This is a genomic window from Paracidovorax sp., from assembly GCF_057642795.1.
In genome coordinates, this window is the sequence record NZ_JBXYZY010000021.1 from 456,377 (window position 1) to 512,557 (window position 56,181).

Sequence of the window (56,181 nt, forward strand, 5' to 3'; positions counted from 1 at the left end):
CTCATACCCTGGACCGTGCCCGGCATGGGCGGGCCGCTTTACCGGCAGATGCTCGGCGCAAACGCGACGCTGCGGCTGGCAGGCGGCGGCCGGGCGGCGCTGGCCTGGCTCTGGCGATGGCGGAAAGCCGCCCGCTCCCCTGCGGCGCCCGACCGGCTGGCCGCGCTGGCACGGCTGGGCCAATACAGCCTGGAGCGCACGCGGCAGATCGCCGCCGACATGGAACTCGACCCCGAAAGCAGTCGCGGCACGCTCGTGCTGCTGCGCACCGAGCAGGAAGCGGATTCGCTGATGCAGCCTGCCCTGCAGGTGCTGCGGGATGCGGGCGTCACCGTGAACCTGGTCGATGCCGATACGGCTCGCCTGATCGAGCCCGGCCTGAGCGCCGAGGTCCCGCTGGCCGGAGCGCTCCATGCGCCCGATGGCGAAGCCGGCAACTGCCGCCTGTTTGCCCAGATGCTGCGCCACGCCGCCCAGGAGATGGGAGCACGCTTTCAGTTCCATTCACGCGTGGACGCTATCACGCGTTCTCCCGTCGGGCTGCGGATGGCCGGAGCCGCCGCAGGCGAGCTGCACCGATGGGATGCCGTCGTCGTCTGCGCAGGCATGGCGAGCGCCAGGCTGCTGCACCCCTTGGGCGTGCCACTGCCCATGCGAGGAGTGCATGGCTATTCGATCAGCGCACCGCTGCGCGATGAATACCACGCGCCGCAGGGTGCCGTGATCGACCCGCTGCACCGCGTGACCATCACGCGCCAGGGCCAGCGCGTCCGCGTATCCGGGGGGGCCGAGCTGGGCCGCCACGGCGCCATCCACCACGAGCCGACGCTGCAGCGGCTCTACCACACGCTATCGGGCTGGTTTCCGGGCGGAACCCAACTCTCATCGCCCCAGGTGCAGGTCTGGCGCGGCGCTCGGCCGACGCTGCCTGACGGAGCGCCGGTGCTCGGCCCCAGCGGCGTGCCGGGCGTGTGGATGAACGCGGGTCACGGCGCAGCCGGCTGGGCTCAAGCCTGCGGCAGCGCCCGCGTGCTGGCAGACCTTCTGGCGCAGCGCGCGCCGGCCGTCGACGTGCAGGCGCTGGCGCTGCGCCGCTTCTGACCGATTCGCAAAGCATCCGACAGGCATCAGCGGCCGCACGCGCCACAATGGCCGCATGCTCCAGCGCCTTGCCTTCGACCGCCCCCATCCGCTGCACGACACGGCCGCTACCAGGCGCCTGGAGGCTGCGGCCATCCGCCTCTCGGCCCCTCATACGCTGATGCAGCGCGCCGGTGCGGCGGTGGCTCGGCTGGCCGAGGCCATTGCCCCGCATGCCGGCACCATCTGGCTGGCCTGCGGGGCCGGCAACAACGGTGGCGACGGGCTGGAAGCCGCGGCCCTCCTGCACCAGGCCGGCCGCCGGGTGGTGGTGAGCTGGACCGGCCGGCCCGACACCGCGCCGGCTGACGCTCTCGCCTCCTGGCAGCGCGCCCGCGATGCCGGGGTGTTGTTCCAGGAAGACGCCCCCTCCGACCTCGGCCCGTACGACCTTTGCATCGACGCACTGCTGGGCATCGGTCTCTGCGCCAGCCGGCAGGGCCGCGCGCCCCAGGCCGATCTCCTGCACTTGCTGCGCCGGCTGCGCACGAGTACGGCGCCCGTGCTGTGCGTGGATGTGCCCTCCGGCCTGATCGCGGACACGGGCCAGTTCGCGCCCGGACTGGCGCCTGATGCCGCCCACAGGCCGCCCGCATCACCCCGGCAGACGCTGTCGCTGCTCACGCTGCACCCCGGCCTTTTCACCGGCCTGGGCCGCGACGAGGCGGGCACGGTCTGGTTCGACGATCTGGGAGCCGCCTCGCTGCAGGAGCCTCCCGCCGCCTGGCTTTCCGCACCGGCCAGGCCCCGCACCCGCGCCCATGCCAGCCACAAGGGCAGCCACGGCGATGTGGCCGTGATCGGGGGCGAAGGGCTTTCGGCGCGCGGCATGGGCATGACGGGCGCCGCCCTGCTCGCCGCATCGGCGGCGCTGCACGGTGGCGCGGGCCGGGTCATGCTCAGCCTGCTGGATGGCGGGGTCCTGCAGGCCGATCTGTTGCAGCCCGAATGCATGCTGCGCCGGTTCGATGCACTGGTGCTGGAGCAAGCCACCGTCGTATGCGGCTGCGGCGGCGGCCATGCCGTGCGCGCCGTGCTGCCCGAGGTGCTGCGGCGATCGCTGCGGCTGGTGCTGGATGCCGATGCGCTCAACGCGGTGGCCGAAGACCCGGCGCTGCAAGATCAGCTCTGCCGCCGAGCCGATGGGATAGGTAGCGGAGCCACCGTCATCACACCCCATCCGCTGGAAGCGGCGCGCCTGCTGAACTCGGACACCGGCAGCGTCCAGGCCGACCGCCTGCAGGCCGCCCAAGAACTGGCCAGCCGCTATCGCTGCGCCGTGGTGCTCAAGGGATCGGGCAGCGTGGTGGCGTCGCCTGGACAGGAGCCCCGCATCAACCCCACGGGTAATGGGCAGCTGGCGACGGGCGGCACCGGGGACGTGCTGGCCGGCCTGCTCGGCGCCGTGCTGGCCGCCATGCCCGAAGGCACGGCCGATGCGGCCTTCAACGCGGCGCTGCGCGCCTGCTGGAGGCACGGCGAAGCGGCGGACGCCTGGCCGGCCTCGCAGGCGTTGACAGCCTCGGCACTGGCACGCGCCCTGGCACGCTGATGGCCAGGCACGCGGAGCGCTCCTCGCGCGGGCTGGTTTTGCGCGCATTCGCGGCGGCTTCGCAAACAGAAGTAACGGTGGTCATCGCACGTGTCCCAGGCCATTTGTCCGACAACTTTGGGCATGTTTGGGGCGTTTAATTGATACACGCCACAGCGCACTGCAGGCGTCTTCCACACCCTACATCGCAACCCAGGACAACTGCCATGAAACGCCACGTCTCCTCTGGAATCCGCGCGTTCAACGCATTCGGCGCCTTTGCCGTAACCGTCATGCTGGCCGTTGCGGCGACGGCCATGACCCTGGTGCCAGAACAGGCGGTGCAGGCGGCCGATTCGATGGTCAGCCTCCCCAGCCATCTGGACAGCATCCTGCCATCCGACCTGATCGAATGAGGCGCTGAAACGCGGGGGCTCACTCGAAGCAGGGAGCGCGTCTGCGACGGCTCCAACGCACCTGCCGCCGCTCCGACGACACAGCCGCCCTTGCAGGCGGCTTTTTTGCGTCGACAGGCTTCCGATCAGGGCCCTTGCGGGGTGCCCCGGCCCTGCACCACAGCGATGCGGCGCTGCAGTGCTGCGGCAAGTCCCGCATCACCGCGCTCCGCTGCCTCTCGGGCACGCAGGCCCAGCCACGCCAGCAGCGGCCGGCGCCACCCCCTGGCCGAAGCCGCATCGACCGCAGCAGCCAGCACGGTGTCGTCGCTGCGCCCGGCCTGAACGGCGACCGATGAGGCCACCAGACGCGCGAGCGGGTCGTCGATGCTGGCGATGGCGCCTGTCCGGGCCGCCTGCGCCGCCTGGCGCTGGGCCGGCGGCAGCAGCGCCGCGTCGGCCGGCGCCAGGTGGCCGGCCAGGTAATCGGCATAGGCGCGCTCGGGCGGCTGCGCGTCGGGGCGGAGGGCCTCGAAGGCGGCGCAGGGCTGCAGGTCGAGCGCCGCCCGCTGCGCCGCGCAGCGCAGCAGCTCTACGCGGGCCAGTAGGTCGAGCCGGCCGGTGCGGGCCACTTCGGCGCGGGCGCGCGACCATTCCAGATCGACCACTCGGCTGTCGCCCGACAGATAGGCCTCGGTGGCGCGGGCCGCGGCATCGTGGGCGTTCAGGGCCCAGTCGGGTGCGGGCGGGCGGCTGGCACAGCCGGCCAACAGCGCCAGGGTGATGACGGCGAGGTGCCTGGGCAGGGTCATGGCAGCTTCAATTCGGTTTCGCGCGCGAAAGGCCATTTGCGCTGGACGTCGTTCACCAGGCCTTCGACCTTGCGCAGGCTGGCCTCCACCTCGGCGCGCAGGGTACCCAGGTCGGTGGTGGCTTCGCGGGTGTTGGCGCCGATGGCCTGGGCTTCAGCCAGCACGACATCGACCTTCTTCAGGCTCTGGCGCGTGTCGGCCAGCAAGCCATTGAGCTGCACCACGGCAGCGCGCACCTCAGGCACCAGGCCGGGGTCGCCCCCCGCGCCGAACACCTGCCGATCGGCCTTGGCGGCCATGGCGTCGATGCGGGCCAGCAGCTGGTTGGTACGGTCCAGGGTCTGGCTGATCTTTTTGGCATCGGCCTCGCTGCCCATCAGCACGCCCAGCGCCCCGCCCGGAGCATTGAGCCGCTCGCTCAGCGTACGCACCTGGCCTACGGTGCCGTTAAGGGGCGACCCTTCGGCCGTCATGGCGCTGAGGTTGCCCATGAGTTCGCGGGCGGAGGCCATCAGCTGCGGGATCTCGGCCGTGGCGTCGCCGCGCAGCACCGGGCGCTGGGCGCCGTCAGGCAGCGGCGGATCTGACAGGATGCCGCTGTAGGCCTTGATGGTGGTGCCGCCCACGATGCCGCGCACCAGGGTGAAGACACTGGATTCGCGCAGCCAGTGAGCGTCGCGACGGGCCACGTCGATGGCGATGCGCACATTGCCGTCGGGCGCCAGCTCGATGCTGCGCACCCGGCCGATCGGAAAGCCGGAAAAGGTCATGTCCATGCCCACCACCACGCCCTCGGAATCGTCAGCCGTGAGCACCAGCCGCTGCGTGGGTTCGAACACGCCGCGCGCATACATCAGGTAGAGCGCCGCGCCCACGATGAGGGCGAGCGTGAGCGCCAGCAACGCGGCGGCCTTGCGCTCCAGATGGGCGACCGGGCGCAGCAGCAGGTCATCGGCGGGCTCGGGCGGCGAAGGTGGCACGAGGGGATCGGTGGGGCGGTTCATCGCGGGAAAGGGGTTGTCTTCTTCAGTAATAGTTGCCCACCAGGGACGTGACCTCGATCAAGAGCAGCACGGCAAACATGCGCGCGAGGCCGCCCAGCTCGGACGCGGGCTGCATGGCAGTGCGCGCGTCCCCGCTTTCGTAGAGGCCCGAGGCCATCGGAATGAGCGCCACCGCGAGACTGAAGAACAGCGTCTTGAGTGCAAACACCAGGGTGATCTGCGGGGTGAATACCTGCCCGAACATGCGGGTGTACCCCGCCAGTTCGGCCACAGTGAAGCCATACACGGCCAGATAGGTGGTGACCACGGCCACCACGCAGGAGAGCGCCGCCAGGGTGATGCTGGCATAGACGCCCGCCACCACGCGCGGCAGGATCTCCACGCGCACCGGGTCGGCGCCACGGCCGCGCAGCGTGTCGAAGCGGCCGGACTGGCGCAGCAGCGCCATCTGCGTGCCGTTGGGGATGGTGGCGCGCAGTGCCACGAAAAGCGAAGCGGTGAGCGGGATCAGCTCCAGCACCAGCACGCGGATGACCATCTCCAGCGCATAGCGCGAGAGGCCGTAGCTCTGCGCGGTGACGACCACGATGCGCGTGATGACCAGGCTGATGAGTGCCGCCAGGACCGTGAAGCCGAACAGGATGGGAACGGTGCCCTGCACCACATGCCGCGCCACGCGCCAGCGCGCCGCACGGCCCCAGCTCGAGGGCGAGAGCACCAGCACCGCCACCACCGCCGCCAGATGGACGGTGCGCCACCAGGCCAGCGCCCGCAGCCGCACGCCCCGGCCGATGCGTTCGGCAAGGCTCAGGGGCACAAGGGGCGCGGAGCGGGTCGTCATCGGGCCGATGATAGGGGCAGCACTGCGAAAAAAGGTAACAAATCAGGCGATAGCGCCTGATCCATCTGGGCAGGCAGCTATCACTTTCAGAGCAGATTGCAAGCCACCCGCCGCCACGCCGCATCACACATGCCGGCGGCTGGCCGGCACGGGCGGAGGCGCGGGCTGGGCGTCGGCGCGTTCGTGCAGCGCCTCGATCACGCGGCACTGCGCGCCCTGGCCGTTGCAGCGCCCGCGCAGCGAGAGCAGCTCGGACTCCAGCACGCGCAGCTCGTCGAGCCGCGTGCGGACGTGGCTCAGGTGCCCGTCCAGCGTGGCGCAGGCGGCATGGCCATCTTCCTCGGAATGCACGTCCAGCGCCAGCAGCGAGCGCACCTCGTCCAGCGACATGTCCATGGCGCGGCACAGGCGGATGAAGCGCAGGCGATGCACGTCGTCGTCGCCATAGAGCCGATAGCTGTTCTCGGCTCGGGCCTGGGCGGGCAGCAGGCCTTCCTTGTCGTAGTAGCGGATATTGGCGGCCGACACGCCCGAGAGGCGGGCGGCGTCGCCGATACGGTAGTGGGGGCTTGGCGTGGACATGGCTTGACCTTCGAGTGGCTTCAAGGTTTTCAATCATGGCATGGCCTGCCGGAAGCGGGCCCACCAGAGAGGATTCACCCTGCCATGACCGAGGCCACCCGCCCATCCCCCGCCCGCGCCGCTAGCACCCCGCCGCGCATCGACATCGCCTGCTGCGGCGGCACCTGCTCCGCACCGACCGCCGCCCCCCGTGCCACCCCGCCGGCTGCGCCCAGCCACAGCCACGATCACGCCGCGGCCGACGACCACGGCCACGATCACAGCGACCATGAGGGCCACGACCACGGCGCACTGCCCGGCTGGGGCCGCCTGGCCGCAGCGCTGGTGGCGGCCACGGCCGCCGAACTGCTGCACCTGCTGGGCCCGGACACCACGGCCTGGCGCGTGGCCGGCATGGCGGTAGCCGCAGGTGCCATCCTGCTCGCGGGGTTGGGCATTTACCGCAGCGGCATCCGCTCGGTGCTGCGCGGGCAGCTGGGCATCAGTGCGCTGATGGCAGTGGCCGTCACCGGAGCCTTCCTGATCGGGCAGTGGCCCGAGGCGGCGATGGTGATGGCGCTCTACGCCCTGGCCGAACGCATCGAGGACGGCGCCGTGGGCCGCGCGCGCAACGCCATCGGCGCGCTGCTGGCGCTCAGCCCCGAGCAGGCCGAGCTGCTGGGCGCGGACGGCCAGTGGCGCACCGTGGCCGCGGGCGACGTGCCCGTGGGCGCCACCGTGCGCGTGCGCCCCGGCGCGCGCGTGCCGCTCGACGGCGTGGTGACGGCCGGCCGCGGCGCGGTCGATGAATCCAGCGTCACGGGCGAGAGCCTGGCCGTGGACAAGGCGCCCGGCGATGGCCTCTTCGCCGGCACGCTCAACGCGCAGGCCGAACTGCAGCTGCGCGTGACCTCCGCGCCCGGCCAGACCACGCTGGACCGCATCATCCGCGCCGTGGAAGAAGCCCAGGCCACGCGCGCGCCCACCCAGCGGCTGGTGGACCGCTTCGCCGCCATCTACACGCCCGCCATCTTCATCATGGCCGCCGCCGTGGCCGTGGGTGCGCCGCTGCTGCTGGGCTGGGCCTGGCTGGACGCCATCTACCGCGCGCTGGTGCTGCTGGTCATCGCCTGCCCCTGCGCGCTGGTGCTCTCCACGCCCGTCACCGTGGTCAGCGGGCTGGCGGCAGCCGCGCGGCGCGGCATTCTCATCAAGGGCGGCAGCTGGCTGGAGCAGGCCCGCAGCCTGCGCGCCGTGGCCTTCGACAAGACCGGCACGGTGACCGCCGGCCGCCCGGTGCTGGTGGGCAGTCACGTCTTCGGCCATGACGGCGCCGCAGACGTGGCCGCCGCACTGGCCGGGCGCTCGGACCACCCCGTCTCGCTGGCCATCGCCGCGGGCCTGGCCGCGCCGGGCGCGGCAGGCACCCCCCTGCCGGTGGAGGACTTCACCGCCCTGCCCGGCCGGGGCGTCACCGGCCGCATCGCGGGCGCCACCTGGCTGCTGGGCAACCGCCGCATGGCCGAAGAGCGCGGCCTCTGGACTGCCGCGGTGGAGGACGCCGCCGCCGCGCACGAAGCCGCCGGCCGCAGCGTGACCCTGCTGGCCGACGCCACCGCCGTGCGCGCCCTCTTCGCCGTGGCCGACACCGTGCGCCCGCAGGCCGCGCAGGCCGTGGCCGAGCTGCGCGCCCTGGGCATCGTGCCCGTCATGCTGACCGGCGACCATGCCGCAGCCGCCCACGCCGCCGCGCGCGAGGCGGGTATCGACGACGTGCAGGCCGGCCTGCTGCCCGAACAGAAGCTCACCGCCATCGCCGCGCTGCAGCAGCGCCACGGCCCCACGGCCATGGCCGGCGACGGCATCAACGACGCCCCCGCCCTGGCCCGCGCCGACATCGGCTTCGCCATGGGCGCGGCCGGCACCGACGTGGCCATGGAAACCGCCGACGTGGTCATCATGAACGACGACCTGCGCCGCGTGGCCGAGACCGTGCGCCTCTCGCGCCGCACCCAAGCCGTGCTGCTGCAGAACATCGCCCTGGCGCTGGGCATCAAGGCCGTGTTCTTCGGCCTGGCGCTGGCCGGCCAGGCCACGATGTGGATGGCCGTGTTCGCCGACATGGGCGCCAGCCTGCTGGTGGTGGGCAACGGGCTGCGCATGCTGCGGCCGTCTTCCAAGGCCTGAGCGCCTGCGCAGAGCCCGCAGATGCACACCTCGCCCTGCCCAGGGAAAAGCCTGCGTGGCAGGTCTTGCCGGAAGCGCGCCAGGCAGGCGTGCGGCGACGCGGGACGCCGGCAGTGTCACGGCGCCGGCAAGCCCCGTCAGGACGGGATGGCGCGGCCGCTTACCAGCCGGCCAGCACCGCGCCCTTGAATTCCGTCTGGATGAAGCGGCGCGTGTCGTCGGACTGATACGCCTTGAGCAGCTTGGAGACCCAGGGCTTGTCCTTGTCGGCGTCGCGCACGGCGATGACGTTCACGTAGGGGCTCTTGGCGCTTTCCTGGGCGATGGCGTCCTTGGCCGGATTCAGACCCGCAGACAGCGCGAAGTTGGTGTTGACAGCGGCGGCATCCAGGTCGTCCAGCGAGCGGGCCAGCTGGGCCGCGTCCAGCTCCACGAAGCGCAGCTTCTTGGGGTTGCTCACCACATCGAGCGGCGTGGCCTTGAGGCCCGCGCCGTCCTTGAGCTTGATCAGGCCCTTGTCCTGCAGCACCAGCAGCACGCGGCCGCCGTTGGTGGGATCGTTCGGGATGCCGAAGCGAGCGCCCTCCTTCAGCTCTTCGAGCTTCTTGACCTTCTTGGAATAGAGGCCGATGGGGAAGTTGACCGTATAGCCCACCGGAACCAGCTTGTAGCCCCGGTCCTTCACCTGCGCGTCCAGGTAGGGCTTGTGCTGGTAGCTGTTGGCGTCCAGGTCGCCGGCGGCCAGCGCGGCGTTGGGCTGCACGTAGTCGCTGAATTCGACGATCTGGATCTTCAGGCCGTCCTTCTCGGCGATCTTCTTGACGTGTTCCATGATCTGCGCGTGCGGGCCGGCCGTCACGCCGACCTTGATGGGCTTGTCCTGCGCCAGCGCACCCTGCATGAAGAGAGCGGCGGCGGACAGGGCGAGGGTGGACTGAAGAAGGGAACGCTTGTTCACGAAAAATACCTTGAGGAGGAAAAGCCTTCGATCGTACGTGCCCGATGCCCACCCGCCAACGATCGAATGGGCATGTGCTCAGAACCAAAGGCTCAAGCGCCAGCGCCGCCCTGCTCCAGCTTGAACACGCTGACCACCTGCGCCAGATGGGCGGCCTGCCGCTGCAGGTCGTGCGCCGCCGCCGCGCTTTGCTCGACCATGGCCGCGTTCTGCTGGGTGGCGCCGTCGAGCTGCGTGACAGCCTGGCCCACCGATGCGATGCCGCGCGCCTGCTGGGCGGTGGCCTCGTCGATGCCGGCGATGAGCTGTGTCACCCGCTCGACCTGTTCGACGATGTCCGTCATGGCCGAGCCGGCCTGAGCCACCTGGCGGGCGCCCTCGCCCACGCGCGCCACGCTCTGGTCGATGAGCGATTTGATCTCGCGGGCCGCCTGGGCGCTGCGCTGCGCGAGGCTGCGCACCTCGCTGGCCACCACGGCGAAGCCCTTGCCCTGCTCGCCGGCACGGGCCGCTTCCACGGCCGCATTGAGCGCCAGGATGTTGGTCTGGAAGGCGATACCGTCGATCACGCCAATGATGTCGGCGATCTGGCTGGAACTGGCCGTGATCGCGTCCATGGTGGCCACCACCTCGCCCACCACCGTGCCGCCTTTGCCGGCGGCGGCGCTGGCCGACCGCGCCAGCTGCGCGGCCTGGCGGGCCGATTCGGCATTGCCATTGACCGATTCGGTCATGCGCTCCATCGACGCCGTGGTCTGCTGCAGGTGTTGTGCCTGCTCCTCCGTGCGCTGCAGCAGGCCGTGGTTGCCCTGGGCGATCTCGACCGAGCCATGGCTGACCTGCTGCGATGCCGCGCTCACCTGCGCCACCACGGCGGCCAGGTTCTGCTGCATGCCACCCAGCGAGGCCAGCACGCTGCCGGGCCGCGCCGTCGCGGCGCCGGCCAGGGGGCTCAGGTCGCCCGAGGCCACGCGGCCCGCGAGGCTCGCCAGCGCCAGCGGCTCGGCACCCAGCTGCCCCAGCAGGCTGCGCGACACGGCCCAGGCCACCAGCGCGCTCACGCCCAGGGCCATGACCAGCGCGGTCAGCATGACGGCGAGAAAGCCCCGCGCCTGCTCCAGCGCCACCGCGTTTTCCGAACGGATGCGCGCTTCTTCAAAGTCAATGAGCCGGTTGATGGAGGCCAGCCACTGCACGTATTGTGGCTTGGCCTCGCCCCAGAGCACGGTGCGCGCGGCGGCATCGCCCGCGCCGGACAGGGCCACGATGCGCTGCGTGGTGGCCACGGCCTGGGCTTCGCGGGTGCGGATGTCTTCGTAGAGTTGCTTGAGCTCCGGCGCGGTGCCGGGCTGGGCGAGAAGCGCTTCCAGCGGCGCGGCAGACTGTGCATAGAACGCGGCCAGCGATGCGATGACGCCCACCTCGCGCTCGCGTTCCTCGGGCGTGGCGGCCAGCACCACGTCGCGCACGGCGATGGAGCGGTCGTGCGCCGAGCCCCGGAAGTTGATGGCGTAGCGCTGGATGGGCACATGCTCGGCATCGTTGGCGCCAAGGGCCCGGTCGATGACCAACACCTTCATGAGCGCGATGCCGACCAGCACCACCAGCAGGCCCAGCACGAGGCCGAAAGCAACCGTGAGGCGGCGGGCCACGGTCATGCGAGAGAAAACCATGCGGTTCATCCTGTGTCAAAAAGTGTCACGGAATGGTACGACCCGCCGCAGTGCCCGAAGGCATCGAAATTTCTATCGCGCCGATGAATCCCGGCCAGATCGTGCTCAACCCTGGAGCGGCTGCCGCCGGGGGCAGCGCAGGCTCAGTCGCCGGGATTCGCTCAGCGGTGGCTCAGGCGGCGCACGGCCCAGTCGCCCAGGCTCTGCACGGCCTGCACGAAGAAGATCAGCACCACGACCACGGCCAGCATGATGTCGGGCAGGAAGCGCTGGTAGCCGTAGCGGATGCCCAGGTCGCCCAGCCCACCGCCGCCGATGGCACCGGCCATGGCCGAATAGCCCGTGAGGCTGACGAAGGTGATGGTCAGGCCCGCGACGATGCCGGGCAGCGCCTCGGGCAGCAGCACCTTCCAGACGATCTGCCAGGTAGTAGCGCCCATGGACTGGGCGGCTTCGATCAGCCCGTTGTCCACCTCACGCAACGAGGCTTCCACCAGCCGCGCGATGAAGGGCGCGGCGGCGATGGTGAGCGGCACCACGGCGGCGGCCGTGCCGATGGAGGAGCCCGTGATGAAGCGCGTGAACGGGATGATCGCCACCAGCAAGATGATGAACGGCGTGGAGCGCACGGCGTTCACGATCCAGCCCACCGTCTTGTTCACGGCACCGTTCTCCAGCACGCCGCCCTTGTCGGTCAGCCGCAGGAAGACGCCCAGCGGAATGCCGATGAGCGCGCCCGCCACGCCGGAGATGCCCACCATGATGAGCGTCTCCCACAGCGAGGTGACGAACAGCTCCACCATCATTTCGGAAAAATTCTCGAACATCGCTCTCAGCCCTCCAAGCCCGCGCGAGCGGACACCTTCACTTCATCCACCACCACGCCCTCGGCACGCAACTGCGCCACGGCGGCGGCCAGGCGAGTGCCCTCGCCGCTCACATAGACCGCCAGCGAACCGAAGGTCTGGCCCTGGATCTCGTCGATCTGCCCGTGCAGGATGGACAGATCCAGCCCGTGCTCGCGGATCAGCCGCGAGAGGATGGGCTGGTAGGCATGCTCGCCCGCATACGAAAGGCGCAGCAGCTCGCCCGACTCCTGAGCAGGCAGTTGCGAGGCCAGGTGGCGGACATGCTGAAGCACGCTGGCGGGCAGCTCCTGGGGCAGGATCTCGTCGATCAGGCTCTTGGTGATGGGCTGCTGCGGGCGCGTGAACACCTGCAGCACCGGGCCCTGCTCCACGATGCGGCCGGCGTCGATCACGGCCACGCGGTCGGCCACCTGCTTGATGACCTGCATCTGGTGGGTGATGAGCACCACCGTGAGGCCCAGCTCGCGGTTGACCTGCCGCAGCAGCGCCAGGATGGAGCGGGTGGTCTCCGGGTCCAGCGCCGAAGTCGCCTCGTCGGAGAGCAGCACCTTGGGCCGGCTGGCCAGCGCCCGGGCGATGCCCACGCGCTGCTTCTGCCCGCCGCTGATCTGCGCGGGGTAGCGGTCCGCCAGATGCGACAGGCCCACCAGCTCCAGCAGCGGGTTCACGCGCTCGCGGATGGCGGCGCGGTCCATGCCGGCCAGCTCCAGCGGCAGCGCGGCGTTGTCGAACACCGTGCGCGACGACAGCAGGTTGAAGTGCTGGAACACCATGCCGATGCCCCGGCGCGCCTCGCGCAGCTGGGCATCGTTCATCTGCGCCAGATCGCTTCCGCCGACGATCACCTGGCCCGTGGTCGGCCGGTTCAGCAGGTTGATGACGCGCACCAGCGAGCTTTTGCCCGCCCCGCTCTTGCCGATGATGCCGAACACCTCGCCGGGCTGGATGTGCAGGTCGATGCCGCGCAGCGCCTCCACCGGACCCTGCGGCCCCTGGTAAATCTGGGTGATACCCCGTAAGTCGATCATGAATGCTAGGGAAAGGAAAAAAGAAAGCGCCGCCCGGCAGGCCAGCGCATGCCGGGCGGCGCAATGCGAATGCGTGAAGGGCCAGAACTCTAAGCCGGCAGGCCGCTGGCGGCAACGATCGAATCGTTGAGTGGTTATAGGCCCCGGTTATGTCGCAACGATTGCCAGCCCGTAGGCAGACGGCATATTGCTACACTAATAATAGCATCACGCCTTTGATACATGCGCACAAGGGGCCCAAAACACCCTCATAGCCGACGCTCCGCGAGCCTGCGCTTCAGAACAAGGGGTAGGCATCGCCCGCCGATGCCTCGCCGTCGGCGCCCTCACGCCCATCGCCTGACAGGGCCATGCCCATCACGCCCCGTACCTTGGAAACCAGCGCCTGCGCATCGAAAGGCTTGACCAGCAGTTCCATCTGCGGGCCGAGGAAATTGGGGTTCATGGCCGCCTGCTCGGCATAGCCGGTCATCAGGATCACGCGGATGCCCGGCAGCTTCTCGCGGGCGAAGTCGGCCACCTGGCGGCCGTTGGGGCCGGGCAGGCCCACGTCAGACAGGAGCAGGTCGAAGTGCAGCGCGCCGGACAGCAGTGCCATCGCCTCGGTGCCGCTGGCCGCCTGCATGACCTGAAAGCCCATGTCGCGCAGCAGCTCCACCGCCAGCGAGCGCACGGTGTCGTCGTCCTCCACCACCAGCACGGAATCGGGCCGCTTGTCGGCGGGCTGGCTGTCGAGCACCTCGTGGCGCTGCTCGGCCTCGGGCGCCTCGGTGCGCACGAAGTACAGATGCACGCGCGTGCCCTGCCCTTCGGCGCTGTCGATCACCGCCAGCCCGCCCGTCTGGCGCATGTAGCCGTAGATCATCGACAGACCCAGGCCCGTGCCCTGCCCGATGGGCTTGGTGGTGAAGAAGGGGTCGAAGGCGCGCTCGATCACTTCGCGGGGCATGCCGGTGCCGGTGTCGGCGACGGTCACGCACACGTAGTCGCCCGGCTCCAGCCCCTGGTGCTGGCTGGCCTGCTGCTCGCCCAGCGAGCAGCTGCGCACGCTGATGCGCAATTGCCCGCCCTGCGGCATGGCGTCGCGGGCGTTGATCGCCAGGTTCAGGATGGCGCTCTCGAACTGGTGCGCGTCGGTCAGAGCGCGCCAGCCGTTGTCATCCAGCTCCATGGTCATGGTGATGTTCTCGCCGCAGGTGGTGCGCAGCACGGTCTCCAGCCCGCGCAGCGATTCGCCCAGGTCCACCGCGCGCGAATCCAGCGGCTGGCGGCGCGAGAAGGCCAGCAACCGCTGCGTGAGCGAGCCGGCGCGCCGTGCCGAAGCCAGGCCCGCGTCCACATAGCGGCTCACGTCGCCGTAGCGCTGCTGCGCCACCCGCTGGCGGATCAGCTGCAACGGCAGCACGATGCCCTGCAGCATGTTGTTCAGATCGTGCGCGATACCGCCGGTGAGCTGACCCACGGCCTCCATCTTCTGGCTCTGGCGCAGCCGCTCTTCCGCGTCGTGCAGTGCCTGGGCCTGGGCACGCTCCTGGGTAATGTCGCGGCCCACACCCTGGATGAAGCCGTCCGCAGGGATGCTCGTCCAGCTGATGCAGCGGTCGGAGCCGTCGCGGTGGCGGAACTGCTGCGTGGCCTGACTGCGCTCGGCCCCGGCGCGCAGGCGGTCCAGATCGCCCAGCACAGCGCTGGTCTCGTCGGGGTGGGCAAAGGAAAGGATGTGGCGGCCGACGGTTTCTTCCTCGGTCCAGCCCAGTGCGGCGGTCCAGCCTGGGTTGACCGTGACGATCACGCCGTCGAACCGCGTCACCACCAGCAGCGCGTCGGAGTTCTGCCACAGCCGGTTGCGGTCCGCCGTGCGCGCCGACACCAGCTTTTCCAGCGAGGCGTTCTGCTCGCGCAGGCGGGTCTCCGCGATCACCTTGCCGGTGGTTTCCATCACCGTATCGAGCAGACCCACGACTTCGCCGCGCTCGTCCCGCAGCGGGCTGTAGCAGAAGGTGAAGTACGCCGTCTCCGGCACGCCATGCCGATGGATGTCCAGCGCATAGTCTTCGATGAAGATGGTCTCTCCACGGAACGTTCGCTCCACGAGCGGCAGGATGGCCGGCCAGACCTCGGCCCACACCAGGCTCGCCGGCAGGCCCAACGCCTCAGGCTTCTCCCCGAGGATCGAGCCGTAGGCGTCGTTGTAGAAGAAGAAATGGTCTCGCCCCCACATCATGCAGGCCGGAATGTGCGTGGCGAGCATCGACTCCAGGGCGAAGCGCAGGATCAACGGCCACTGCGCCGGAGGGCCCAGCGGATGGTCGCTCCAGTCGTACAGGCGCACCTTGTCACTCATCCGGCCTGAAGCCTTCGGAAAGTCGGGGGACGCGGCAGTGGGAACGAGCATGTAACGGGGAAGCAATCAGGACTGAAGTGGGCGAAAGAAAGCAGCGCTGGACCTCACGCCAGGGCGAAAGTCTAATGGCGAACGCTTTACGCCCACCTTGATGTGCCTCGGCCTGACGGCGCTCGCTGCCATGGCCCGTCCAACGGGCGGCCACAAATACGCCTGGGGAGTGTCCAGTATGGCAGGCGTGGCTCTGCCTTGCGCGCGAATGCGCTGCAGTCCGACGGGGCTCGCAACAGCACAGTGACATGCTCCGGAGCATCGTTTTCACAAGGCCCGCCATGAAGTTCGCCAAGACCCTGATCGCCATCGCCGCATTGTCGGCCTCCGCCCTTTCCCTCGCCCAGCCGTCCGACCCGGACGACTGCGCCCAGAAGCGCGCCGGCCTTACCAGCGAAATGGAAAACGCCAAGGCCGCCGGCAAGGACGCTGATGCCATGTCGCTGGAACGCGCCCGGGGCGAGCTGGCCGTGAGCTGCAGCGAGCCCGGCGAACGCGTGATGCGCGAACGCCGCATCAGTACCCAGGAAAAGAAGGTGACCCAGCTGCAGAAGGCAGTGGATGCCGCCGAGCAAGACGGCAAGGGCAATGCCACCAAGGCCCGCGCCCAACTGCACAAGGCCCAGGCGGAGCTGGAGCGCATGAAGCGCGAGGCCTCCGCCAAGAAGAAGGCCCAGCCCGAAAAGAGCAAGCCCGCCCCAACGGCACAGTGATGGGCACCAGCCACCAGCGCGTTGAGCGCCTGCGGTGGCCCCCTCATCGACACCAGTCGCACTATCAAAAATAGAGCACTCGGCGCACGCATGGCGTGCGCCGAGTGCCGTTTTTGGCAAGATCAAGCGACGCGGCCTGATAGGAGCCAGAATTGCCGGCATTCAATGCAAGTCCGGCTCACATCGCCCTCTCCGCCATGCACTGGCTTCCTCCTGCCTTCCCCGCCCTTCCGGTCGGCCTCGCCCTGGCCCTGCTCTGTCCCGCCGGGGCCCTGGCCGCCGCTGACGCACCGCCCCCATCCGGGCTGACGTTGGCACACGACAAGGGCTGCGTCCGCTGCCACGATGTCGTGCGCCACTATGTAGGCCCCGCATTCCAGCAGGTGGCCGACCGCTACCGCAGCGATCCCGGCGCGGCCGAGCGGCTGGCCAGCCGCATACGCCAGGGCAGCGTGGGGGAATGGGGCCGAGTCATCATGCCGCGCCAGCCCCAGGTTTCCGCCACCGAGGCGACGGCACTTGCCAGCTGGATCACCCGTCTGCCAGCTCGTGCGCCCGAGCCGCGCTAGCGCCGAGCCCCTTCGCCACAAACGATCAGCGCTTGCGCACCACCGGCTTGCCGCGCGCCTTGGCACGGGCCATGGAGGACGAAGGCAGCGCGGCCGCCTGCACCTGTTCCAGCCAGAGCAGCGCATCGACCTGGGCGACGAAGTGCTGCAGATATTCGGGCGAAATGCCGTGCATACCCACCAGCGCCCGGTGCAGCAGATGTAGCGCATTCAAGGGCCCGGCCTGGGGCGGCACCTGGGCCAGGGTCTGGCGCAGCCGCTCTTCCGCCGAGAGGCGCGACCAGGTGCCGCGAAACCGCCGCACGGCCGCCAATTCGAGAGACGCAGGCCCCGCCGGGCCCGCACCCGTCATGCTGGGCAGCACCTGGGGCGGCGATTCCAGCACGGTGATCGCCGCCACGTCGGAAGCCGCTGCCGCCGCGCGCTGGCGTGCGGAAGAGCGAGCCCCCCGCGCCGAACCTGTCGCAGCAGCCGCTGACGGTGCGGGCGCAGCCCCTTGCGGGCGGGATGCCGCGACGCCGGGCTCCGCCACACCTGCGAGGTGATCCGCCAGCTGCCCCAGTCGGCCGCGCATGCGATTCGCGGGCCCGGCTTCGGCCAGGGCGGCCTCGGCGGCCAGCCGGCCGGCCAGCCGCACCCGCAAGTCGGCTGCCAGCGCCTGCAACCGCGCATCCAGCACCTGCCGCACGGCGCCTTGATGATCCGCAGCGCGGCGCGCCAGCGCCTCGACCAGGGCAAAGCGCACCGGCTCCAGCCGATGGCCGCCCTGCGCATGCCAGGCGGCCAGTTGCATCTTCAGATCGTCCGGCGCGGCATGGGGCGGGCTTTCGGCGCAGGCCGGGGCCGGTGCCATGGCCGCCAAATCATCCGATGGGGATCGTTCTTGCATGGAACCGGTCAGTGCTCAATGCCCCGCAGGTGCGGCCGCTTCGGTGCGCGCCGGGCGCGGCATGGGCGCCATTTCCACGCGGCGGTTGCGGGCGCGGCCGGCCGCGTCGGCGTTGGAAGCCACGGCCTGCTCGGCGCCGAAGGCGGCGGCGAACACGCTGGCGGCTGGCACGCCGGCTTCGATGAGCGCGCGCGTCACCGTCAGCGCGCGTTGGGCCGAAAGCTCCCAGTTGTCGGTGAAGCGGTTGCCGTCCTTCAGGGGCTGGTCATCGGTGAAGCCGCTCACCATCAGGATCTCCCCACGCTGGCGCAGATAGCTCGCCAGCGGCCCCGACAGGCTGCTGAGCAGCTGGCGCCCCTCGGGTTGCAGTTCGTTGGAATTGAGCGCGAACAGCACGCTGCCGCTGATGCCGATGCGCCCGTCCACCAGCGTGACGCGCCCGCCCGCCAGCGGCCCGGCCAGGGCCTGCTCCAGCGTCTGCAGGCGCTGCGTCTGCGCCTCGCGCTGGCGCTGCTCGGTTTTCAGGCGCTCGCTCAAGTCCATCTGCATGCCCAGCGCCGCCACCAGGATCAGCGCGAACGCGCCCAGCGCGCCCGCCATCAGGTCGCCGAACACGGCCCAGACGGGCACCTCGGCGTCCAGGCTGGCGCCCCCGGCGCCTTCCAGTTCTTCATGGCCCAGCATAGCGTCAGGCCCCCGCCGCCTCGGCGGCGGCGGGGGCCGGCTTGCCGGCCTGTGCGGCAGCCACCTGCTGCAGCCCGTCCACCACCTGCTTTTGCGCGCCCACGCTGAGCTCGATCACCTCGCGCGCCTGGGCGACGTAGTAGTCCAGCTGCTCGTCGCTGCGTGCCAGCGACTTGGCGAGCGCTGCCTCGACGCGCTGCAGCTGGGCCACCATTTGCTCGTTGGCATGGCCGAAATGCTGCACCGCCGCGCCGAAGGCCTCCCCCAGGCTGGCGACTTCCACCGCGCTGCCGGTGAGCTGCGCGGCCACCGCATCCATGCGCTCGGCCTGGGCCTGCACCGTGTCGGCAAAGCGGGTGCCGGAGCGTTCCATCAGCTCGGCCGTGCCGGCCACCAGCGTGTCGATTGCGCTGCGCTGCTGGGCGGAGGCGTGATTCACGGCTTCCAGCAGTGTGGAGAGGGTTTCCAGAATGCGGCTGCGCTCTTCCAGCATGGCGTTGTCGCGGGCCATGCTGTCCGATAGCTTCTGGCGCAGCTCGCCGATCACCTCCGCCGCAGCGCGGGGCGCCTCGGACGCGGCTTGCACCAGGGTGCCGATCTCGCCCAGCGTGCGCTGCGCATGCGCGTCCAGCGCCTCCGTAATCTGGCCGGTGCTGCGGGCCAGGGCCTGGCTGGCCTCGTCCCACCGCTCGGCCGTGCGGGCGCCGGCCTGCTCCCAGCCACTGCGCAGCGTGGCCGACAGGGCTTCGAGCGATTGCGTCCAGGCCGTCTGGCGGGCTTCGTCCTGCGCCGCGCGCTGGTCGATCTGCGCCAGCGAATGCGTGGCCTGCTCGGCCGCGCGCGCGGTCACGGTCTCGGCCGTGCGGGCCAGTTCCTGGCCCAGCTGATGCCACTGGCCGGTGGACTGGACCTGGGCCGCCTGCCACTCGCTGCGCAGGGTCTGCGCCACGGCTTCGAGCGACTGCGTCCACGCGGCCTGCCGGGATTCATCCTGCGCCGCACGTTGGTCGATATGTAACAGCAGCTGCGCGGCCTGTTCAGCGCTGCGCTGGGCGATGCCGTCGGACGTCGCCGCCAGCACCTCGCCCAATTGGCGCCATTGGCCGGTGGATTGGGCCTGAGCCGCCTGCCATTCAGCGCGCAAGGTCTCGGCAACGGCTTGCAGCGACTGCGTCCAGGCGGCCTGCCGGGCTTCGTCCTGCGCGGCGCGCTGGTCGATCTGCGACAGCAGCTGCGTGGCCTGCTCGGCGCTGCGCTGGGCGATGCCGTCGGCCGTGGTGGCCAACACCTCGCCCAGTTGATGCCATTGACCGGTGGACTGGGCCTGGGCGGCCTGCCATCCGGTTCGCAGGGTCTCAGCAACGGCTTGCAGCGACTGCGTCCAGGCCGTCTGCCGGGCTTCGTCCTGCGCGGCGCGCTGATCGATCTGCGACAGCAGCTGCGTGGCCTGCTCGGCGCTGCGCTGGGCGATGCCGTCGGACGTGGTGGCCAGGGTCTCGCCCAGGGCCTTCCATTGCGCGGTGGCGCCGGCCTGGGCGGTCTGCCATTCGTGCTGCAGCGAGGCGGCCAGGGTCTGCAGCGAGGCGTTCCAGGCGGCCTGGCGTGCGGCGTCCTGCGCGGCGGCATCGGCCTGCAGGCGGGTGTGGCTGCCTTCGACGGCGGCGTGCAGCGCCTCGGCATGGCGGGCCCATTGCTCTGCGGCGGTGCTCAGGGCCGCTTCGTGGCGCTCGGCCAGCTGGGTGCTGTGGCCGGCCTGCTGGGCCAGGGCCTCGCCCCAGCGGGCAGAGAGCGCGTCGGACTGGCGCGCCAGCCGCTCGCCCAGGCTGTCGGCCAGCGCGGCGCTGCGCTGCTCGAAGCGCTGGGTGAATTCTTCCAGCGTGCCGCGCAGCGCCTGGGCGCTGCCATCGCTCGTGCGCTGCTGTTCGGCCAGGGCGCCGGTCCAGTGGGTGGTGATAGCGGCGGTGGCGGTGCCGAACTGGCCGGCCATGCCGTCGAGCTGGCGGCGCACCTGATCGGCCAGCGCGGTCTGCAGGGCGGCGCTTTCGCGGGCCAGGCCGGCCAGCGCGGCCTCGATGGCCGGCTGCAGCGCGGCGCCGGCCAGGCGCGCGCTTTCGGCGGTGCTGGCCGAGAGCGTGCGCTCCACGGCGGCGGCGAGGCCCGTGTAGGCGGATTCTGTTTCACGATAGAAGCGGGCCTGCTCGGCCTGCAGACGCTCGGCCAGCGCAGCCTGGCTGCGTTCCATGGCGGCCATGGCGTCGCCGATGCGGTCCACCAGCGTGGGCAGCAGGCCGGCCTGCTGCTCCTGCAGGCGCCAGGCGGCTTCGCGCTGGTGCTGGGGCGTGAAGGGACGCAGCGCGGTGGGCAGCAGCGCGTCGAGCTGCTGGGCGGCCAGCAGGCGCTCGCGCCGCGCCAGCGCGCCCATCAGGCCCAGCATGGCCGATGCCGCAACCCCGGCCACCGAGGTGCCGAAGGCCAGGCCCAGCCCGCGCACCGGCGCGGAAAGCGCATCGCGGATGGCGGCCAGGCCGTCGGCACCCGCCAGCGCAGCGCCCGTGCCCTGCAGGGTAACGACCATGCCCAGGAACGTGCCCACCATGCCCAGCAGCACCAGCAGGCCGGTGAGATACGGCGCCATCACGGGCGCGGGCAGGCCGGCGCGCAGGCCGTCGATGCGCTGGCGCACGGCGCTGCGCAGCGAGGGGGGCAGCGGGCCGAGCCAGCCGTCCAGCGCGGCGGCATCGGCCGGCGGGGCCTGCAGGGCGGCGGCGAGCGCGCCCGTGCCCTGGCGGTAGCGATGCAGCTCGCGTGCGCCCAGCAGGTAGAAGCCCGCGATCAGCAGCGTGATGCCCAACGCCAGCGGGTGGGCGGTGCCATAGCCCCAGGCCACCCAGCCGATGACCAGCAGCCCCGCCACGAAGGCGGCAGCAAAGGCTGCGGTGCCGCCGGCCTGGGAAGCAGAGGAGGAAGAGGAGGAGGAATGCTGTCTATCGTTGTTCTTCATGGTCCACCTTCGGGGGAGGATGGGGATTGCAGGGCTGCCAGCAGCCCCAGCACGGGTTGCAGTCGCAGCTCCAGTTCGGCCACCAGCACGGCCTGCTGGTCGAGGCGGAACAGCTCGCGCCGCGCGTCTTCGTCCAGGGCCGGCGCGCCATCGCCGACCGCCGCATCGGCGGCGCCGCTGCCGCAGAGCCGCTCGAAATGGCGGGCCAGCAGCACGGGCACGGTGGCGAGCAGGCGCCGTTCCTGCGCGGCGAGCACCTCGGCCATCACCGCGTCCAGCGCGGCCAGCCGGGCGGCTTCGCCCTGGCGTTCGGGCAGCGCGGCGCGCACGCGCTCGCGCAAGGGGCCGATGGCGACTTCCATCGCCTGCTGGCGTGCCTGATGGCACTGGCGGAAGGGCGTGAAGCCCATGCCCGCGTCCAGCGGCCCACGACCGGCCTCGGCCACCTCGCGCGCGATGGCCTGGGCCATGAGCGTGCGCACCCGCTGGCATTCGGCGGCCTCGGCCGCGTGGCGGTCGGCCGACGGCGCGGGCAGGCCCGCCGGGAGCGGGCGTTCGAGCGCCTGGGACAGGGCCAGGGATTCGGTCCAGCCCGTCCATTGGTTCAAGGCGTCGGCGAAGGACATCCGCGAATCGCGCACCCGCTGTTGCGGGTCGATGAGCCCCGCCAGCAGGCGGACGAGCGTGGAACCGGTCAAGGGAGTGCGATCGGGTCGCTGCGCCATGGATGCCGGTTGCAAAAAACCGCGCAGTCTACACGGCCAGCCATGGGCCCCGCCCGCCCGCCACTGCGGCATGGGGGGCAAGCAGCCCGCGCCCATGGTCCAATGGAACGCAGGCCCTCCCGCATCCACCATGAACCTGCGCCCCACGCCCGCGGCCGGCGAAGACCTGCCGGCCCGCATCCTTGCCCTTGAAACCGCGGCCTTGCACGCCTGGCCGGCCTTGCAGGAGGTGCGCCACGGAGGCTGGGTACTGCGGCTGGCGGGCGGTTTCACCAAGCGCGCGAATTCAGCCAATCCCGCCGCGGCGCAGGCGCCTTTTCACGAAATGCAGGCCAAGGCAGAGGCTTTCTATGCGCGGCACGGCTTACCGGCGGTTTTCCGGCTGACGCCGCTGGCCCCGCCCGAAGCCGACCTGCAGCTGCAGGCCGCGGGCTATGCGCGCTTCGATCCCGCCCGCGTCATGGTGTGTCCGCTGGGCCCGGCTCCGTCGGAGCAAGCCGCCTGGGATGCGGGCCTCGAACTGGCCCCAACACCCTCCCCCGCCTGGCTCGATGGCTTCGCGTCGGCCAACGGCGTGCCGGCACGCCACCAGGCCGTGCATCACGCCATGGTGCAGTCCATCGTCCGGCCCGCGGCCTTCGCCACCCTCAGGCAAGAGGGCCAACCCATCGGCTTCGGCCTGGCCGTACGCGAGCAGGACACGGCGGGCTTCTTCGACATCGCCATCGCCCCGCAACACCGCCGTCGGGGTCATGCCACCCGGCTGATGCAGGCGCTGATGCGCTGGGCGCAGGACCGAGGCGCGCAGCAGGCCTATCTGCAGGTGCGCGATGGCAACCCCGCGGCGCGCCAGCTCTATGCCAGACTGGGCTTTGCCGACCTGTACCGTTACCACTACCGCGTGCCGCCAAAAATGGCAGGCATGAAGCATGCCGGCACAGAGGCCGGGCTTGCCCCGCCCCATGCGCCGCAAGCGCCAGCAGGCCGTCGGACTCCATGACGCCCCGCGCGGATGGGCGCGTGTCAGCCGCAGCGAGGCGGGCGCCGCGTTCCATTCACGCTTCAGGGCGGCCTGCCGCCGCCATGGCCTCTTCCACCGCATCCCGCGTGAGCGTGGGCACGAAACTCTCGATGAATTGATAGGTATAGCCGCGCAGCCAGCTGCCGCGCCGCAGGGCCAGGCGCGTGAGGTTCACCTCGAAGAGATGACGTGCATCCAGGCTGCACAGGGACAGGTCGCGGTCCGGATCCACTGCGATGGAGGCGACGATGCCTACGCCCATGCCCAGCTCCACATAGGTCTTGATGACGTCGGCATCCATGGCGGTGAGCACCACGTCGGGCGCTAGCCCCTCGCGCGCGAAGGCCTCGTCGATGTGGGCGCGGCCGGTGTAGCCCTGCTCGTAGGTGATGATGGGGTACTGCGCCAGCTGCTGCAGGGTGACGGGCGCCTCGCCCTCCAGCAGCGGATGGCCCGGCAGCACCACGATGCTGTGCGACCAGCGGTAGCAGGGCAAGGTGACCAGACCGTCATAGCCGGCCAACGCCTCGGTCGCCACGCCGATATCGGCCTCGCCGTTCAGCAGCATCTCGGCCACCTGCCGGGGCGAGCCCTGGTGCAGGTGCAGCGTGACCTGCGGAAACAGCGCCCGGAAGTCGCGCACCACCTGCGGCAGCGCATAGCGGGCCTGGGAATGGGTGGCGGCCACCGAGAGGCGCCCTTCCTGGCTGGCACGGTAGTCGTGGCCGGCGCGCTTGAGGTTGTCGGCCTCCAGCAGCAGGCGCTCGACGATGGGCAGCAGGGTCTCGCCGGGCGGCGTCAGGCCGGTGAGGCGCTTGCCGGCGCGGGCGAAAATCTCGACGCCCAGTTCCTCTTCCAACTCGCGGATCTGCCGGCTCACTCCGGGCTGCGAGGTGTGGAGCGTGGCGGCCACCTCGGTCAGGTTGAAGCCGCAGCGTGCGGCTTCGCGCACGGAACGCAGTTGCTGAAAGTTCACGGGCGGCCCTCCAGCGCGCCAGTGGCTGGGCGATGCGGCGGCAGCAAAGTTCTTTGGTGATACACGCGGATCCTCCGAGAGGCAAGTGCTGCCCATCGTAGAAGTTCGTCTATCAAACAAAAAAGACTTTATTTCCATTTCATCAGACACAAAAAATCTGATGAGGCCGCCAGCCCTCCGTCGGTCAGCGTGGCCGGTTCAGCAGCGCGATGACGAAGCAGGCCCCCAGCCCGGCCGTGACGATGCCCACCGGCAGCTCCTGCGCGCCCAGCGCGGTGCGCGCCACCAGATCGCTGGCCAGCAGAAGCGCCGCGCCCAGCAGCGCCGCCAGCGGCACGAAGCGCGCGTGCAGCGGCCCGGCCAGGCGCCGCGCCAGGTGCGGCACCATCAGGCCGACGAAGCCAATCACGCCGCTCAGCGCCACACAGCTGGCCGTGGCCACCGCCGCCACCAGGAACACCTGCAGCCGAAGCCGCTCGGGCGCCACGCCCAGGCTATGGGCGGTGTCGTCGCCGGCCAGCAGCGTGTCCAGCGCACGGTGACGCCGGGCCACGAAGACCGCCGCCACCAGCAGGCCGGCCAGCGGCAGCCAGAGGTTGTCCCAACGCGCCAGCCCCAGCCCGCCCAGCGACCAGAACACCACGGCATGCGCGGCGCGCTGGTCGCCCGCGAACACCAGCACCTGCGTGAGCGAGCCCAGCAGGAAGGAGATGGCGAGCCCGCCCAGCACCATGGCGGCCGGCCCCTGCGTGCCCACGCGGCGCACCAGCAGCAGCACGGCGGCGGCGGCCACCAGCGCGCCGCAGAAGGTGGCGGCGGGCAGCGTCCATATCCCCAACGCATCGCCCGCCCAGCCGATCACGGCCACGGCGGCGGCCGATGCCCCCGAAGAGAGGCCGAAGAGGAACGGGTCGGCCAGGTCGTTGCGCGTGCTGGTCTGCAGCAGCCCGCCCACCACCGCCAGCGCTGCGCCCACCAGCAGCGCCAGCAAGAGGCGCGGCAGCCGCAATTCGAGCACGATGGCGCGGGCCATCTCCGCCGGCGCAGGCCCGCCCAGCGCGGGCGCCCAGGGTCCGGCCAGCGCGGCCAGCGCTTCGCGCCAGCCCAGGGCGCTGCTACTGCCAATGGCAAGCGATGCCGCCGCCAGAGCGCCCAGCAGCAGCAGGCCGCCCAGGGCGGCCAGGACCGTGCGCGCCTTCACTGCGGGGCCCTCAAGGCGTGAGCGATCTTCTCAATCGCGTCGATGTTGGCCGGGCCGGGCGTGATCTCGGCATAGCGCAGCACGATGTAGCGCCGCTTGCGTACGGCCTCGGTCAGCCGCATGGCGGGGTGGGCCTCCAGCACGCGGCGCAGGTGCTCTGGGCCCAGGCCGTTCTGGTAGTCCAGCAGGACGATGTATTGCGGGTCGCGCTCGGCCACTGCCTCCCACGAGACGTTGCCCCAGCCCATACGCAGATCGCCCATGGCGTTGACGCCGCCCGCCGCAGCGATCAGCGCCTGCGGCATGGCGGCGCGGCCGGCGGTGAAGGGCTTGTCCTCGCCCGAGTCATACACGAACACGCGCGGTGCCTGGGGCAGCGCCGGCAACGCTGCGGCACGCACGCGGGCCTGCCATCCGGCCACCAGTCGGTCGGCCAGCTCGCGCCGGCCAAAGACAGTGCCCAGGCGCTGCACGTCGCCATAGAGCAGATCCATGGTGGCCACGGGCTTGTCGCCGTGGGCGGGGATGCAGCTTTCGGTCAGCACCAGCGTGGGCACGTGGTGGCGCGCCAGCACGGCGGGGGTGACGGGGCCACCGGGCTGCATGCCGTAGTACCAACCGGCGAAGAACAGGTCCGGCTGCACCGAGAGGATGTTTTCCAGCGTGGGGTACTTGGGCGCGAGTTCGGGCACCGGGCCCAGGGCGCGGAAGAATTCCGGCCCGGCCTTGTACCAGCCCGTGATGCCGGTCACGCCGACCATGGAGGACTGCAGGCCCAGGGCCAGGGCCATCTCGGTCATGTTGAGGTCGTGCACCACCATGCGGCGCGGCGGCGCGGCGAAGCGCACGGGCTCGCCGCAGCTGGTGACGGTGACGGGAAAGCCCGGTGGCGAGGCTTGCGGCACCGTTGAAGAAGAAGACGACGGCGATGGCGGCGCCGCGCAGGCCAGGGCCGCAGCCAGCAGGCCCAGGCCCCAGGCCGCCCAATGCTTCATCATCGTTACGCGATTCATGCCGCGGCTCTTTCAAACGACCACAGCGTGCCGCCGTGGCGCGGGTGGCGGGTGTGGATGAGTTCCATGCCGAACACCTCGGCCACGCGGGTCGTGCTCAGCGCCTCTTTCGGCGCGCCATCGGCCACCAGGCGGCCGCCCTGCAGCACCCAGGCGCGGCTGGCGAAGCCGGGCACCAGGCCCAGCTCGTGCAGCGCCGCGATCACGGTGATGCCCAGGCTGCGCACCAGCGCCAGCAGGTCGGCGCGGGCGGCCAGATCGAGGTGGTTGGTGGGCTCGTCCAGCAGCAGCAGCGTGGGCCGCTGGGCCAGCGCCCGAGCCAGATGCACGCGCTGGCGCTCGCCGCCCGAGAGATCGCCCAGCTTGCGCGCGGCGAGCGGGGCCGCGGCGCAGGTGTGCAGCGCCTCGTCCACCGCCTGCGCATGCGCGGCGCGGCTCGCGCTGTGCTGGTGCGGCAGACGGCCGAGGGCCACGTAGTCGCGCACCACGAGGCCGCCGTCCGCCATGTCGGTCTGGTTCAGCAAGGCGACATGGCGCGCACGCTCGGCCGCCGGCCAGCGGGCCAGGTCGTGGCCCAGCAGGCGCACAGAGCCCTGGGTGGGCGCGTGCCGCGCGGCCAGCAGCTTCAGCAGCGTGCTCTTGCCCGCGCCGTTGGGGCCCACCAGCGCGATGCACTCGCCGGGCCGCACCTGCGCATCGAGGGGCGCGAGCAGCATCTGCCCGCCTTTGACGCAGAAGGCTGCCCCCTGCAACTGCAGCACCGGATCAGGCTGGCCCATGGGTGGCGGCTCAGAGCGTCCAGCGCAGCGCCAGTTCATAGCTGCGCGGCGCGCCCAGCAGGATCTGGTCGGGATAGAACGGATCGGCCCAGGCCGCATAGGTACGGTTGCCCAGGTTGCGCCCGCGCAGGGTGAGCTGCACGTCGCGCGCCACGTCCACGGACAACGCAGCGTCGTACACGGTGTAGCCGTTCAGCCGCACGGTGTTGGCATCGCTGTGGAACCGCTCGCCGACATGCCGCACCGAGGCCGACACCTGCATCGGCACGCCGGCGACGAAGCGGTAGCCCACGCCGGCATTGGCGAGGAGGCGCGGCGCGTTGGGCGGGCGATTGCCCGAGAACGAGGTGCCGTCCGCCAGGGTGTAGTTCTCGTAGCGCGCGCGGTTGAGCGCCAGGTTGCCCCACAGGCTCCAGTGCGCATCGGGGCGCAGCGCCACCGAGGCTTCCGCGCCGCGCGACTTGAGCGCGCCGGCCTGGGCCAGCTGCTGGCCGCCCTGGCCGGCATAGACGTTGCGCCGCTCGGTGTCGTAGAAGGACAGCGTCCATTCCCCGCGCTGCTGCCAGAAGGCCTGCTTGACGCCCACTTCGGCGTTACGCGTGCGGGTCAGGTCCAGCGGCTGCGTAGGCCCCAGCAGGAACAGGTTGCCCGCCGCCACGTCGGCCGCCGTGCCGTACTGGCCGTAGAAGGTGGTGCCGGGCGCAGCATCCCAGGTCAGGCCCAGGCGGCCGGTGGTGGGGTTCCAGGTCTTGTCGAACGGAAAGCCCGTGCGCTGCACGCCCGCCGCGTTGGCGGAACTGCGGTCCAGCGCGATGCGTTCATGCCGCAGCCCGCCGATCAGCGCCAGCGTGGGCGAGAGGCGCAGCCGGTCTTCCAGCGCCAGCGCGGTGTTGCGCAGGCCGGTGGCCTGCACCTGGGTGGTCAGCAGGCCATAGGTGCCGCGCTGCGGGTCCGTCAGGCTCACGCTGTCGCCGGGGAAGTTGGCTGCGCCCGGGCGGGTCAGGTCGGTATGGCTGTATTCGAAGGCCGCCACCAGGCGGTTGTCCATGCCGCCCAGGCGGGCGTCCCACTGCGCTTCGGTCTTGTTGCCCCAACTGGTCTGGTCCTGCGCGACGTAGAAGCGCTCGCGGTCCACCAGGCCAGTGTTGGCGTTGAAGGCCTCGATCTCGTTGTTGAACCAGGTGCGGTCGGCCGTGTAGCGCCAGAACTGGCTGCGCAGCACCACGGTGTCGCTGGCCTGCCATTCGCCGCCGGCGCGCAGCCAGGTCTCGCGGGCCTGGTTGCGGTTGTCCAGCACGTTGTAGTTGGTGCGCAGCGTGCGGCCGTCGATGGTGACGGGCCCAAGGTTGCTGCCGTTGTAGTTGGAGACGTAGCTGCCCGAGACGATGCCGCCGTGCGGCTGCACGCCCGGCGCGTTGGCGGAAACGAGCGGCATGCCCCAGTAGCTGCTGCCGTTGTCGCGCTTGGCTTCGCCGGCCACGAAGAGCTTGACGCCGGGCGCGGCACGCCAGTCCAGCCCGCCGGAGAGGTGACGGTTGCGCTGCCAGGTGTCATCGACGAAGCCGTCGCCGTTCGATGCGCTGGCGTCGATCCGGTAGTCCAGATCCTTCCAGGCGGTGGTGCCGCCCGAGCCGAAGGACACGCGCCGCTCGCCGAACGAGCCCACGGCCGTATTGACCTCGGTGCGCACCGGGCCGCGGTGCGGCGCCTTGGTGACGAAGTTGACCGAGCCGCCCGTGGCACCCTCGCCCGACATCAGCGAGGCCGCGCCCTTGAGGAATTCGATGCGCTCCAGGTTGGCCACGTCCATCACACGCGAGGTCATGTTGGGCGGGCCGATCTTGATGCCGTTGTAGAGCGTGTTGATCTGGCTGCCCGCGAAGCCGCGCATGGAGAACGCGCTGGGCTCGGCCGGAAAGTCCCCGGCCGTCACGCCCACGGCCGCCTGGGCCGCCTCGCTCACCGTGCGCAGGCCGCGCTCGGCCAGCACGGCAGCGGGCACCACGTCGATGGAGGCCGGCGTTTCACGCACCGTCAGGCCCAGGCGCGAGGCGCTGCTGGTGGGCTGGTCCAGCGGCGCCACCGGGCCCTCGGCGGGGGCGGTGACGGTCACGGCAGGCAGCGTCTGGGCAGCCAGCGGGAACGCGGCGGACAGGGCGAGGGCCAGCGGCAGGGGCCATGCAGGCACGCGCTGGAACGAAGGGCGGGACAGCGAAAAGGACATGGAAACACACAGGGATGAGTCGCCCGCGCCGGCCTCCCCGCCAGCGAATGGGCACCACGACGCCTGCGCCGCACCGCCCTCTTCTCAGGGTGGCGTGGCAACGGGCATCACCTCGTTGGCCGGTATCCGGGCTGGGCGGAGCGCCCTCCAAAAGCCTTCCCAGGCGCCCATGCAGGGCACCCAGTGGCATTGCGACTGGAGAGTGAGGTGCGCCAAGGCGCCTCGTCCGCTGACCGTTGCGGGGGCAGCGCAGGTCGGGCACTGGCGCAAAGCGCGCAGCACCTTCCTGCTTCCCGTTGAACTGCAGCGCGAGAACACGGCGCTGCGAGCACCAACAGAGCGCATTCTATGCGCAATAACGCAACACATTTGCGTTTAAAACGATGCGGGCACGTCCGAAAAAAGGGGACCACAAGGTCACCTTGGATGAATCAAATGCTATTAAATAAATAGCACAAAGTGGAGCAAGAACAAGCGCCGGAGCGGCTTTTTCCTGCATAACCGCCTCACAGCCTGGCGATGGACACCTCGGTGGACTTCACCAGCGCCACCACGTCGGAGCCGACCGCGAGGCCCAGCTCATCGACCGAACGGGTGGTGATGACCGAGGTGACGATGCCCCAGGGCGTCTCGACATCGACTTCGGAAACGACGTCGCCGCGCACGATCTCGCGGACCTTGCCTTTGAACTGGTTGCGTACGTTGATGGCTTGGATGGTCATGGAAAACTCCTTGGGAAAAACGGTTCGGATGGAAGAAGTGGCGGGGAACGGAACGGGAAAGCGTGCCGGGCGTACTGGGTGGCCTCTTACTGCTACACCGCCCAGCGCAGGCCATGGGCCGGAACGCCAGGCCAGCCGCGATCAGTGGGCGACTCATCTGGCGCACCGGGCTTTTGCAGCACGCGGTCGAGGATGCGTTGCTCGATGGCCGCGAAGGCCGCGTCGCCGTGCGAGCGGGGCCGCGCCAGAGCGATGCGCTCATCGAGCGCGATGCGGCCGTCCTCGATGAGGACCACCCGGTCGGCCAGGGCCACGGCCTCCTGCACGTCGTGCGTGACCAGCAGCGCGGTGAAGCCGTGGCGCTGCCAGAGGCCTTCGATCAGGCGGTGCATCTCGATGCGGGTGAGCGCGTCGAGCGCGCCCAGGGGCTCGTCGAGCAGCAGCAGGCGCGGCTGGTGCACCAGCGCCCGCGCCAGGGCCACGCGCTGGCGCTGCCCGCCCGAAAGGCGCGCGGGCCATTCGTTCTCGCGCTCGGCCAGGCCCACCTGGGCCAGCACCTCGCGGCCGCGCTCGCGCTGCGCGGCGGGCAGGCCCAGGGTGACGTTGTCGATCACGCGGCGCCAGGGCAGCAGGCGCGCCTCCTGGAACATGATGCGCGTGTCCGCATGCAGGCCGTGCACGGGCCGGCCGTCGGCGGTCAGCGTGCCCTGGGTGGCGGGCTCCAGCCCGGCGATGAGGCGCAGCAGCGTGCTCTTGCCGCAGCCGCTGCGGCCCACGATGGCGACGAACTCGCCGGGTTCGATGGTCAGCTGCGCGTGGCGCAGCACCTCGCGCTGGCCGTAGCGCTTGTGCAGGCCGGTGGCCTGCAGACGCACGCCGCCTGCGGCCTGGCCGGAGCGGTTTTCGGAAGAGGATGTCTGGGTCATGGCAAGGGCTCCGGTGCGGTCATTGAGGCTGGTAGCCGGGGTGCCAGCGCAGCCACCACCGCTCCAGCGCACGGGCGAACAGGTCGGCCAGCTTGCCCAGCAGGGCGTAGAGCAGGATGCCCACCAGCACCACGTCGGTCTGCAGGAATTCGCGGGCGTTCATGGTCAGGTAGCCGATGCCCGACTGCGCGGAGATCGTTTCGGCCACGATCAGGATCACCCACATCAGGCCCAGCGAGAAGCGCAGCCCCACCAGGATGGACGAGAGCGCGCCGGGCAGCACGATGTCGCGGTAGAGCTGCCAGCGGTTCAGCCCGTAGGTGCGGCCCATCTCGATGAGCTGCGGATCGACGTTGCGGATGCCGTGGAAGGTGTTCAGGTAGATCGGGAAGAACACCGAGATGGCGATCAGGAACAGCTTGGCCGACTCGTCGATGCCGAACCACAGGATCACCATCGGGATCAGCGCCAGCGCCGGGATGTTTCGCACCATCTGGATGGTGGAGTCGAGCAGCGTCTCGAAGAGGCGCACCGAGCCGGTCAGCAGGCCTAGCAGCAGCCCCAGCCCGCCGCCGATGGCCAGGCCCGCCAGCGCCCGGCCAGCGCTGATCTTCACGTGCGTCCACAGCTCGCCCGATTCGGCCAGGCGCCAGGCGGCGGTGACCACGTCCAGCGGCGCGGGCAGTACGCGGCTGGAGATCCAGCCCAGGGACGAGGCCACCTGCCAGCCCGCGATCAGCGCCACCGGCACCAGCCAGGGCAGCAGCTGCTGCCATACGGCGCGCAGCACGCGCCGCGCCGCAGCGGCCAGCGCGCCGTCGGAAGGGCCCTCCAGCTCCTCGGGCAGGGGCGAGACCTGCAGCTCCTTGATCGAGGCGCTCATACCGGCAGCTCCTGTTCGGTGTCGGGTTCGAGGAACTCCAGCTGGTTGCCCGCCGGGTCCTTCACGTAGAAGCGCAGGTAGCCGGGCAGCGCCCGGTTCTCCACCAGCGGCAGCTCGGCCTGCAGCAGGCGGCCGCGCAATTCATGCAGGTTGTCCACCTCGAAGGCCAGGTGCGACGCGGCGGGCGCGGCGGCCCAGCGGGCGCGCTCGGTGGGCACCAGCTCGATGCGCTGCGCCCCGGCCGCGAAATGCAGCGCCGTGCCGGTGGCTGCGTGGCGCAGCTCGGGCAGGCCCAGCAAGGCGCTGTAGAAGTTGCGGATCTGCCCTTCGGCGCCGGCCGGAAAGGCCAGCTGCACGTGGTTGATGGAATGGATCGCCATGGTGCGCCCTCCTCCTCTTTGTTCAGCTCTGCGCCGCGCGCGGCACGTACTGGTTGCCCACCGTCTCGCCGAACGGGCCCAGCGGATTGCCGCCGGCCAGCCGCTCGCGCACGGCCACGGGCAGCAGCGGAAAGACCAGTTCCGCGAAGCGGTAGGCCTCTTCCAGATGCGGGTAGCCCGACATCACGAAGGTGTCGATGCCGAGGTCGGCGTATTCCTTGATGCGGTCGGCCACCGTCTGCGGATCGCCCACCAGGGCCGTGCCCGCGCCGCCGCGCACCAGGCCCACGCCGGCCCAGAGGTTGGGGCTGATCTCCAGGTCGGCGCGGCTGCGCTTGGCGCCACCCTGGTGCAGCGCGGCCATGCGGCGCTGGCCCTCGGAATCCATGCGCGCGAACACGGCCTGCGCCTGCACCACGGTCTCGTCCTTCACGCGGCTGATGAGGTCTTCGGCGGCGGCCCAGGCGGCGGCCTCGGTCTCGCGCACGATCACGTGCAGGCGGATGCCGAAGCGCACCGTGCGGCCCAGCCGGGCGGCGCGCTCGCGCACGTCGGCCACCTTCCTGGCGACCTCGGCCGGGGGCTCGCCCCAGGTCAGGTAGGCATCGACCTGCTCGGCCGCCAGTTCGTGCGCCGGGGCCGAGGAGCCGCCGAAATACACCGGTGGATAGGGTTTCTGCAGCGGCGGAAAGAGCAGCTTGGCGCCCTTGACCGAGAGGTGCTCGCCTTCGTAGTCGAGCGTGCCGCCTTCGTGGCTGCGCGCCAGGATCTCGCGCCAGATGCGCAGGAATTCGGCGGCCTGCTCGTAGCGCTTGGCATGGTCCAGGAACACGCCGTCGCCCTCCAGCTCCACGCGGTCGCCGCCCGTCACCAGATTGATGAGCAGACGCCCGCCCGAGAGCCGGTCGAAGCTCGCCGCCATGCGCGCGGCCAGGCTGGGCTGGTGCAGGCCGGGCCGCACGGCGACGAGGAACTTGAGCCGCTGGGTGGCGCCGATCAGGCTGGAGGCGATCACCCAGGGGTCTTCGCACGAGCGGCCGGTGGGGATGAGCACGCCTTCGTAGCCCAGGCTGTCGGCGGCCACGGCCACCTGCTTGAGGTAGTCGAAGCTCAGGGCGCGGCCGCCCTCGGAGGTGCCCAGGTAGCGGCTGTCGCCGTGCGTGGGAATGAACCAGAACATCTGCATGGGGAGTTCTCCTGAAAAAAGTGCTGTCGCCGTTGTGTGTTGGTGTAGTGGCGGACGGGGTGGCGAGGCGGCAGCGGTCAGTAGGAAATATCGAAGCCGTGCGCCGACAGCCGCAGCCGCGAAGGGCTCGCGCCGGCCAGGCCCAGGCAGGCCGCGACGGCACGGGAGGCGGCCCGGGGCTGGGGCGCCACGCGCCGCTGCGGGGCCCTGGCCAGAGCGAGGCCAGGCCCCAGGCGCGGGCGGTCACGTCCAGCACCTGCGCGGCGCGTTGCCGTGGGGAGAGAAGGTCGGGATGGGGCATGGCGGGCTCCTGTCGGCGTGGCTTGAGGGGAAACGGACGGAAAGGAAGCGCTCAGCCCAGGTCCAGCGGCGCGGCCTGCAGCAGGTCGAGCTTCCTGGGGATGAGCTTCAGGTCGAAGAAGGTGTCGGCGATGGCCTGCTGCTCGGCCAGGATCTCGCGGGAGACCGGCAAGGTGCCGTAGCCCACACGGCTCACGAAGAGCTCCGTCACCGAACGGTCTAGCCCCAGCAGCCACGACAGCTCGGCGGCTGCGGCAGGCTGGTTCTTTTCCACCCAGGTATCGATGGCGGCCACCTCCTGCACGGCGATGCGCAGCACGTCGGCATTGCGGGCGGCGAAGTCGCGCGAGGTGAAGTAGAAGGCGCGGTTGTTCGCCACGCCCGTGGCATCGGCCAGCAGGCGCGCATCCAGCGTCTTCTGGGCCGAGGCGAGGAACGGGTCCCAGATCGCCCAGGCATCGACCGCGCCGCGCTCGAAGGCCGCTCGCGCATCGGGCGGCGCCAGGAAGACGGGCTGCACGTCGCGGTACTGCAGGCCGTGCTTTTGCAGCAGCTTGACCAGGAAGTAATGCACGTTGGAACCCTTGTTGAAGGCGATGCGCTTGCCCTTCAAGTCGGCCACGCTCTGGATGGGCGAGCCCTTGGGCACGATCACCGCTTCCAGGCGCGGGCGCGGCACGGTGGAGGCCGCATAGATCAGCGGCGCGCCCGCGGCCTGCGCGAAGATAGGCGGGGCCTCGCCCACGTCGCCGAAGTCGATGGAGCCGACGTTCAGCGCCTCCAGCTGCACCGGGCCGGCGTTGAATTCCGTCCAGGCCACCTTCACGCCCAGCGGCGCGAGGCGCTTTTCGAGCGTGCCGCGCCCCTTGAGCAGCGACAGCCAGCCCTTCTGGTGGCCCACGCGCAGCACGCGCTCGGACTTCTGCGCCCACACGGGCACGGCACCCGACAGGGCGACCGTGCCGGCAGCAGCGGCCAGCCATTGGCGGCGGGAGAATTTCGGTTGCAAGGTCATGGCGGGAGATTCCGGTGATCGAACAAAAAGAAGAAGAAAGAGAGAGGAGAAGGAAAGGCCGGGCAAGGCTCCGCCCAGACCGCTGGCCGGCCACAAGGCCGCAGCGGTGCGATGAAGAAGCGAGGGGGCGGAAACCGGAAGGCGGCGCCCCGGGCACGGCCGGCCCGGGTGAGCGCCTTCCGTCAGGCGGTCAGGCGGCGCGGCGACATCGCCCTGGCCGGCCGAGCCACCGGGCACGTCCGATGCCGAAGCGGTCTGTAGTGCGCAATGCAGTCATGGGCTGGGCTCGGTTCCGGTGGTTCAGGAAGGTGCGTTCAGGCGTGGGCCACGCCTTACTTGCGTTGGGTGTAGATCTGGTCGAAGCTGCCGCCGTCGGCGAAGTGCGCCTTGTCGGCCTTGGCCCAGCCGCCGAAGGCCTGGTCGATGGTGACCAGCGTCAGCTTGGGGAACTGCCTGTCGTACTTCGCCTTGGCCTTGTCGCCGGTCGGGCGATAGAAGTTCTTGCCTGCGATGTCCTGGCCTTCATCCGAGTACAGGTACTTCAGGTATTCCTCGGCCAGCGCGCGCGTGCCCTTCTTGTCCACGACCTTGTCCACCACCGACACCGACGGCTCGGCCAGGATGGAGAGCGAAGGCACGACGATCTCGAACTTCTCGGGGCCGAATTCCTTGAGCGCGAGGAAGGCCTCGTTCTCCCAGGCCAGCAGCACGTCGCCCACGCCGCGCTGCACGAAGGTGATGGTGGAGCCGCGTGCGCCGGTATCGAGCACCGGCACGTTCTTGTAGAGCTTGCCCACGAAGTCCTTGGCCTTGTCGTCGCCGCCGTACTTGCGCTTGGCGTATTCCCAGGCCGCGAGGTAGTTCCAGCGGGCGCCGCCCGAGGTCTTGGGGTTGGGCGTGATGACCTGCACGCCGGGCTTGATGAGGTCGTCCCAGTCCTTCAGGCCCTTGGGGTTGCCCTTCTTCACCAGGAAGACGATGGTGGAGTTGTAGGGCGCCGAGTTGTGCGGCAGGCGCTTTTGCCAGTCGGCTTTGACCAGTCCGTGCGTCACCAATGCGTCGATATCCCCGCCCAGCGCCAGCGTGGCCACGTCGGCGTCGATGCAGTCGATGATCGAGCGGGCCTGCTTGCCGGAGCCGCCGTGCGACTGCTTGAACTGCACGTCCTGGCCGGTCTTGGCCTTCCAGTACTTGCCGAAGGCCTGGTTGTATTCCACGTACAGCTCGCGCGTGGGGTCGTAGGAGACGTTGAGGAACTGCACGGGCTGGGCCAGCGACGGCAATGCCGTCATGGACAAGGCGGCGGCCAGGGCAGCAGCCAAGGGAAACTTGATAAAGTCGCGGCGCACGTTCATGAGAGGCTTTCTGGTCGTCTGTGGAAATCGGCGCACATCGCCGATGCCCCGCATTCTTGAAGCGCCTCTTAAAAACTGGAACTACTGAAATTTCAGTTTTTTATATCTAAAACATCTATTCAGACCCGCACAGGACAATTCATCCATGGCACGTACCGTTCAATGCATCAAGCTCGGCAAGGAAGCCGAAGGCCTCGACTTCCCGCCCTACCCCGGCGATCTGGGCAAGCGCATCTACGAGAACGTGAGCAAGCAAGCCTGGGCCGACTGGCTCAAGCACCAGACCATGCTGGTGAACGAAAACCGCCTGAACCTGGCCGACGCCCGCGCCCGCCAATACCTCGCACGACAGATGGAAAACCACTTCTTCGGCGGCGGCGCAGACGCCGCGGCGGGCTACGTACCGCCCAGCGCGTAACGCAGTGCAGCGCTGCCAGAAGCGGTTTCACCAAAACCACTTCTTCGGCGGCGGCGCAGACGCCGCGGCGGGCTGGGCCCATCCCGCACCGGACGCCCTCTCTTCCTGAACGCCCCCGCCCTGCCGGGGGCGTTGGTCTTGAGGCCGCGCCTACAATGCGCGCCCCGCACTGAAGGAAGCCCCTTCGCACCTGCCGCCACCGGCAGCGCGCAGCGGCTGCCACCCGAAACATTTCCAACGCCGTGCTCCCTTCCGTTTCCCTGCTCGACTCCTTCCAGGCGTCGCAGTTCTCCGTCATCCTGGCTATCTACCTGGTGGCCATCACGGCTGAAGCCATGTCGGGCGCGCTGGCGGCAGCCCAACGCGACATGGACATCTTCGGCGTGGCCGTGATCGCCTTCGTCACCGCACTGGGCGGGGGCACCCTCCGCGACATGGTGCTGGGCCACTACCCCATCGGCTGGACGCAGCACCCCGAATACGTCTATCTGGTGATCTCGGCGGGCCTGCTGACCACCCTGGTGGCGCGCTACATGCACCACCTGAAGCGCGTCTTCCTGCTGCTCGACGCCATGGGCCTGATCGCGTTCTCGCTCATCGGCTGCAACGTGGCGCTGGAGCTGAACTACCCGCCCGTGGTGGTCGTCCTGTCGGGCATGCTGACCGGCATCAGCGGCGGCATCCTGCGCGACGTGCTCTGCAACCAGGTGCCGGTGGTGTTCCGGCGCGAGCTCTACGCCAGCGTCTCGCTCACCGTGTGCCTGCTGTTCCTGGGCCTGAGCGCGCTGGACATTCACTACGACGTCAGCACCGCCGTGTGCTTCGCCGCAGGCCTGGCGCTGCGCATGGCGGCCATCCGCTTTCAGTGGCGCCTGCCCGTGTTCTCGTACCAGCAGCGCTGGGAAGACTAGCCCCAGCCCCTGCGCCCCGGCCAAACCGCCCACCGCCCCATGTCCGAACCCATCGAATGGATGCCTGACGGCACGCCCTACAGCCCGCGCTTCGGCGACCGCTATCACAGCGAAGACGGCGGCCTGACGCAGGCGCGCTCCACGTTCTTCCAGGGCTGCGGCCTGCCCGAAGCCTGGGCCGGCCAGCCACAGTGGCGCATCCTGGAGACAGGCTTCGGCTTCGGCCTCAACTTCCTCGTGACCTGGGCTGCCTGGCGGGCCGATCCGGCGCGCTGCCGGCTGCTGCACTTCGTCTCGTGCGAGGCCTGGCCCGTGAGCGCTCAAGATCTGCTGCGCGCCGCCGCCAGCCACCCCGACCTGCTGCCCCTGGCGCGCCAGCTGCACGCCCAGTGGTGGGGGCTGCTGCCGGGCGTGCACCGGCTGGCCTTCGAGGACGGCCGCGTGCTGCTCACGCTCTACGTGGGCGACGCCCAGGCCATGCTGCGCCAGCAGATGCCGCAGGCCGACAGCATCTATCTGGACGGCTTCAGCCCCCAGCGCAACCCCGGCATGTGGGACGCGCAGATGCTCAAGGCCGTCGCCCGCTGCTGCCGGCGCGGCACCCGGCTGGCCACCTGGACCATCTCGCGGCCGGTGCGCGATGCGCTTGCGCAATGCGGCTTCATCGTGCGCAAGGTGCCGGGCGCGCCGCCCAAGCGCGACAACCTGCAGGCCACGTTCGACCCGGCCTGGGAGCCGCGCACGGCCCTGCCGCAGGCCGCGATCGCTCCCCCCGTGGCGCAGCCTGCCGACTGCCTGGTCATCGGCAGCGGCCTCTCGGGCGCGGCGGTGGCCGCGAGCCTGGCCCGGCGCGGCTGGCAGGTGCGGGTGCTGGACCGGGGCACCGAGCCGGCCGCGGGCGCATCGGGCCTGCCGGCCGGCGTGTTCGCGCCGCACGTCTCGCCCGACGACAACGTGCTCTCGCGCCTCTCGCGCTGCGGCGTGCGCGCCACGCTGCAGACGCTGGCGGCGGCGCCGCCGTTGATCGAAGGCGAAGACTGGAGCGCCTGCGGCGTGCTGGAACGCGAGCTGGACGGCAAGCTGCGCCTGCCCGCCGACTGGCACGCCGGCCCCGGCGCGCAATGGAGCCGCCCGGCCGATGCCGCCGCCCTCGAAGCCGCCGGCCTGCCGGCTGACACGGTGGCCTGCTGGCATGCGCGCGCCGGCTGGCTGCGGCCCGCCCGGCTGGTGCGGGCCCTGCTGGACAACCCCGCGATCCAGTGGCAGGGCGACAGCACCGTCGCCCGCCTGGAGCGCATCACCGCCGCCGACGGCAGCCCCCGCTGGCAGGCCCTGGATGCGGACGGCGCCGTGCTGGCCGAAGCCGCCCATGTCGTCATCGCCGCGGGCTACGACAGCCGCCCCTGGCTGCCCGCGCGCTACCCGCTGAACGCGCTGCGCGGGCAGGTGAGCTGGGGCCTACGCGCCGAGAGCCCGCAGCCAGGCCCTGCGGCCGTCTGGCCCCCGTTCCCCGTCAACGGCCACGGCAACCTGGTGCCCCAGGCCGGCCCGCAGGCCCAAGCCCTCTGGATCATGGGCTCGACCTTCGAGCGCGGCGCAACGCAGCTGCCGCCCACGCCCGCCGAGCAGGCCGAGGCCCACGAGGTCAACGCAGCCAAGCTGGAGCAGCTGCTGCCCGCGCTGGCGGCGGGGCTCTCGCCCGCCATCGCAGGCCCGGGCGCCGCGCCGCGCCACTGGGCCGCCGTGCGCTGCACCGCGCCCGACCGCCTGCCCTTCGTGGGGCCGGTGGATGCCGCGAACCTGCCCGGCCTCTGGGTCTGCGCCGCCATGGGAGCGCGCGGCCTCACGCTGTCGCAGCTCTGCGGCGAGCTGCTAGCCGCCCGCATCTCCGGCGAGCCCCTGCCCCTGGACGTGCGCCTGGCCCGGGCGCTGGGCACAGAGCGGCTACCGGGCGCCTGAACCAGCGGGCCGCGCCTTGGGCCGCCCCGCCGGAATCCACCACCCCAGCAACCCCGCCGCGGCCAGCGACAGCAAGCCGGTCACGGCGATGCCGCCCGCCAGCGAGGCGGTGGCCACCAGGGCCGACAGCAGCGCCGGCCCGCAGGCGCCGCCCAGGTCCGACAGAAAGCGCCAGACGGCCAGGAAGTACGGGCGCCCGTGGCGGGGCGAGAAATCCGCGCCCAGCGTCATGATCAGCCCCGAGCCGATGCCGTTGCCGAAGCCGATCGCCGTGGCGGCGATCAGCAGCGTCGTGAAGCCGGAGGTGAAGGGCATCAGCAGCAGCGCCACGCCGATGATCACCATCGACGGAACGGCCACCCAGCGGCGGCCCTTGAGGTCCATCACCCGGCCGGCCGGGTAGAAGAGCAGCATCTCGATGCCGCCCGCAATGCCGTAGATCAGCGACGTGACCGCAGGCGCCAACAGCAGATGGTCTGCCCAGAGCGGAATCACCGCCTGGCGCGAGGCGCGCACCGCGCTCACCAGCGCCACGCCCAGCCCCAGGGTCAGGAACACCCGGCGGTGGTCGGCCACGATGGTGCGCAGGCTCACGGGCGCCGGGGGAGCCGCACCTTCGGGGCGCGGCGGCGCCACCAGGTCCGGCAGCCGGGCGCCCACCGCCGCAGCGGCCAGCACCCCGGAGATACCCACCACGAAGGCGGCCTTGAGCCCGAACGCATGCACCGCCGCAGCGGAAAGGAAGGGGCCGATGAACATGCCGATGCGCATCACCCCGCCCAGCGTGGAGAGGGCCCGCGCGCGGTAGGCGGCGGGCACGGCTTCGGTCAGGTAGCTCTGCCGCGCCAGGCTGTAGATGGCCTGCGACATGCCCACCATGCAGCAGCCGATCGCCAGCGGCACCACGCCGGGCAGCAGCACGGCGAGCAGCATGCCCAGCGCGCTCCAGAGGCCCGCGGCGATGATGGCCCAGCGCTCGCCCCAGCGGATGGTGATGACCGAGGCGGGAATGTTGTTCAGCAGCGAGCCCAGCCCGATCAGCGTGACCACGAAGGCCGCCATCGACACCGAGGCCCCCAGCTCCCGGGCCAGCAGCGGCACGATCGGCAGGATGGCGCCTTCGCCCAGCCCGAAGAGCAGCGAGGGCCCGAAGGCCGGCAGCGCGATGCGCCGCCACGAGAAGGTTTCTGCGCCGGCAGTGGCGGCGGGTGGGCTGGGGGGCGAGGAATGGGGCTCGGAGGTGTCGTTCATGGGGCGAGAGGCAGCAACGGGCGCAGCAGAGTTGCGCGCACAACGATACGCCATGCGCCCGCCCCCCAGTTCCGCTGGCTTGCCGGCACCCTCACTGCGGCACTGCCGACGGCCACCTCGATATACACATAACGATATACATGAAGGACCAAACAGTAGTTTGAAACCATAAGACAATTGCCTAAAGTCACGCCCCATGCATGACTTGGCGTTCGTTTTCGCGGGATTCGCGGTCGGTTTGATCGTCGGCTTGACCGGCGTGGGCGGCGGCTCGCTGATGACGCCGCTGCTGATCTTCTTCTTCGGCGTGAAGCCGCACATGGCCGTGGGCACTGACCTGCTGTTCGCCGCCTTCACCAAGATGGGCGGTACGGTGAGCCTGGCCCGCCAGCGCCTGGTGCCCTGGCGCGTGGTGGGCCTGCTCTGCTCGGGCAGCATCCCGGCCGCGCTGCTGGCGCTCTGGGCGCTCGAACGCATGGGCCCGGCCAGCCATGTAGCCCAGCAGATCATGACCACCACGCTGGGCGTGGCCCTGCTGCTCACGGCTGCCGCCACGCTCTACAAGGCCATCGCCTTCTCGCCCGCCCGGGCTGCGGCCGAACGCGCCGCGCGGGACAGCGTGAGCGAGGCCGATGCCACGCGCCCCCGCCACTGGAGCCTGCCCGTGCTGCTGGGCGCGGTCATCGGCACGCTGGTCACCTTCACCTCGGTGGGCGCGGGCGCCATCGGCGTCACCGTGCTGCTGATGGTCTTTCCGCTGCTGCCGCTGCCGCGCATCATCGCGGCCGACATCGCCTATGCCGTGCCGCTCACGCTGGTCGCCGGGCTGGGACATGCCTCGCTCGGCTCCGTGGACTGGCCGCTTCTGCTCCAATTGCTGGCTGGCTCGCTGCCGGGCATCTGGCTCGGCGCACGCCTCGTTTCGCGGGCGCCCGAGCGGCTCATACGCTCCGCCCTCTCCGTGCTGCTCGCCTGGGCGGGCGCCAAACTGGTTCTGATCTGAGCGCGCCACACGACAAGCGCAACCCCACCATGTACCAATACACAGAATTCGACAAACAGTTCATCCGCCTGCGCGCGGAGCAATACCGCGACCAGCTGGAGCGCTACCAGGCCGGCAAGCTCACGGGCGACGACTTCAAGCCGCTGCGCCTGCAGAACGGCTGGTATGTGCAGCGCTATGCACCCATGCTGCGCGTGGCCGTACCCTACGGCGAGCTCTCCAGCACCCAGCTGCGCACGCTGGCCCGCGTGGCCCGCGAATACGACCAGCCTGATGCGGCCCTGCTGGCCGAGGCCCAGGCCGCGCAGGAAAAGCTGGGCGACATCACCCTGGCCGACGGCCGCCGCATCGGCACCCGGCTGAAGTACGGCTACGGCCACTTCACCACCCGTACCAACGTGCAGTTCAACTGGATCCCGCTGGACAAGAGCGCCGACGTGATGGACCTGCTGGCCAGCGTGCAGATGCACGGCATCCAGACCAGCGGCAACTGCATCCGCAACATCAACAGCGACGCGCTGGCCGGCATCGCCGCCGACGAGATCGCCGACCCGCGCCCCTTCGCCGAGATCCTGCGCCAGTGGAGCACGCTGCACCCCGAATTCGCCTTCCTGCCGCGCAAGTTCAAGGTGTCGCTGAGCGGCGCTCGCGAAGACCGCGCCGCCCTGGGCTGGTACGACGTGGGCCTGCAGCTGCTCAAGAACGAGGCCGGCGAGCTGGGCTTCAAGGTGCGCGTGGGCGGCGGCATGGGCCGCACGCCCACCATCAGCCCGGTGCTGCGCGAGTTCCTGCCCTGGAACCACCTCATGAACTACCTGGAGGCCGTGATCCGCGTCTATAACCGCTACGGCCGCCGCGACAACGCCTGGAAGGCGCGCATCAAGATCCTGGTGAAGGCCGAGGGGCAGAGCTTCATCGACCAGGTCGATGAGGAATTCCGCCAGATCGTCGAGGTCGAAGGCGGCCCGCACACCATCACCCAGGCCGAGTACGACCGCGTGGCATCCCACTTCCAGGACCCGGCGCTCGACCTCTCCCCCGCCGACGCCGAGGCCGAAACCCTGGCCCTGCTGCGCGCGGCCGGCGAAGAAGACCGCAACTTCGGCCGCTGGCTGCAAAGCAACGTGCTGCCGCACCGCCTGCCGCAGCTGCGCGCCGTCGTGCTGTCGTTCAAGCGCCTGGGCTATGCGCCCGGCGACGCCACCGGCGACCAGATGGATGCCGCCGCCGACCTGGCCGACCGCTTCTCGGCCGGCGAGCTGCGCGTGACGCACGAGCAGAACCTGGTGCTGCCCTGGGTGCGCCGCGACCAGCTGCCCGCCCTCTACAAGGCCGCCAAGGCGCTGGGCCTGGCCCAGCCCAACATCGGCCTCTTGACCGACATGATCGCCTGCCCGGGCGGCGACTTCTGCTCGCTGGCCAACGCGCGCTCGCTGCCCATCGCCGAAGCCATCACCGAGCGCTACCAGGACCTGGACGAGCTCTGGGACCTGGGCGAGATCGACCTGCACATCAGCGGCTGCATCAACAGCTGCGGCCACCACCACAGCGGCCACATCGGCATCCTGGGCGTCGATAAGGACGGCAAGGAGTGGTACCAGATCACGCTGGGCGGCGCCGACGGCTCCGACCTCTCGGGCCCCGCCCAGCCGGGCAAGGTCATCGGCCCGTCGTTCAGCGCCTCCGAGGTGCCCGGCGTGATCGAGGCCCTGCTGGCGACCTACCGCGAACACCGCCAGACCGTGGCCGAGGACGCCGCCAGCGGCCCGCGCCAGGAGCACTTCATCGACACCGTGCGCCGCATCGGCCTGGAGCCCTTCAAGGCCGCCGGCAGCGCCGCCCGCCACCCGGCCGAAGCCGCTCCTGCCGCCGCCTGAACCGCCCGAACCCTTTCCGAGAATCACTATGAAAATAATAGCTAGCAGCGCGCATTCCACGGGCGCAGAAGGCCAGAAAGTGCTGGAACTGGCCAACGATGCCGACCCGCTCGCGCAAGACCTGGCCGGCGTCACCCGCATCGACCTGCACTTCCCCAAGTTCACCGACGGCCGCGCCTTCAGCCAGGCCCGCCTGCTGCGCGGCCGCCTGAAGTTCACCGGCGAGATCCGCGCCACCGGCGACGTGCTGGTGGACCAGGTGCTGCAGATGGCGCGCTGCGGCTTCGACGTGGCCGTGCTGCGCGAAGACCAGGACATCGCCGCCGCCGAGCGCCAGCTGCACCGCTTCCCGGCCTTCTACCAGGGCGATGCGCAGCACGCGCTGCCGCACTTCCGCCAGGCCGAGGCGGCCTGAGCCCCCTCTGCACTGCACCACACCCGACACGACCCAGCGAAAGAAGCCCCGCGCATGAACGCCCGCATCGACGAACCCCTGGCCGCCACGGCGGCCCTGAGCCAGCTCAGCAACCGCCACCTGGACGCGCTGGAAGAAGAGACCATCTTCATCCTGCGCGAGGTGGCCGCCGCCTTCGAACGCCCCGCCCTGCTGTTCTCGGGCGGCAAGGACTCGCTGGTCATGCTCAAGTGCGCCGAAAAGGCCTTCGGCGCCGGCCGCATCCCCTACCCGCTGCTCATGATCGACACCGGCCACAACTTCCCCGAAGTGACCGACTTCCGCGACTTCCGCGCCCAGGAACTGGGCGCCGAGCTCATCGTGCGCAGCGTGGAGGATTCGATGGCGCGCGGCACGGTGCGCCTGGCCCATCCGGGCGAATCGCGCAACGTCCACCAGTCGGTGACGCTGCTCGAAGCCATCGAGGAATTCCGCTTCGACGCCCTCATCGGCGGCGCCCGCCGCGACGAGGAAAAGGCCCGCGCCAAGGAACGCATCTTCAGCCACCGCGACAGCTTCGGCCAGTGGCAGCCCAAGGCCCAGCGGCCCGAACTCTGGACCCTGTTCAACACCCGCCTGGCGCCCGGCGAGCACTTCCGCGTGTTCCCCATCAGCAACTGGACCGAGCTGGACGTGTGGCAGTACATCGACCGCGAGCAGATCGCCCTGCCCTCGCTCTACTACACCCACAAGCGCCAGGTGGTCGAACGCAAAGGCCTGCTGGTGCCCGTGACCGAACTCACCCCGCCGCGCGACGGCGAAACGGTGGAAACGCGCGACGTGCGCTTCCGCACCGTGGGCGACATCACCTGCACCTGCCCCGTGGAGAGCCCCGCCGCCACCGCCGCCGACATCGTCATCGAGACGCTGGCCGCCGACGTGAGCGAACGCGGCGCCACCCGCATGGACGACAAGACCTCCGACGCCTCCATGGAAAAGCGCAAGAAGGACGGGTATTTCTGATGACGACTATGAATTCGATAGCTGACAACGCAGGCGCAGCAATCGCTGCAGGCCAGAACGACCACCAATCCGCGCTCAAGTTCATCACCTGCGGCTCGGTCGATGACGGCAAGAGCACGCTCATCGGCCGCCTGCTGGTGGACAGCCGCGCCGTGCTGCAGGACCACCTGGCCGGCGTAACGCGCGGTGGCGAAACCGATCTGGCGCTGCTGACCGATGGCCTCTCCGCCGAGCGCGAGCAGGGCATCACCATCGACGTGGCCTACCGCTACTTCGCCACCGAGACGCGCAAGTTCATCATCGGCGACACGCCGGGCCACGAGCAGTACACCCGCAACATGGTCACCGCCGCCAGCAGCGCCGATGCCGCCGTGGTGCTGGTCGATGCCACCAAGCTCGACTGGAAGAACCCGCAGCTGGCCCTGCTGCCGCAGACCCGCCGCCACTCGCTGCTGGTCAACCTGCTGCGCGTGCCCTCGCTGGTGTTCGCCGTGAACAAGCTGGACGCGGTCGAAGACCCCGCCCTCGCCTTCACGCACATCCGCGCCGCGCTGGACCGGTTCGCCCAGGCGGCCGGCATCTCCGTGCGCGCCACCGTGCCCGTGTCGGCCCTCAAGGGCTGGAACGTGGTCGATCCGCAGGCCGGCTGGTGCGGCTACGAAGGGCCCAGCCTGCTGCAGATCCTCGAATCGCTGCCCGGCACGCCGGCCGACACGGCGCTGCCGCTGGCCTTCCCGGTGCAGTGGGTCGAGAAGTTCTCCTCGTCCGCCGACACCACCCAGGGCCGGCGCGTCTTCTGGGGCCGCGTGGCCGCAGGCAGCGTGGCGCCCGGCACCGCCGTGCAGATCTTCCCGAGCGGCCAGCTGGCCACCGTGGCCCAGGTGCTGGACCATGCCCGCCGCCCCGGCGACGTGGCGGCCGGCACCAGCGCCGGCATCATCCTGGACCGCGAAGTCGATGTCTCGCGCGGCGACTGGCTGCTGGCCGCGCCCGCGGCGCCGGCCGCCGCTGCGGCCGACGACGACTTCGGCGACACGCCTGCCGCCGCATCGCCCTGGCCCGGCCAGCGCGAGCTGCGCACCACTGTCGCCTGGATGGACGACGAGCCCCTGGTCGCCGGCCGCGTCTATTGGGCGCTGCACGGTCACCGCTGGGTCAAGGCCAAGGTGCGCCGCGTGGTCCATCGGCTCGACATCAACACCCTGGCCGAGGAGGATGCGAACCAGCTCGACCCCAACGCCATCGGCCACGTCGAGCTGCTGCTGCAGGAAGCCCTGCCCGCCGCGCCCTTCAGCCAGGCCCGCGTGCTGGGCTCACTGATCCTGGTCGATACCGCCAGCCACAAGACGGCCGGCGCCGTGCTGGTGAATTGAGCCGCGTCAAGGCGCGTAGACCCTGCCGTGAAAAGACGGGCTGCGGCCCGTCTTTCGATCCCGCCTAAAATCGCGGGTTACCCCCGAATACCCAGATACCGAACATGACTCACGTCGTCTCCGAAAACTGCATCAAGTGCAAGTACACCGATTGCGTGGACGTGTGCCCCGTGGACTGCTTCCGCGAAGGCCCGAACTTCCTCGTGATCGACCCCGACGAATGCATCGACTGCGCCGTCTGCATTCCCGAATGCCCAGCCAATGCCATCTTCGCTGAAGAAGACCTGCCGGCCGACCAGATCGCCTTCATCAAGCTCAACGCCGAACTCTCGCCCCAGTTCAAGAGCATCACCAAGCGCAAGCCCGCATTGCCCGACGCCGACGAGTGGAACGGCAAGCCCGGCAAGCTTGCCGAACTGATCCGCTGAAGTGATGGATGTCTCCGCCCGAGCGGCTTCGCCGCTCCCCCCTTCTCTGGCGGCGCTTCGCTGGCCGGAAGGGGGCGATGCCAGCGCGGCGGGGCGAGCCCGTGCGCGGCGTCTGCCGGCCTGGGCCGTGGCGGAGGTCCGTGCCGCTACCCTCGCTCCTCGCAAGGGTGTCGTGAGCCGCTGCGCACGTGATTGAAGACATTCACCCGATCGAAGCCGATGCCGTCGTCATCGGCGCAGGGCCGGCCGGCCTGTTCCAGGTTTTTCAGCTCGGGCTGCAGGGCATTGCCGCCCACTTGATCGACGCCCTGCCCCACACGGGCGGCCAATGCGCCGAGCTCTATCCCGACAAGCCCATCTACGACGTTCCCGGCGTGCCGGTCTGCACCGGACGCGAGTTGGTCGCGCTGCTGGAGCAGCAGATCGCCCCCTTCCCGCTGCAGCGCCACCTGGGCCAGACCGTTGCCGAACTGTCGCTGCAGCCCGATGGCCGCGTGCGGCTGCAGACCAGCGCCGGCACCCGGCTGCTGGCACGCACCGTGTTCATCGCAGCCGGCGTGGGCGCCTTCGTGCCACGCGCCGTCAAAGCCGAGGGCATCGACGCCTTCGCCGGCACGCAGCTGCTCTATCACCCCGACACCGCCACGCTCCCAGCCCGCGCAGCCGGCCGCCATGTCGTGGTGCACGGCGGCGAAGATGGCGCCGTGCTGGCCGCCATCGCCTGCGCCCGAGCAAAGAGTGCCGAGGCTCCCGCGAGCGTCACCCTGCTGCACCGGCGCGACGTTTTCCAGGCGCCGCCCGAGGCGCTGGCCGAACTCGCCGCGCTGCGCGAGAGCGGCCGCATCCGCGTCGTGGCCGGGCAGATCACGGGCATCGAGGCGGCCGGTGGCCGCCTGCAGGCCCTGCAGCTGGCTCTGCCTGACGGTGGCATGTCGCGCCTGCCGCTCGACCTGCTGCTGGCCTACCTGGGTATTTCGCCGCGCCTGGGTCCCGTGGCCGACTGGGGCCTGGCCATGGAACGCAAGCAGCTCGTGGTGGACCCGGCCAGCTTCCGCACCAGCATCCCCGCCATCCACGCGGTGGGCGACATCAACACCTACCCCGGCAAGCGCAAGCTGCTGCTCTGCGCCTTCCACGAAGCCACCCTGGCCGCCTTCGCCGCCGCCGAAACCCTGAACGGCGGCCCAGTGGCGCTGCAATACACCACCACCAGCACCCGCTTGCACGAGCGGCTGGGTGTGGCAGCGCCCGCCGTCTGAGCGCGCCCAGGACCGCCCGGGCCCTGGCGGCCGGCGACCGGCCCGCGCAATCCCGCGCGTCCCCTTCGCCCCGTTCGCGCTCAGCCGTAGAGGCCGTGCAGGAACCACCGCCCCTCCAGGTCGCGGAACACCCACACATAGCCTGCCGCATCGCCATGGGCGACGAAATAGTCGCGGCGCGCCGGGCCTTCGCCCGACGCCTCGTCCGGGGTGCCGGACGCCTCCCACCAGGCGGCCTCGAAACGTTCCGGCCCGGCCAGCAGCCGTAGCGGCCCGTGCAGGCAGGGGCGGTGGCGCTGCACCGCCAGTGGCTCGGGCGGCTGCACCAGCCAGGCCGGCCAGAGCGCGGCACGCGGGTCGGTGGCAGCGGTGGTGGTGCCGATGCGGCCCGCCGACACAGCACCGCCGCCCTCCATGGCGTGCCAGGACTGCATGCGTTCGGGCCGGTGGTCGGCATGCAGCTGCACGGCCTGCACGCGGTGCGCTCCCAGCCGGGCGGACCAGCGTTCCTGCAGCTGATGCCACGGCTCGCCCACGGCCTCGTGCGGGCCTGGCGGCAGCAGGCTGCCGCTGGCCGCAGCCGCCGGCCCGGTCTGCAGGGCGCGCAGGGCGATGCGATCCACCGGGGCCGAGAACCGGCAGTGCGCCAGCCGCTCGGCCAGCAGCCGCCGCAGGTGTGCCATCTCCTGCGCGGGCTCGGCCGTGCGCAGATCCACGCCATCCCAGGGCGGCAGGTCCAGTCCGTCAAGGCGGCGCAGGTGGTGGTGCCATTGCAGGCGCAGGGCCAGCACGCCCTGGTGGCGCCCCTGCAGCCAGCCCTGCAAGGCCTGCAGCAGAGCGCTGGCGGACCACAGCAGGGCCGGGGCCGATTCGGCCAGAGCGGGCAGCTCGGCCTCCAGGGCGAAAACCTCGGGCAACGCCACCCACGGCGGCTGGTGCGGCGCGTCGCCCCAGGCCTGGTCCAGCGCATGCAGCAGGGGCCCGCCGAAGCGCCGCGCCACCCCGGCGCGGGGCAGCGCCCGCAAAGCGCCCCAGGTGCGGCAGCCCAGCTGCGCCAGCCCATGGGCATGAGGCCGCGCTGCGCTCAGGGTACGCAGCGGCAGATCGTGCGGCAGGCGCTGCGGCAGCGGATGGCCGGCCTGCAGCAAGCGTAGCTGGGCCAGAGCCTGCAGGGCCGTGGGGCCTTGGGCCAGCGGCAGATCGGTTGACGAGGCAACGCCAGGCGCGTCGGCGCGCAGCTGCTCCAGCAGCGCCGGCAGACCGCCCCACAGGCGTGCGGTGGTGGAAATCTCGGCCAGCACCGCCTCGTCGATCACGGCCACGCGCGGGGAAAAGCGCAGCGCCCACCAGGCACCGGCCTCGGCCGGCACGCCGGGCGCGGCGGGCTCATCCGCGCACAAGGGCAGTGCGACCCAGTGCATGCAGCAGTCCCGATGGCGAAAGAGAAGACGAGGCGGCGGGGGCCGGCTGGCGGCGGGCCTGCAACAGCCGGCCGGCGTCCTTGCGCGCCTGCTGCTGGCGGTGCGCCTGGGCTTCCAACACGGCCGGCAATGCAGGCGGGCGCAACGGCAGCATGACGGGTTCGAGCAAGGGCGGCCCGCGACGCTTGATCACCTGCACGCGGAGCTCGGCGCCAGCCCGCTGCACCCACAGCCGCAGCGGCGCGGGCGAAGCCTGGGCGCGCTGCGCCTCGGGGCGCAGGACCCACAGCCAGCGCCCCTGCTGGGCTGCGGCCAGGTGCAGGCGCCGCAGCATCTCCGGCCGCGCATGCGGCAGCCAGGCCAGAACCGCCAGCACGTCGCGGCAGCGCAGCGCCTGCTCGCTCGCCCAGCAGGCTTCTGCCGCCTGGCAGGTGCCGGGCAGCACCACGCACAACCGCTGGGCCGGCAGGCCGGCGGCCTGCAGGGCGGGCGCGAAGGGCTCATGGGGCGGAGCCACCAGCACCACGCGCCCGGGCTCGCCCTCAGCCACCGCCAGAGCCAGGCCGGGCAGAACGAGGGGCCACGCCTGCATGGCCTGCGCCGGCAGCAGCAGCTCCGCCATCGCGCCCAAAGGCCAACCACCGCCGGGCAGCTGGGCATCGAGCGATGCATGGCCCGTGGGCCGGTTGCGGTGCGGCGCTGCCGCCCCCCACGATCCGCCCTGCCAGACGCCTGGCACCTCGGGCACGCCACGGCCCGGCTGCCGCAGGGCAGCGGCGGTCACGGCATGGAGCGAGGCAGGGATGGACATGGGACGACAGCAAAATACTGTTCAAATATACAGCATTGCTACCTCCCAGACCACAGGGTTCGTCAGTGCATCTGCCCTTGGCCCTCATTCAGGGCCGTTCCGGGCACAGGGGACACCCTCAGGAATCGGGGCTTCAGGCCGTGCCCAGTCCTTGCGCACAGGCGTCGCGCCAGTCGGCTACCGCGGCATCGCACACGTCTGCGCGCTGAGCCAGTTGCGGCCAGCGGCTATAGCTGGCGTCGAGAATGCTCTGCAGCTGCCACAGCGCCTCGCGGCCCAGCAGCTCCAGCTCGGCCAGGCCCTCGGGGTCGTCTTGCAAGGAGGGCAGCATTTCGGCCTGCTGGCGCGGGTGCGAACCCGCCTCGTAGAGAGCCTTCTGCAGGGCGATCAGCCACAGGTCGATGTAGGCACAGGCCTTGCCGGACGCCAGGGCCAGCTGGTCGGCGGGCAGCCCCGCGCGAACCTTGTCCCACGAGCCAAAGGCCTCCGATAGCACCTCGATGCCGAGCGCCACCTGGCGCTGCAGCGCAATGGGGTCGGCCGCTCCTGTGGGGAGCTTTTGCAACAGAGGCAGCAGCAGCGCCGTGAGCGCCGGCGGGAACTTGCGGTGATTCAGCCGGAGAGACAGCGACAGCCGCTGGGCCGGCTCGTCACGGTATTTCTCGAAAAACGCGGCCACCACCTCCGACAGCAGCAGGATCTGGCCGGTAGGCGAGATCTGCCCGCCATCCAGCCCTCGGGGGTAGCCGGTGCCATCCATGCGCTCGTGGTGCTCCAGTACGGCGGTTTCGACTGACTTGGGATAGACGTGCAGCGCGCGGATGACGAGCATCGCCGTCACCGGATGCGCCACCAGATGTTTGCGGCCCGGGCCTGTCACCTTGTGCACCGGGTCGCGCCAGACCGGGTCCATGTGCAGTACACCGATGTCGTGCAGCAGCGCGGCGGCGGCCAGCGGCGTGCATTCCCGCTCATTCAAACCGCTTCGCAGGCCCAGGAACAGGGCCGTCAGCATCACGAGCACGCTGTGCGAGAGCAATTCGGGACGCTGCTCGCGCATCACGGTCAGCTTGAAGGCCATGGGCGGCGGCAGCGGCAGCGACCGCAACGGAGCCAGCAGCCGATCTGCGCCGCCCGCCGCCGCCGCCAGCATGCTGGCCAGCGGTTCGCTACTGCACTGAGCCCGCGCCATCCCGATCAGATCAGGCACGGTGATCGCATCTTCCACGCCCAGCTGCTCGTCAATGGAGCCGCGCAGCTTGTGATGCACCAGCCGCTCGTAGAGCCGGCTGTCCACGCGCGCACCTTTGTCCAGAAGCTTGATGCCGCTGTCGGTATAGAGGGCGTCGCGCGCCACCACCGTGCACCGCTCTGCCATGTCGGTCACAGCGCGCAGGTAGTGCTTGTCGCCGGCCTGGTCAGCGCCGGCAAGGGAGTCGGCGTTCTGGGAAAGAGCGTTCATTCAGACAGAAGGAGTAGGCTGAGAAGCGAGCACTGTTGCGAGCAATATAAGCCGCTTTCCCTCCTCCACGAAAGAGTCTGCGCCTGCCCTGCTGCGGTGCATGCGCGCCGGGCCGCCCTCCCATCCGCGCGCAGATGGCTTCAGCGCAACTCGAAGCCCTGCTCCCGAACGGCCTGAGAGTCCAGACCGATCTGCACGTTGAAACGGCCCGGCTCGGCCACGTGTTCCAGGCGGGCGTTGAAGAATTTGAGCTGCTCTTCGGTGATCGGGAAGCGCAGCACGCGCTCCTCGCCCGGCTGCAACATCAGCTTGCGAAAGCCCTTGAGCTCCTTGACCGGGCGCACCACCGATGCGGCGACGTCCTGGATATAGAGCTGCACCACGGTCTCGCCCGCGCGCCGGCCGGTGTTCTTCACCGTCACCGCGGCCTCGATCTGCCCGCCGCGCGCCATCGTCGGGCTGGAGAGCACGACATCGGAGAGCGCGAAGTCGGTGTAGCTCAGGCCGTAGCCGAAGGGATAGAGCGGGCCGGTCACTTCCTCGAAGTACTGCGAGGTGTAGTTGCCGGGCTTGCCCTCGGTGAACGGGCGGCCCAGGCGCGCATGGTTGTAGTAGGTGGGGATCTGGCCCACCGAGCGCGGGAACGAGATCGGCAGCTTGCCCGAGGGGTTGTAGTCGCCGAAGAGCACGTCGCTGATGGCGTTGCCGCCTTCGGTGCCGGCGTACCAGGTTTCCAGGATCGCATCGGCCTCCTTCTGCTCGCGCTGCAGCGCCAGCGGGCGGCCGTTCATCAGCACCAGCACCAGTGGCTTGCCGGTGGCCTTGAGGGCGGTGATCAGGTCGCGCTGGCTCTGCGGCAGATCCAGGCTGGTGCGGCTCGACGATTCGTGCGACATGCCGCGCGCCTCGCCCACGGCGGCCACGATCACGTCGGACTGCTGCGCCAGGCGCACGGCCTCCTGGATCATCTCGGCCGGCGTGCGCGGGTCCTGCGTGACCTCGGGCGCATCCCAGTTGAGGAAGTTCAGGTACTTGACGATGGCTTCGTCGCCGGTGATGTTGGCGCCCCGCGCATAGGTCACCCGCCCGCCCTGGCCGATGGCGGCGTTCAGCCCGGCGCGCAGGGTCACGGCCAGCTTGTCGTAGCCGGCGGCAGACCAGCTGCCCAGCATGTCGATCGGCGCATCGGCCAGCGGTCCGACCAGGGCAATGGAAGCCTTCCTGGAGAGCGGCAGCGTGCCATTGCGGTTTTCCAGCAGCACCAGCGACTGGCGCGCCACCTCGCGCGCGGCCGGCCGGTCGAGGCGGCTGTCGGCCTTGAGATCCGCCGGGTCGTCCTTGGCCGCGCCGATGCGCAGGTAGGGGTTCTTGAAAAGGCCCATGTCGTACTTGGCGCCGAGCACCTCGGTCACCGCGTTGTCGATCTGCTGCATCGGCACTTCGCCGGAGCGCACCAGGCCGGGCAGCTCCTTCCAGTACACCGAGTCGGCCATGCTCATGTCGATGCCGGCGCGGATGGCGAGCTTGGCGGCCTCGCGCTCGTCGCGGGCCACGCCGTGGCGCGTCAGCTCGACGATGGCGCCGTGGTCGCTCACCGTCACGCCCTTGAAGCCCCAGTCGCGGCGCAGCAGGTCCTGCATCAGCCAGGTGTTGGAGGTGGCCGGCACGCCGTTGATGGAGTTCAGCGCCACCATCACGCCGCCCGCGCCCGCGTCGATCGCGGCCTTGTAGGGCGGCAGGTAGTCCTGGTACATGCGCATCGGGCTCATGTCCACGGCGTTGTAGTCACGCCCGCCTTCCACCGCGCCATAGAGCGCGAAGTGCTTGACGCTCGCCATGATGCGGTCCGCCGCCAGCGGCCGCTGCGGGCCCTGGAAGCCCTGCACCGTGGCCCGGGCGATCTGCGACACCAGGTACGGGTCTTCGCCGAAGCCCTCGGAGGTGCGGCCCCAGCGCGGATCGCGCGAGATGTCCACCATGGGCGCGAAGGTCATGTCGATGGAGTCGGCCGCCGCTTCCCGCGCGGCCGTGCGCGCCATGCGCTCCACGGAGGCCATGTCCCAGGTGGACGCCAGGCCCAGGCCGATCGGGAAGGTGGTGCGGTGGCCGTGGATGACGTCGTAGGCGAAGAACATCGGGATCTTCAGCCGCGTCTTCATGGCCGCATCCTGCAGCCGGCGGTTGTCGGGGCGGTTCACCGAGTTGAAGGTGCCGCCCACGTGGCCGGCAGTGATCTCATCGGCCAGTTGCCCTATGGGCATCTCCGGGCCGATGCTGATCAGGCGCAGCTGGCCGATCTTCTCTTCCAGGGTCATGCGGCCGACCAGGTCGGCCACGAAGGTCTTCTTCGCCTCTGCAGGGTTCGGCTGCTGCGCCTGCGCCCAGGCGGCGGGGGCCGCCAGCGCAGCGGACAGCACAAGAATCCACGATTGCTTCATTCAGTCACTTTCGGATGGTTGGCGCGGGTGGTGCGGGCTGGCCGCGCTCTGGGCACGTGCGGGCGATCGGCCACCGGGGCTTTGCATGCCAGGGCATGCGGCCGGCCAGACACAAGGCGGCACGGCGGGTGGCGAATGCTAAGCTCAAGTCCGCGTTCCGCGCCCGAAACCGGCCCCTGAACTGTTGCATGCCGCAACATGCCGGGGGCCCGGCAGGAAGTTTGCTTCGGCTCCATCGCACACGCCACGGCCCGGCGCCGAGGGTGCAGGGCCCGACCGAAGCCAGCGCCTGGCGCCGCGCCGCCGCGTTACGCTCCGTCACGCCGCAGCCTGTCCACTGAACTACCGTCCCTGTCCATGACCCTGTTGTTTGCCGCCGCACGCCTGCGCACCCGATCGCTTCTGGCCCTCGCCGGTCTCGCCACCCTCATCTGCCTGCCTGTTGCGGGCCACGCCCAGGCGTTCTCGCTCGACGACGTCACCCGCCAGGCCCGCGACCTGATGGAAAAGCCCTACGTGGCCCCCGCGAACAACCTGCCGCCCGTCTTCAGCGGCATGCAGTTCGCCGACTACCAGAAGATGCAGCCGCGCGCGGACCGCTTCGAGTGGCGCGACCAGCCCACGCCCTTTCGCCTGAGCTTCTACCACCAGGGTATGCAGTTCAACGCCCCGGTGCGCATCAACGAGATCACGCCCCAAGGCGTGCAGGAGATCCACTACGACGCCGGGCGCTTCGACTTCGGCGACCTGAACTTCGACCGCAGCGCCACCAGCACCCTCGGATACGCGGGCTTTCGCGTGCTCTACCCCATCAACCAGCCCGGCAAGCTCGACGAGATCGTGAGCTTCCTGGGCGCGAGCTACTTCCGCGTGATCGGCAAGGGCCAGGTGTACGGCTTGTCCAGCCGCGGGCTGGCGATCGACACGGCGCCGCCGGGTGGCGAGGAGTTCCCCAACTTCCGCGAGTTCTGGATTCAGCGGCCCGCCGCGCAGGACCGCCAGCTGGTGATCTACGCCCTGCTCGACTCGCCGCGAGCCACCGGCGCCTACCGCTTCACCGTGGTGCCCGGCGGCAAGGATGCCGTGGTGGACGTGCAGGCCAACATTTTCCTGCGCGGTGACGTCAGGACGCTGGGCATCGCGCCGCTGACCAGCATGTTCCTGTATGGGCCCAACCAGCAGTCCGACCTCCAGCGCGGCAACTTCCGCCCGGCCATCCACGACTCCAACGGCCTGGCCATCCACACCGGCACGGGCGAATGGCTCTGGCGCCCGCTGAACAATCCGCGCCAGCTGGCGATCAGCTCCTTCGAGGTGGACAACCCCAAGGGCTTCGGCCTGCTGCAGCGCGGGCGCGAGTTCTCGCGCTACGAAGACCTCAAGGACCGCTACGACCTGCGCCCCAGCGCCTGGATCGAGCCGCTGGGCAACTGGGGCAAGGGCCACGTGACGCTGATGGAGATCCCCACACCCGACGAGACCAACGACAACATAGCGGCCTTCTGGACGCCCGACGCCCCGGCCCGCCGCGGCGACATGCTGCAGTTCGCCTACCGCATGCACTGGACGACGGACGAGCCCGCGCTGCACGGGGCGGACAACGCCTGGGTCAGGCAGACCCTGCACACCGAGAGCGAGGAACTGCAGGCCAACCTGATCCGCAAGCCCGATGGTGCCAGCGCCTTCCTGATCGACTTCGAAGGCCCCGCCGTGGCCCAGCTGCCGGAGGGCACGGCGATCACGCCCCAGGTCAGCGTGGACAGCAACGCCGACCTGCTGGGCGCGAGCCTGCAACGCAACCCCGCCATCCAGGGATGGCGCGTGACGGTGCGCGTGCGGGTCAAGAACCCCTCTCTGCCGGTGGAAATGCGCGCCACGCTGATGCAGGGCGACAGGGCCGTGAGCGAGACGTGGAGCTACCAGATTCCGGCCAATCCGCCCACGCCCGTGCAGACGCAGCCGCTCGCCCAGCCACCGGCGCCGGCCGAACCGACCAAGGCCACCACCACGCCCTGAAGGCGGAGAAGCGACTCACAAGCAAAAAGCCCGGTGATGCCGGGCTTTTTGCTTGGGGCACACGGCGCTCAGCGGACCAGCGACACGCCGGTCTTGGCCTGCACGGCCTCGAAGCTCACGTCGGGTGCCAGTTCCACCAGCTTGAGGCCTTCGGGCGTGACGTCCATCACGGCCAGGTCCG

General features: G+C 70.4%; 49 protein-coding genes and 1 riboswitch (2 of these 50 only partly in view). Of the genes, 18 read left to right on the plus strand and 31 right to left on the minus strand.

What is annotated here, in order from left to right; translation table 11 throughout:
- From AC3A84_RS08955 to AC3A84_RS08965, 3 genes are all read left to right on the plus strand, one after another.
- Positions 1-1,101, plus strand: partial view of an FAD-dependent oxidoreductase gene (locus AC3A84_RS08955; RefSeq protein WP_487969233.1) — the 3' portion only. Its footprint begins 153 nt before the window's first position; 1,101 of the gene's 1,254 nt are visible here — the last part of the coding sequence; its start codon lies off the left edge, out of view; the stop codon is at positions 1,099-1,101.
- Positions 1,102-1,156: 55 nt separating this feature from the next.
- Positions 1,157-2,692, plus strand: a complete 1,536-nt coding sequence (locus AC3A84_RS08960) for an NAD(P)H-hydrate dehydratase (RefSeq protein ID WP_487969234.1) — start codon at positions 1,157-1,159, stop codon at positions 2,690-2,692.
- Positions 2,693-2,898: 206 nt separating this feature from the next.
- A complete protein-coding gene (locus tag AC3A84_RS08965) occupies positions 2,899-3,087 on the plus strand; it encodes a hypothetical protein (protein ID WP_487969235.1) in 189 nt (62 codons plus the stop codon).
- A 125-nt stretch (positions 3,088-3,212) separates the two neighbouring features.
- On the opposite strand, the gene AC3A84_RS08970 is transcribed toward AC3A84_RS08965, so the two are convergent.
- The 4 genes from AC3A84_RS08970 to AC3A84_RS08985 all read right to left on the minus strand — a co-directional run bounded on the left by AC3A84_RS08970 (position 3,213) and on the right by AC3A84_RS08985 (position 6,305).
- On the minus strand, positions 3,213-3,878 hold the full coding sequence (locus AC3A84_RS08970) for a hypothetical protein (RefSeq protein ID WP_487969236.1): 666 nt from the start codon (positions 3,876-3,878) through the stop codon (positions 3,213-3,215).
- Complete coding sequence (locus tag AC3A84_RS08975; protein ID WP_487969237.1) at positions 3,875-4,882, minus strand: MlaD family protein; 1,008 nt, start codon at positions 4,880-4,882, stop codon at positions 3,875-3,877. The genes AC3A84_RS08970 and AC3A84_RS08975 overlap by 4 nt, the downstream gene beginning before the upstream one ends.
- 22 nt (positions 4,883-4,904) lie before the next feature.
- Positions 4,905-5,723, minus strand: coding sequence for an MlaE family ABC transporter permease (locus AC3A84_RS08980; protein WP_487969238.1), 819 nt, complete (start codon positions 5,721-5,723; stop codon positions 4,905-4,907).
- Positions 5,724-5,846: 123 nt separating this feature from the next.
- A complete protein-coding gene (locus AC3A84_RS08985) occupies positions 5,847-6,305 on the minus strand; it encodes a MerR family transcriptional regulator (RefSeq protein ID WP_486158082.1) in 459 nt (152 codons plus the stop codon).
- Between the two features lie 84 nt (positions 6,306-6,389).
- Between AC3A84_RS08985 and AC3A84_RS08990 the strand changes: the two genes are divergently transcribed.
- Positions 6,390-8,471, plus strand: a complete 2,082-nt coding sequence (locus AC3A84_RS08990; protein ID WP_487969239.1) for a heavy metal translocating P-type ATPase — start codon at positions 6,390-6,392, stop codon at positions 8,469-8,471.
- A 160-nt stretch (positions 8,472-8,631) separates the two neighbouring features.
- Here AC3A84_RS08990 and AC3A84_RS08995 read toward each other — a convergent pair whose 3' ends face one another.
- The 5 genes from AC3A84_RS08995 to AC3A84_RS09015 all read right to left on the minus strand — a co-directional run bounded on the left by AC3A84_RS08995 (position 8,632) and on the right by AC3A84_RS09015 (position 15,394).
- Entirely contained in the window at positions 8,632-9,372 is a 741-nt protein-coding gene (locus AC3A84_RS08995; RefSeq protein WP_487969340.1) for a MetQ/NlpA family ABC transporter substrate-binding protein, read from the minus strand.
- Positions 9,373-9,521: 149 nt separating this feature from the next.
- Complete coding sequence (locus tag AC3A84_RS09000) at positions 9,522-11,102, minus strand: methyl-accepting chemotaxis protein (protein WP_487969240.1); 1,581 nt, start codon at positions 11,100-11,102, stop codon at positions 9,522-9,524.
- A 161-nt stretch (positions 11,103-11,263) separates the two neighbouring features.
- On the minus strand, positions 11,264-11,929 hold the full coding sequence (locus AC3A84_RS09005; protein ID WP_487969241.1) for a methionine ABC transporter permease: 666 nt from the start codon (positions 11,927-11,929) through the stop codon (positions 11,264-11,266).
- Between the two features lie 5 nt (positions 11,930-11,934).
- Positions 11,935-12,999: a methionine ABC transporter ATP-binding protein gene (locus tag AC3A84_RS09010; RefSeq protein ID WP_487969243.1), complete on the minus strand. Its 1,065-nt coding sequence runs from the start codon at positions 12,997-12,999 to the stop codon at positions 11,935-11,937.
- 277 nt (positions 13,000-13,276) lie between these two features.
- A complete protein-coding gene (locus AC3A84_RS09015) occupies positions 13,277-15,394 on the minus strand; it encodes a hybrid sensor histidine kinase/response regulator (protein WP_487969244.1) in 2,118 nt (705 codons plus the stop codon).
- 281 nt (positions 15,395-15,675) lie between these two features.
- On the opposite strand from AC3A84_RS09015, the gene AC3A84_RS09020 reads away from it, so the two are divergent.
- Positions 15,676-16,107, plus strand: a complete 432-nt coding sequence (locus AC3A84_RS09020) for a DUF1090 family protein (RefSeq protein ID WP_487969245.1) — start codon at positions 15,676-15,678, stop codon at positions 16,105-16,107.
- A 197-nt stretch (positions 16,108-16,304) separates the two neighbouring features.
- Positions 16,305-16,676: a c-type cytochrome gene (locus AC3A84_RS09025; RefSeq protein WP_487969246.1), complete on the plus strand. Its 372-nt coding sequence runs from the start codon at positions 16,305-16,307 to the stop codon at positions 16,674-16,676.
- Positions 16,677-16,701: 25 nt separating this feature from the next.
- On the opposite strand, the gene AC3A84_RS09030 is transcribed toward AC3A84_RS09025, so the two are convergent.
- Genes AC3A84_RS09030 through AC3A84_RS09045 form a run of 4 tightly spaced genes read right to left on the minus strand, consistent with a single transcriptional unit; the run spans position 16,702 to position 21,975 of the window.
- Complete coding sequence (locus AC3A84_RS09030; protein ID WP_487969247.1) at positions 16,702-17,529, minus strand: DUF2894 domain-containing protein; 828 nt, start codon at positions 17,527-17,529, stop codon at positions 16,702-16,704.
- A gap of 51 nt (positions 17,530-17,580) precedes the next feature.
- A complete protein-coding gene (locus AC3A84_RS09035) occupies positions 17,581-18,249 on the minus strand; it encodes an OmpA family protein (protein ID WP_487969248.1) in 669 nt (222 codons plus the stop codon).
- 4 nt (positions 18,250-18,253) lie between these two features.
- On the minus strand, positions 18,254-21,250 hold the full coding sequence (locus AC3A84_RS09040; protein WP_487969249.1) for a DUF802 domain-containing protein: 2,997 nt from the start codon (positions 21,248-21,250) through the stop codon (positions 18,254-18,256).
- On the minus strand, positions 21,247-21,975 hold the full coding sequence (locus AC3A84_RS09045; protein ID WP_487969250.1) for a DUF3348 family protein: 729 nt from the start codon (positions 21,973-21,975) through the stop codon (positions 21,247-21,249). Before AC3A84_RS09045 ends, AC3A84_RS09040 begins: the two co-directional genes overlap by 4 nt.
- Positions 21,976-22,105: 130 nt before the next feature.
- Here AC3A84_RS09045 and AC3A84_RS09050 point away from each other — a divergent pair, with 130 nt between their 5' ends.
- Complete coding sequence (locus AC3A84_RS09050; protein WP_487969251.1) at positions 22,106-22,975, plus strand: GNAT family N-acetyltransferase; 870 nt, start codon at positions 22,106-22,108, stop codon at positions 22,973-22,975.
- A 55-nt stretch (positions 22,976-23,030) separates the two neighbouring features.
- Here the strand turns inward: AC3A84_RS09050 and AC3A84_RS09055 are convergent, their stop codons facing one another.
- The 12 genes from AC3A84_RS09055 to AC3A84_RS09110 all read right to left on the minus strand — a co-directional run bounded on the left by AC3A84_RS09055 (position 23,031) and on the right by AC3A84_RS09110 (position 35,956).
- The gene (locus AC3A84_RS09055) at positions 23,031-23,972 is read right to left on the minus strand and encodes a CysB family HTH-type transcriptional regulator (protein ID WP_487969252.1); all 942 of its coding nucleotides are present in this window, start codon (positions 23,970-23,972) and stop codon (positions 23,031-23,033) included.
- A 184-nt stretch (positions 23,973-24,156) separates the two neighbouring features.
- Positions 24,157-25,173: a FecCD family ABC transporter permease gene (locus tag AC3A84_RS09060; RefSeq protein ID WP_487969253.1), complete on the minus strand. Its 1,017-nt coding sequence runs from the start codon at positions 25,171-25,173 to the stop codon at positions 24,157-24,159.
- Positions 25,170-26,186, minus strand: a complete 1,017-nt coding sequence (locus AC3A84_RS09065; RefSeq protein ID WP_487969254.1) for an ABC transporter substrate-binding protein — start codon at positions 26,184-26,186, stop codon at positions 25,170-25,172. The genes AC3A84_RS09060 and AC3A84_RS09065 overlap by 4 nt, the downstream gene beginning before the upstream one ends.
- A complete protein-coding gene (locus AC3A84_RS09070) occupies positions 26,183-26,965 on the minus strand; it encodes an ABC transporter ATP-binding protein (RefSeq protein ID WP_487969255.1) in 783 nt (260 codons plus the stop codon). The genes AC3A84_RS09065 and AC3A84_RS09070 overlap by 4 nt, the downstream gene beginning before the upstream one ends.
- Positions 26,966-26,975: 10 nt before the next feature.
- Positions 26,976-29,189: a TonB-dependent receptor gene (locus AC3A84_RS09075; RefSeq protein WP_487969256.1), complete on the minus strand. Its 2,214-nt coding sequence runs from the start codon at positions 29,187-29,189 to the stop codon at positions 26,976-26,978.
- A 100-nt stretch (positions 29,190-29,289) separates the two neighbouring features.
- A riboswitch (cobalamin riboswitch) is annotated at positions 29,290-29,540 on the minus strand.
- A 155-nt stretch (positions 29,541-29,695) separates the two neighbouring features.
- Positions 29,696-29,911: a TOBE domain-containing protein gene (locus AC3A84_RS09080; protein WP_487969257.1), complete on the minus strand. Its 216-nt coding sequence runs from the start codon at positions 29,909-29,911 to the stop codon at positions 29,696-29,698.
- Positions 29,912-30,003: 92 nt separating this feature from the next.
- Entirely contained in the window at positions 30,004-30,837 is an 834-nt protein-coding gene (locus tag AC3A84_RS09085) for an ATP-binding cassette domain-containing protein (RefSeq protein WP_487969258.1), read from the minus strand.
- A 19-nt stretch (positions 30,838-30,856) separates the two neighbouring features.
- A complete protein-coding gene (gene ssuC / locus AC3A84_RS09090) occupies positions 30,857-31,720 on the minus strand; it encodes an aliphatic sulfonate ABC transporter permease SsuC (protein ID WP_092940108.1) in 864 nt (287 codons plus the stop codon).
- Positions 31,717-32,100, minus strand: coding sequence for a VOC family protein (locus AC3A84_RS09095; protein WP_092940107.1), 384 nt, complete (start codon positions 32,098-32,100; stop codon positions 31,717-31,719). Before AC3A84_RS09095 ends, ssuC begins: the two co-directional genes overlap by 4 nt.
- Before the next feature lie 22 nt (positions 32,101-32,122).
- Positions 32,123-33,286, minus strand: a complete 1,164-nt coding sequence (gene ssuD / locus AC3A84_RS09100) for an FMNH2-dependent alkanesulfonate monooxygenase (protein ID WP_487969259.1) — start codon at positions 33,284-33,286, stop codon at positions 32,123-32,125.
- A 352-nt stretch (positions 33,287-33,638) separates the two neighbouring features.
- Positions 33,639-34,601, minus strand: a complete 963-nt coding sequence (locus AC3A84_RS09105) for a sulfonate ABC transporter substrate-binding protein (RefSeq protein WP_487969260.1) — start codon at positions 34,599-34,601, stop codon at positions 33,639-33,641.
- A gap of 332 nt (positions 34,602-34,933) precedes the next feature.
- Entirely contained in the window at positions 34,934-35,956 is a 1,023-nt protein-coding gene (locus AC3A84_RS09110; protein ID WP_487969261.1) for a sulfate ABC transporter substrate-binding protein, read from the minus strand.
- 145 nt (positions 35,957-36,101) lie between these two features.
- Here AC3A84_RS09110 and AC3A84_RS09115 point away from each other — a divergent pair, with 145 nt between their 5' ends.
- The 3 genes from AC3A84_RS09115 to mnmC all read left to right on the plus strand — a co-directional run bounded on the left by AC3A84_RS09115 (position 36,102) and on the right by mnmC (position 39,244).
- On the plus strand, positions 36,102-36,374 hold the full coding sequence (locus AC3A84_RS09115; protein ID WP_092940102.1) for an oxidative damage protection protein: 273 nt from the start codon (positions 36,102-36,104) through the stop codon (positions 36,372-36,374).
- Positions 36,375-36,616: 242 nt separating this feature from the next.
- Positions 36,617-37,285, plus strand: coding sequence for a trimeric intracellular cation channel family protein (locus AC3A84_RS09120; protein ID WP_487969262.1), 669 nt, complete (start codon positions 36,617-36,619; stop codon positions 37,283-37,285).
- A 39-nt stretch (positions 37,286-37,324) separates the two neighbouring features.
- Positions 37,325-39,244: a bifunctional tRNA (5-methylaminomethyl-2-thiouridine)(34)-methyltransferase MnmC2/FAD-dependent 5-carboxymethylaminomethyl-2-thiouridine(34) oxidoreductase MnmC1 gene (mnmC, locus tag AC3A84_RS09125; protein ID WP_487969264.1), complete on the plus strand. Its 1,920-nt coding sequence runs from the start codon at positions 37,325-37,327 to the stop codon at positions 39,242-39,244.
- Here mnmC and AC3A84_RS09130 read toward each other — a convergent pair.
- Entirely contained in the window at positions 39,230-40,495 is a 1,266-nt protein-coding gene (locus AC3A84_RS09130; RefSeq protein ID WP_487969265.1) for an MFS transporter, read from the minus strand. The two genes, mnmC and AC3A84_RS09130, sit on opposite strands and share 15 nt — an antisense overlap.
- Before the next feature lie 196 nt (positions 40,496-40,691).
- Here AC3A84_RS09130 and AC3A84_RS09135 point away from each other — a divergent pair, with 196 nt between their 5' ends.
- From AC3A84_RS09135 to AC3A84_RS09165, 7 genes are all read left to right on the plus strand, one after another.
- Positions 40,692-41,498, plus strand: coding sequence for a sulfite exporter TauE/SafE family protein (locus AC3A84_RS09135; protein ID WP_487969266.1), 807 nt, complete (start codon positions 40,692-40,694; stop codon positions 41,496-41,498).
- Between the two features lie 29 nt (positions 41,499-41,527).
- A complete protein-coding gene (locus AC3A84_RS09140; RefSeq protein WP_487969267.1) occupies positions 41,528-43,375 on the plus strand; it encodes a nitrite/sulfite reductase in 1,848 nt (615 codons plus the stop codon).
- 28 nt (positions 43,376-43,403) lie between these two features.
- Entirely contained in the window at positions 43,404-43,790 is a 387-nt protein-coding gene (locus tag AC3A84_RS09145; RefSeq protein ID WP_487969268.1) for a DUF934 domain-containing protein, read from the plus strand.
- Positions 43,791-43,844: 54 nt separating this feature from the next.
- On the plus strand, positions 43,845-44,792 hold the full coding sequence (gene cysD / locus AC3A84_RS09150; protein WP_487969269.1) for a sulfate adenylyltransferase subunit CysD: 948 nt from the start codon (positions 43,845-43,847) through the stop codon (positions 44,790-44,792).
- Positions 44,792-46,165, plus strand: coding sequence for a sulfate adenylyltransferase subunit 1 (locus tag AC3A84_RS09155; RefSeq protein ID WP_487969270.1), 1,374 nt, complete (start codon positions 44,792-44,794; stop codon positions 46,163-46,165). Before cysD ends, AC3A84_RS09155 begins: the two co-directional genes overlap by 1 nt.
- 104 nt (positions 46,166-46,269) lie before the next feature.
- Positions 46,270-46,593 carry a ferredoxin FdxA gene (gene fdxA / locus AC3A84_RS09160; RefSeq protein WP_487969271.1) on the plus strand — a complete coding sequence of 108 codons (324 nt, stop codon included), beginning with the start codon at positions 46,270-46,272 and terminating at the stop codon, positions 46,591-46,593.
- A 191-nt stretch (positions 46,594-46,784) separates the two neighbouring features.
- On the plus strand, positions 46,785-47,852 hold the full coding sequence (locus AC3A84_RS09165; RefSeq protein ID WP_487969342.1) for an NAD(P)/FAD-dependent oxidoreductase: 1,068 nt from the start codon (positions 46,785-46,787) through the stop codon (positions 47,850-47,852).
- A gap of 80 nt (positions 47,853-47,932) precedes the next feature.
- Here the strand turns inward: AC3A84_RS09165 and AC3A84_RS09170 are convergent, their stop codons facing one another.
- The 4 genes from AC3A84_RS09170 to bglX all read right to left on the minus strand — a co-directional run bounded on the left by AC3A84_RS09170 (position 47,933) and on the right by bglX (position 53,984).
- The gene (locus AC3A84_RS09170) at positions 47,933-49,273 is read right to left on the minus strand and encodes a DNA polymerase Y subunit UmuC family protein (protein WP_487969272.1); all 1,341 of its coding nucleotides are present in this window, start codon (positions 49,271-49,273) and stop codon (positions 47,933-47,935) included.
- A complete protein-coding gene (gene imuA, locus AC3A84_RS09175; protein ID WP_487969273.1) occupies positions 49,239-50,084 on the minus strand; it encodes a translesion DNA synthesis-associated protein ImuA in 846 nt (281 codons plus the stop codon). The genes AC3A84_RS09170 and imuA overlap by 35 nt, the downstream gene beginning before the upstream one ends.
- A 133-nt stretch (positions 50,085-50,217) precedes the next feature.
- On the minus strand, positions 50,218-51,546 hold the full coding sequence (locus AC3A84_RS09180; RefSeq protein WP_487969274.1) for an HD-GYP domain-containing protein: 1,329 nt from the start codon (positions 51,544-51,546) through the stop codon (positions 50,218-50,220).
- A 140-nt stretch (positions 51,547-51,686) separates the two neighbouring features.
- Positions 51,687-53,984: a beta-glucosidase BglX gene (gene bglX, locus AC3A84_RS09185; RefSeq protein WP_487969275.1), complete on the minus strand. Its 2,298-nt coding sequence runs from the start codon at positions 53,982-53,984 to the stop codon at positions 51,687-51,689.
- A gap of 357 nt (positions 53,985-54,341) precedes the next feature.
- Between bglX and AC3A84_RS09190 the strand changes: the two genes are divergently transcribed.
- A complete protein-coding gene (locus AC3A84_RS09190; protein ID WP_487969276.1) occupies positions 54,342-56,000 on the plus strand; it encodes a glucan biosynthesis protein G in 1,659 nt (552 codons plus the stop codon).
- Positions 56,001-56,068: 68 nt separating this feature from the next.
- Here the strand turns inward: AC3A84_RS09190 and AC3A84_RS09195 are convergent, their stop codons facing one another.
- Positions 56,069-56,181 carry the end of a 3-oxoacid CoA-transferase subunit B gene (locus AC3A84_RS09195; RefSeq protein ID WP_487969277.1) on the minus strand. The gene runs 526 nt beyond the window's last position, so 113 of the gene's 639 nt are visible here — the last part of the coding sequence; the start codon falls outside the window, past its right edge — the gene reads right to left on this strand; the stop codon is at positions 56,069-56,071.

Excerpts from the sequence above, each read along its gene's own strand:
- AC3A84_RS09045 (WP_487969250.1), bottom strand. The coding sequence starts at position 21,975 with ATGGCGCAGCGACCCGATCGCACTCCCTTGACCGGTTCCACGCTCGTC.
- AC3A84_RS09015 (WP_487969244.1), bottom strand. The coding sequence starts at position 15,394 with ATGCTCGTTCCCACTGCCGCGTCCCCCGACTTTCCGAAGGCTTCAGGC.
- AC3A84_RS09190 (WP_487969276.1), top strand. The coding sequence starts at position 54,342 with ATGACCCTGTTGTTTGCCGCCGCACGCCTGCGCACCCGATCGCTTCTG.
- fdxA (WP_487969271.1), top strand. The coding sequence starts at position 46,270 with ATGACTCACGTCGTCTCCGAAAACTGCATCAAGTGCAAGTACACCGAT.
- AC3A84_RS09030 (WP_487969247.1), bottom strand. The coding sequence starts at position 17,529 with ATGGCACCGGCCCCGGCCTGCGCCGAAAGCCCGCCCCATGCCGCGCCG.
- AC3A84_RS09025 (WP_487969246.1), top strand. The coding sequence starts at position 16,305 with ATGCACTGGCTTCCTCCTGCCTTCCCCGCCCTTCCGGTCGGCCTCGCC.
- AC3A84_RS09070 (WP_487969255.1), bottom strand. The coding sequence starts at position 26,965 with ATGGGCCAGCCTGATCCGGTGCTGCAGTTGCAGGGGGCAGCCTTCTGC.
- AC3A84_RS09050 (WP_487969251.1), top strand. The coding sequence starts at position 22,106 with ATGAACCTGCGCCCCACGCCCGCGGCCGGCGAAGACCTGCCGGCCCGC.
- AC3A84_RS09170 (WP_487969272.1), bottom strand. The coding sequence starts at position 49,273 with ATGCACTGGGTCGCACTGCCCTTGTGCGCGGATGAGCCCGCCGCGCCC.
- ssuC (WP_092940108.1), bottom strand. The coding sequence starts at position 31,720 with ATGAGCGCCTCGATCAAGGAGCTGCAGGTCTCGCCCCTGCCCGAGGAG.
- mnmC (WP_487969264.1), top strand. The coding sequence starts at position 37,325 with ATGTCCGAACCCATCGAATGGATGCCTGACGGCACGCCCTACAGCCCG.
- AC3A84_RS09140 (WP_487969267.1), top strand. The coding sequence starts at position 41,528 with ATGTACCAATACACAGAATTCGACAAACAGTTCATCCGCCTGCGCGCG.
- AC3A84_RS09075 (WP_487969256.1), bottom strand. The coding sequence starts at position 29,189 with ATGTCCTTTTCGCTGTCCCGCCCTTCGTTCCAGCGCGTGCCTGCATGG.
- AC3A84_RS09115 (WP_092940102.1), top strand. The coding sequence starts at position 36,102 with ATGGCACGTACCGTTCAATGCATCAAGCTCGGCAAGGAAGCCGAAGGC.
- AC3A84_RS09145 (WP_487969268.1), top strand. The coding sequence starts at position 43,404 with ATGAAAATAATAGCTAGCAGCGCGCATTCCACGGGCGCAGAAGGCCAG.
- AC3A84_RS09085 (WP_487969258.1), bottom strand. The coding sequence starts at position 30,837 with ATGACCCAGACATCCTCTTCCGAAAACCGCTCCGGCCAGGCCGCAGGC.
- AC3A84_RS09110 (WP_487969261.1), bottom strand. The coding sequence starts at position 35,956 with ATGAACGTGCGCCGCGACTTTATCAAGTTTCCCTTGGCTGCTGCCCTG.
- AC3A84_RS08995 (WP_487969340.1), bottom strand. The coding sequence starts at position 9,372 with ATGCAGGGTGCGCTGGCGCAGGACAAGCCCATCAAGGTCGGCGTGACG.
- AC3A84_RS09095 (WP_092940107.1), bottom strand. The coding sequence starts at position 32,100 with ATGGCGATCCATTCCATCAACCACGTGCAGCTGGCCTTTCCGGCCGGC.
- AC3A84_RS08970 (WP_487969236.1), bottom strand. The coding sequence starts at position 3,878 with ATGACCCTGCCCAGGCACCTCGCCGTCATCACCCTGGCGCTGTTGGCC.
- AC3A84_RS09010 (WP_487969243.1), bottom strand. The coding sequence starts at position 12,999 with ATGATCGACTTACGGGGTATCACCCAGATTTACCAGGGGCCGCAGGGT.
- cysD (WP_487969269.1), top strand. The coding sequence starts at position 43,845 with ATGAACGCCCGCATCGACGAACCCCTGGCCGCCACGGCGGCCCTGAGC.
- ssuD (WP_487969259.1), bottom strand. The coding sequence starts at position 33,286 with ATGCAGATGTTCTGGTTCATTCCCACGCACGGCGACAGCCGCTACCTG.
- AC3A84_RS09020 (WP_487969245.1), top strand. The coding sequence starts at position 15,676 with ATGAAGTTCGCCAAGACCCTGATCGCCATCGCCGCATTGTCGGCCTCC.
- AC3A84_RS08960 (WP_487969234.1), top strand. The coding sequence starts at position 1,157 with ATGCTCCAGCGCCTTGCCTTCGACCGCCCCCATCCGCTGCACGACACG.
- AC3A84_RS09065 (WP_487969254.1), bottom strand. The coding sequence starts at position 26,186 with ATGAATCGCGTAACGATGATGAAGCATTGGGCGGCCTGGGGCCTGGGC.
- AC3A84_RS09105 (WP_487969260.1), bottom strand. The coding sequence starts at position 34,601 with ATGACCTTGCAACCGAAATTCTCCCGCCGCCAATGGCTGGCCGCTGCT.
- AC3A84_RS09135 (WP_487969266.1), top strand. The coding sequence starts at position 40,692 with ATGCATGACTTGGCGTTCGTTTTCGCGGGATTCGCGGTCGGTTTGATC.
- AC3A84_RS09035 (WP_487969248.1), bottom strand. The coding sequence starts at position 18,249 with ATGCTGGGCCATGAAGAACTGGAAGGCGCCGGGGGCGCCAGCCTGGAC.
- AC3A84_RS09155 (WP_487969270.1), top strand. The coding sequence starts at position 44,792 with ATGACGACTATGAATTCGATAGCTGACAACGCAGGCGCAGCAATCGCT.
- AC3A84_RS09080 (WP_487969257.1), bottom strand. The coding sequence starts at position 29,911 with ATGACCATCCAAGCCATCAACGTACGCAACCAGTTCAAAGGCAAGGTC.
- AC3A84_RS08965 (WP_487969235.1), top strand. The coding sequence starts at position 2,899 with ATGAAACGCCACGTCTCCTCTGGAATCCGCGCGTTCAACGCATTCGGC.
- AC3A84_RS09005 (WP_487969241.1), bottom strand. The coding sequence starts at position 11,929 with ATGTTCGAGAATTTTTCCGAAATGATGGTGGAGCTGTTCGTCACCTCG.
- AC3A84_RS08990 (WP_487969239.1), top strand. The coding sequence starts at position 6,390 with ATGACCGAGGCCACCCGCCCATCCCCCGCCCGCGCCGCTAGCACCCCG.
- AC3A84_RS09130 (WP_487969265.1), bottom strand. The coding sequence starts at position 40,495 with ATGAACGACACCTCCGAGCCCCATTCCTCGCCCCCCAGCCCACCCGCC.
- AC3A84_RS09180 (WP_487969274.1), bottom strand. The coding sequence starts at position 51,546 with ATGAACGCTCTTTCCCAGAACGCCGACTCCCTTGCCGGCGCTGACCAG.
- AC3A84_RS08980 (WP_487969238.1), bottom strand. The coding sequence starts at position 5,723 with ATGACGACCCGCTCCGCGCCCCTTGTGCCCCTGAGCCTTGCCGAACGC.
- AC3A84_RS09000 (WP_487969240.1), bottom strand. The coding sequence starts at position 11,102 with ATGGTTTTCTCTCGCATGACCGTGGCCCGCCGCCTCACGGTTGCTTTC.
- AC3A84_RS08975 (WP_487969237.1), bottom strand. The coding sequence starts at position 4,882 with ATGAACCGCCCCACCGATCCCCTCGTGCCACCTTCGCCGCCCGAGCCC.
- AC3A84_RS09040 (WP_487969249.1), bottom strand. The coding sequence starts at position 21,250 with ATGAAGAACAACGATAGACAGCATTCCTCCTCCTCTTCCTCCTCTGCT.
- AC3A84_RS08985 (WP_486158082.1), bottom strand. The coding sequence starts at position 6,305 with ATGTCCACGCCAAGCCCCCACTACCGTATCGGCGACGCCGCCCGCCTC.
- bglX (WP_487969275.1), bottom strand. The coding sequence starts at position 53,984 with ATGAAGCAATCGTGGATTCTTGTGCTGTCCGCTGCGCTGGCGGCCCCC.
- imuA (WP_487969273.1), bottom strand. The coding sequence starts at position 50,084 with ATGTCCATCCCTGCCTCGCTCCATGCCGTGACCGCCGCTGCCCTGCGG.